This window comes from bacterium (Candidatus Blackallbacteria) CG13_big_fil_rev_8_21_14_2_50_49_14, assembly GCA_002783405.1.
Taxonomy (GTDB): Bacteria; Cyanobacteriota; Sericytochromatia; order UBA7694; family UBA7694.
Window position 1 is genome coordinate 1 of sequence record PFGG01000021.1, and the last position, 55156, is coordinate 55156.

Consider the following 55156-nt stretch of genomic DNA (forward strand, 5'->3'; position numbering starts at 1 on the left):
AGGCTGAGCTTGTTGCTGAGGCTGAGCTTGTTGCTGAGGCTGAGCTTGTTGCTGAGGCTGAGCTTGTTGCTGAGGCTGAGCTTGTTGCTGAGGCTGAGCTTATTGCTGAGACTGAGCTTGTTGCTGAGACTGAGCTTGTTGCTGAGGCTGAGCTTGCCCCTGAGGCTGAGCTTGTTGCTGAGGCTGAGCTTGTTGCTGAGGCTGATGCTGAAAGCATTGCTGCTTCTTTGTTCGCTGAGCCTGCCCCTGAAGCTATTTTTGCTGAATCTTCAGATCCTGCTGACGCCTTATTTTCTAAGACGACAACAGAGAGTGATTCAGTGGCTTTGCCTGTTGCGCCGGTTTCCGAAACGGTTCAAGAGTCTGTTGAAGCACAGGATTTACGAGCCCGGATGGTGATACGTCTGCAACGAGAACAAGTGCTTTTGTTTTCGCACCGCAGCCGCGTGATGCCTGCTTTGGAGGCTGCTTACCAGCAGCTCAGCCAGTCTTTTGCGCCCTTGCTTTGGGAAAAATATCAAAAAGCACAGGAGCGGGCAGAATACAAGGCGCAGGAGTCAGAATGGCTTTTAAAACTTGCAAATCGACTTTTGCATGAGCCTTTGGCTCCGTCTCACCGTGTTTTATTGAATTTACAGCGCTCAAATGATAAATGGAGCGAGATTTCTCATTTGCAGACGGGGCTTGAAACCTGTCTTGAGAAATTGGTTAAAGAAAAAGACAGAGCTCAACAGGACTGCGAGCAATTGCAGGCCATGTTGGGATTGCCCGAATGGGCTGAATATCGGGAAACCTCTGAGTTTCAAAAAGCTGAGCGGATGTTGGCGGCTGCTATTTCTCAATTGCAGACCGATCGTCCACTGGATTTAAAACCCGTTCTGAATGAATTGGCTTGGGTGGCCCGAGTAATGAATAGCTGGAAGAATACTTCCAATCCTGAAGAAGAATCAATGGTAGCTTTATAATGGCAAATCGTGACAAATTCATGCTTCTTTTCCTGATTATCCTGATTGGCGTGGCCTCTTGGATTATTGCCACAAAACCCATCAAACAGGGTTTGGATATTCAGGGCGGCATTCATCTGGTGGTTGAAGCCAAGGATGTCAAAGAAAAAATTGTAGACAATAAGGTGGTTGAATCTGCCGTCAAAGTCAATCCTGAAGTGATGTTGGCGGCAATTGCCGTTGTGCGCCAGCGTGTCGATGGATTGGGGGTTGCTGAACCCATGATTCAGCTCAAAGGGGAGCGTCAGATCATTGTTGAGCTCCCAGGTATTAAAGATCCGCAGGATGCGGTCAAGTTGATTGGTGAAACCGCAAAATTGGATTTCCGTCGCCAAGACCCCAAAGACCCCAGCAAATGGGTGGAGACAGGGGTTTACGGCAAGATGCTCAAAGATGCCCGTGCCAATCTGCGTGGGGCCAGTGACTGGATCATTGAATTTGAATTCAATAAAGAAGGCGCGCAAAAGTTTGGCGATCTGACCACCGAACTGGTAGGACAACCGCTGGGTATTTTTCTGGACAATAAATTGGTTTCGTCTCCACGCGTCAACAGTCCCATCACCGGAGGCTCGGGTCTGATCGAAGGGGGCTTTACCGCCGAAGACGCCAAGAAGCTCGCGATTCAGCTCAAGGCGGGTCAATTGCCTGTTCCTCTCGAAATGGTTGAAAACCGTACCGTGGGGCCCACCCTTGGGCAAGAAGCTGTTGAAAAGAGCTTCTTTGCGGGCATGGCCGGACTTTTCGTCGTGGTCATTTTTATGATTTGGTTTTACCGAATTCCGGGTGCCGTTGCTGATATTGCCTTGGTTTTCTACTCTCTTTTGAACTTGGCAATCTTTAAACTGATTCCTGTTACTTTGACGGTTCCAGGGATTGCGGGTTTTATTCTCAGTATTGGGATGGCGGTGGATGCCAATATTCTGATCTTTGAGCGTACGAAAGAAGAGTTGCGCATGGGGAAATCGATTTTCAATGCGGTTGAGTCGGGTTTCCAACGTGCTTTTTCTTCGATTTTTGACTCCAATACCACGACCTTGATCAGTTGTGCTGTTTTGTATTATTTCGGTACGGGTTTGATTCGTGGTTTTGCCGTTACCTTGGCGATTGGGGTGATTATCAGTATGTTTACTGCGATTACGGTTTCCCGCACCCTGATGCGGATTGTGGTTCGCTTCAAAAAAATGAGAAATCCGTTGCTTTATGGGGTTAAGCCCATGCGTAAGCAGCAGACTGGAGCCTGATGGGATGCTCCCCCTATTTGCCTCGCCTGAGCAGCGTGTTCGCGCCCGGATTGCGCAATGTTTGCACGAAATGGTGGATATTGATACAGTCCTGATGGAAGACGATAATTACCGTTTAATCCGGGGCTCGGCGGTGCTTTACCTGAGCATTGCGCCTTGGGGGGCTCGGGAAGTGTTGGTTCGCTGCACTTCCTATGTGGTAGTGGGAGCAACGATTGATGCTGAACTCATGGCTTTTTTACTGGAATCCAATTCCCGTGTTACTTTTGGTGCCTTTTCGGTGGATGAGGATCAGGATATTCTGTTTGAATATGCCCTGATTGCAACCCATGCCAATAAGTATGAGCTGAAAGAGGCGATTAAGGCAGTGGCCAAAGCGGTTGATGATTATGATAATAAAATTATCAACCGCTGGGGTGGCGAAACCAGCTATAAGGTGCTCTTTGGTGTAGATGCCGATTGAATCCTGCCTCTTTTAAAATTTACACTCAATCTCTTGATATCCAGGATCAGAGGCGTTATACTTCCAGTATTAATACTCTTTTAATAAATTTAATTAATATTTTGTAATATTGTAGTTTGGGTTTGAGTTGTTTCCTATGGGCCCTGAAAGATTTGGGCGATCTCTTAAAACAACTGCAATATTAAGAGAATATAGATACAAGGATATTTATTCTTTGAAAAGCGCAAAAGTTTTGGTGATAGATGATGAGCCTTCAATAACCAGCAGTATTAAGTACGGTCTGGAAAAAGAAGGTTATGTGGTTGTTACTGCAGACAATGGCACAGATGGCTGTGAATTGGCCCGTACTGAAAAACCAGATATCGTCGTATTGGATGTTATGCTCCCAGGCTTGGACGGATATGAGGTTTGCCGTATGATTCGTTCTGAATTGCCTGTGCCGATTATTATGCTGACTGCCAAAGGCGAGGAAATCGACAAAGTCGTAGGCTTGGAAGTCGGAGCTGACGAATATGTTACCAAACCCTTCAGCTTGCGCGAACTCCAAGCGCGGATCAAAGCTTTGCTGAGATTGGTTGCCCGTCATAAAAACACCAAAATGGTAGAACCCGATCGGATTGAAGTGGGAGAATTGGTGATTGATTTAAAACGCCATGAAGTCTTTTTAGATACCAAAAAAATCAATCTGACCCTGAAAGAATTTGAACTTTTGAAACTTTTGGCGCTGAATGCCAATAAAGTACTTTCCCGTGAATATCTGATTGAACAGGTTTGGGGTTATGATTTTACGGGAGAAGGTCGTACCGTGGACGTACATATCCATTGGTTGCGTGAAAAAATTGAAAAAGATCCGGAAAATCCGGTTCGTATTCAGACGGTGAGAGGCGTAGGCTATCGCTTTGAACGCCGTATCGGAAAACACGCAGACTAACCTTATGTCTGATTCTTCAGCCCAACTCACTGAATCCTCACCTTTTCTGCGCTTAAGTCTGTCCATTTTTTGGCAGGTTTTTGTGGCTTTGCTGCTTTTGATTACAGGCAGTCTTATCTTAGGAAGCCGTTTTCCTCATTTTGCCCCTTTTTGGAATATCTTGATGGGTTTGGTGGTGATCGGTCTGCTTTTTCAGGGCTTACAACGCCAAAGGCTGGTTTTAGAAAGTGTGGCTGATTCTCTGCGGGCTTTGGCACATGCCGATAACTTTCAGTTGCCTGCTGTTTTAGCGCGTTCAGAATTTTCGACTTTAAAAGAAGATCTTGAAAGTATTTCTGACTCTTTGCTTACACCTCAGCGGGCTTCTGCGAACACGGCCATGGTGCCTGTCGATTTAGAAAAAAATGAGCTCGAATCAATTATCCATTGTATGAACGATGGTCTGATTATTTATGACCGTGATCTGAATGTGATTCTCTTGAATCCAGCCTTGGCTGAGATGTTGATTCCCAGCAATCCTGCCGCAACCGGACGCTTGATTCAGAATCCAGATGATAAGCTTTTATTTGAGCGCACCGTAGACCCTGCGACCATGAAAAAGATTCACAAGGCCATGACAGAAGAACCTCTTTTGCCACGCTGTGATTTGATCGAACTCAAAAATCCTGTTCAGTTTTTGAAACGGTATTCTTCTCCCCTGTATAACCGTTTTCATGAGCAGATTGGTCATGTGATTATTTATCACGATATTACCAAAGAAGTGCAGTCTGAAAAGGTGCGTTCTGAGTTTATTACCAATGCCTCGCATGAGTTAAGAACGCCTGTTGCCTCCATGAAACTTTTGCTTGAGTCATTGATGGTGGGAGCCAAAGATGATCCCAAGGTGCGTGATGAGTTTTTAAATAATCTCTTGCGGGAAGCGGATCGGATGCATGTTTTGGTCAATGATCTGCTTGACCTTTCTCGTTTGGAAGGCGCCCATGAAAAATTAAGGGTGACCGATATTGATCTGCGCAAAGTCGTACACGACGCAATTCAGACCGTAACCCCCCTGGCCCAGAAAAAAGGCATTGTACTGCGCGAAAATCTTGAAGAGGATTTGCATACCATTCTGGCCGACCAATTGCGTTTGTCGCAGGTCTTGGTGAATCTTGTCAATAATGCTGTGAAGTTTACTCCCAATGGAGGTGAAATTCGCGTCATTGCCCGCCGCTTGAATGAAAAGAACGTGGAATTTAAGGTGCAGGATACAGGTATTGGGATTCCTGAAGAAGATATTCCCTATATCTTTGACCGTTTTTATCGGGTCGAACAGAATCGCCAGCGGCGTCATAATTCAGGTGGTACAGGCCTGGGGCTCACGATCACGAAACAGGTGGTTGAAATGCATGGGGGCAAAATCCATTGCAGCAGCAGTTCCAAGGGCACGACCTTTACCTTCACCATTCCGCAGAAACAAGTGGCTGTTCAACAGGTATAGTCTAACTGGAAGCCTGTTTGTGCTAGAAAGCGCACAATCGAATGACGCGTAAAGGTACGATAGCGCAGCTCCTCTTTCAAACACGTGCTCAAACGCTGCCACAGTGGGCGATCTCCGCTGACTTCTAAAACAAGGACCTCAGCCTGCTGAAAAACACGAAGCCTTTCGCTTGGGGCTTTTTCAGCCTGAAATACAATTTGAATCGTGATGGTTTTTTGATGGCCGTCTTCGCCCCAGAGGCTTTGCTGTTCACGGGCCTCTCCCTGATTGATCAGCAGGCGGGCCAGACGTGGAAAGGCGCCTTTTTCACCGGCGGGATAGAGAACCAAGTTTTGGAGGGCCATGCTGTTTACCTCAACTGCGCTTTCAGACTGTATCGGTATAAAAACAGAGGGGCTTAAATCGTGAAGGTTTAGCCGTGAAGCTTCTGCAGACTGGAGGCCAAATCCATCGTGATGGCCACGCCCCAATGCAGAAGCGCGCCCCCCCAAATCGAGCGGTTTTTCCAGGAAAGATAGCCCAGTGCCAAGCCTGCAAAAATGGCACCGATGGCTTCGCCCGCCGGTTTAGAAAAATGTACCATGCAATAGGGTACTGCACTGATCAGAATGGCATAGGGGCCCAGGCGTTGGGCCGGACCAAAAAGCAAAAAGCCGCGAAAAAAGAACTCAACGGCGATAAAATGCATGCCATAGGCCAGTTCCCAGAGCAGGAAACCGCCAATACTGGCCGAAGCATAGGAGAAGAAAGGGTAGTACGACTTAAAGTGGGGATTGAAGGATGCCAGAACAATCACGGGAACCATGACACTTAAAAGAATCAGATAAGGCCAGCCATGTTTGTGAAGGCCATTCCAAGCCAAACCATAGTCTCGCAGTTTTTCGCGGAAAACGAATTTGATCAAAAAGGCCGGCAGAATCAGATAAAAGAGCACAATCAAACCGCACCAACTCAGAGACTGGGGAATTTGTTCGGGAATGCGGCTGCCCAACCAGCGCAAAGAGGCCAAATAAAACTGTCCTGTTAAAAGCAATGCGGCAACGATATAGATTAAAAAGGGTTTGCGCTCCACTTGCCCTCGCAAAAATTGAAAATCTTCACGGTAGGAAGTTTCGGGGGTAATCGGTGAAAGTGGGTGAGGGGCTGACATGGGCTTCTCCAAATGGTATGCATTGCTGGTTCAGTATAGCATTCTCCCCCTCAGGCTTTTGAGCGCCAGGCAGAACCCAATCTGAGGTAAAGAAAATGTTTGAGCAAGATTAACAATAGTTTATCTTAGATGGGAACCTAGAGACTCTTCGTTGCGTCCCTCTTTTTTTGGGTACAATGATGTAGCACGCAGGAGAGAATATTATGAAGAAAAATGAAAATTCCCCATCTGATCCTTTGAAGAAGATGGGAAGAAAGAAACTGCGCCATTTAGCGCGCAAACACAAAATTAAAAACCCCCATTTGAAATCTCCTGCTGCGCTCCGGCGTGCGATTCGTCGCGCAGAAGCGCGGGAACAAGGCGTTGAAATCAAGCAAAAACCTTCATCTAAAACCCAGGCTGAACTGGCAGATGAGCGTCGGCAAGCCGAGTTAAAGGCCTATCAGGAGCACCGCTTCCGCTATCTGTATGCGCCTTCGCGTTTTGCGCATACCGGAACCCATGAAGAATATTTGCTTGAAAAAGACGAAGAACTGAATCTACCCGATTTTTACACTGAAAATGAAATTAAAATTCTGCCTGTTGATCCTTGGCAATACTATCTTTACTGGGATTTTGATACGGCGACTCTGGAAAAGGTCAAGCAGTATCTGGCTTGGGAAGAGACTTTTGTACTGCGTTCCTATGATGTGACCAGTATTGCCTTTGATGGTTCTAATGCGCATTCCAGTTGGGATGCCATTTGTCATCCCTTGATTCGGGAGTGGTATATCAACAGCCCGGTACACGATCGCCATGTCTGTGTGGAACTGGGCGTGATGCTGGAGGATGGGTTTGTGCCGCTCTTGCGCTCGAATACCGTCTATATCGCGCCCGCTGGAGTGTCTCCGATTCGCAGGGATCTTTTTGCCAAGTTTATCCCTCAACCGTCAGCACCGGCTGTGATTGCTGTGCCGCCCGTCCGTCCCCAAATTGCGGCCCGCCCCATGGCTCCCCAAATGGCTGAAGCTTTTTTCCAACCCTTTACCCCCACACCTGTGCTCTTGCATCCCCGTCCTGAGCCCAAACGCATGCTTGACTTTGCAACGGCTCCCCGTTTTATTCCCGAGAATTTGATGCCTCCGTCTGAGCCTGCACGGCCTGTTCCCGCTCCGGTTCAGCCTGTTCAGGCCCCTGTGACCTGGCCTGTTTCCGAACCGAGTACGCCTGCCGCTGAGCCTGTTTTGGTGCCTGAAACCGTTTGGCAGAGTCGTGAAGCCCGTTGGTCTGAAGCTGAGGATGCCGAGGCCGCACGTGCGGCTGGGCGTGAAAGTATCCGCCAGTCGTTGGGGGTTCCTGAAGGGACTGAAATTCGCTGGTTCAGCGAGTTGCCAGCGGAGCTTTCGCCGATTATTTTTGAACAATGGATTACCGACCCTTACGACCAGGCGATGTTTGTCTCTTATTCGATTTGGCCCTGGGAAATGACCGAATATCTGCCCTTGGGAGCCAGTGACTGGACGCTGCGGAAATTCTTAGGCGCAAGCCTCTTCAGTTGGTTTACACCGGGCGGCAGTGAGCGCATGCTGCGCTGGCAGCAATTCCCTGGCGCGAGTGAGGGCAGCCGGTGGCTGCGTCCGGTGGGTGCCAGTGAGCGTTCCTGGTCGGGTTCTCTGCAGCCGCCTGCGGCCCGTGAGGGCAGTGCTTGGCATGCCTGGCCCCAACGCCCCCTCAATTACAGTGGCAGGGGGTTGTTTGCATGAGCATTCTGGGCTACCACGCCATGGTGCTGCACGCGCACCTTCCCTATGTGCGGCATCCTGAATACGATTATTTTCTTGAAGAACATTGGCTCTATGAAGCGATTACTGAAACCTATGTGCCGCTTTTGGTCATGTATGAGAACCTGGTCAATGAGGGCATTGATTTTCGTCTGACCATGACCATGACGCCCTCGTTGCTGGCGATGTTGGCAGATCCTCTGCTGCAGCAACGCTATCTGGTCTATATTGGGCGTTTGGTGGAACTTGCTGAAAAAGAAGTCTTCCGCACCCAGGGAGATCCGCATTTTGAGCCTTTGGCCCGTTATTATGAACAACGTTTCAAAGCCACTCTGCATCTCTTTCAAAACACCTATAAATGCAATCTGGTGGAAGGTTTTAAACGCTTTCAGGATTTAGGCAATCTTGAAATTGTGACCTGTACTGCCACGCATGGCTTTTTACCCTTGTTTCAAATGTATCCTGAGGCCGTTCAGGCCCAGGTGCAGGTAGCTGCTCAGAGTTATAAAAGCCATTTTGGCAGGGGGCCACGTGGGATTTGGCTGGCAGAATGTGGTTATTACCCAGGTGCTGATCGCTTTGTGAAACAGGCGGGTATTGATTTCTTTTTTACCGATACCCATGGGATTGTCAATGCCACGCCCCGCCCCCGGTTTGGTGCCTATGCTCCGATCTTCTGTCCTGACAGTGGTACTGCGGTTTTCTGCCGTGACCGTGAGTCTTCAGAGCAGGTCTGGAGCTCTGAACAGGGCTATCCAGGGGATTATTATTACCGTGAATACTACCGCGATATTGGTTATGACCTGGATTTTGACTATATCAAAGACTATGTGCAGCCCGACGGCACGCGTAAAAATACAGGCATCAAGTATTACCGCGTCACAGGCAAAACCGATAAAAAACAGCCTTATGACGTGGCCATGGCCCGTCAAAGAGCCGACTCTCATGCGGGGCACTTTGTCGGCTGCCGGGCTGAACAGATTACCAAACTGGCCCATCTCTTCGAAGGGCACCGTCCCTTGGTACTTTCACCCTATGATGCTGAACTCTATGGGCACTGGTGGTTTGAAGGCCCCGAATTTCTCAACCGCGTGATTCGCAAAGCCTATTACAACCAGAATGTCTATAAAATGACAACGCCCTATGAATATCTGCTCGAAAATCCCAGCCAGCAGATTGCTCAGCCTTCGGCCTCAAGTTGGGGAGCCAATGGCTATAACAGCTTCTGGCTGAATCCTACCAATGATAAAATCTACCGCCATTTGCACAAGGCCACTGAACGCATGATCGAGATGGCCTATCGTTATCAGGCGCCCCACCCTTTACAGGAGCGCGCTTTGAACCAGGCTGCACGTGAATTGTTGCTGGCCCAAAGCTCGGATTGGCCTTTTATTATGAAGACCGGCACGATGGTGGAATATGCGGTGAAGCGGGTGAAAACCCATTTACATCGCTTCAACGAACTCTATCAGGCCATTCATTCTGAAGCGATCAATGCGGCCTGGCTGACCAAGGTTGAATACCTCGATAATATCTTCCCTGAAGTCGATTACCGGGTTTACCAACTGAAGTCTTATTGAGTAAGGGTCTGTAAATAGGCCCAAAGCGCTTTGATTTCGGTTTCCGTGTATTTGGCTGTCAGTGCCACAGGCATGGGGGCCTGAAGTTTTTGTCCCTGTGGGTTGAGACCCTCTTTCATGGCTTTGGTGAAGTCAACTTCTTTCCAACTGCCCAGACCCGTCTGAGTCAGATCTTTGGCTGGGGGCCAATCGGGAGGCCCTCCCGGAATCGGCCCCCCTTTCAAATCGGCGTGGTGACAGCCAATACAGGCTGTTTCAGCCAGATATTTTCCAAATTCAGCATTGGCCGCTTCTATGGGTTTCTTGTGAAAGGGAGCCTGATGGTTGATGACCTCTGCGGGCAGCAGGGGCGCTTTGCCTGTGGCCAAAAGCATAGAGGCGACAGGGCCCAGTTTCTGAGCCTGGTTGGCTTTCTCGACGGCTTTGATGCTGCGCAGATAGGCGACAACACTGGCCAGATCAGATTCACTTAGATACTGATAATCATGGGAGGGCATTAAAACCAGAGCTTGATTTTGTTTGCCAATGCCATGATGAATCGCTCTGGCAATTTCTCCATCGCTCCAGTCTTTCAGGGCTGCTGGGGTAATATTACTTGCATAAATTCGTCCCATGGCAGGGTTGTCCATGACCGCTTTTCCTGCTAAATCGGCCCCATGGCAATCTACACAGCCATTGCGAACCTGTACAATCCGTTCGCCCAAGGCCAAATCGATTTGGGCCTGTTTTGAAAAGGCAATCGGCTCAATCGGATAAGCTTTGCTGAGACGGCCTTGGGTATTCAATGAAATCCAGCCAGCGCCTGCGGCAATGGCGATCACGGGGATGGAAAAAACAAGCGCAGTCCATTTGAGAATTTTATTCACAGGTTTAACCTCATCCTTGCAGGGTGGAGATATTTTAACCCATTTAACAAAAAAAAGCACGTACTCTTAAAGTGACGAAAAAATGAAAAACTGGAGTGAACAGTGAGTTTCACTCCAGTTTGAAATCAGAAAGAGCAGAGATTTAATGTTTTACGGCAAAATTAGAACCGATGGCTCCACCAATGGCACCCGTTACGCCAAAGGCCAAAGCTGCGACTTTCATGGCGGCTCCAGGATTCATGCCTGATTTGCTAAGCGCAAGGCCGGTCAACGCTGCGCCAGCCAAAGCTGCCGCTCCCCCGCCATAAAGTGCGCCTTTGAGTTTGCTATCAGTGGTGCTTGCAGCCACTGCGCCGCCGACCAAACCACCCACTGCACCTGCTGCTGCAATGCCGAGGCCTGCCATTGCAGCACCAATGCCGCCCGTGCCAGAGCCTGCATGTTTAATCATATAAATGCCAACGGGAACTGTCGGCAGAGCAACTGCCAGTGCACCAGCGCCTGCGCCTTTGAGACCTGCTTTGATATTGCTGGTATTGATTGAAATATTGATGCTGTCTTTGCTTGCTTCAGGAGCTGCCTGAACGGGCGCTTGGGCAGGTGTTTCTGTTTTGGGGGCTTGGGGAGCTGCTTGGGGCAGAAGGGTTTGGTTGGGGTTGATGGTGGTAATGCTCATTTGAAGAATCCTCTTTACGCTTTTTGATGATTTTGCAGTATTTACTGCTGATGATTAGATTATGGGTTGAAGGGGGAGCTTTCTTGTCTATTTTTTTGAACTTTAAATAAGACTTAGTCTTGTCTTATAGTTTATTTAGACTTGAAAGTAGATTTCTATTTAATTATTTTAGTTTTTGTGCTTTTTTGAGCAAAGAGGACTCATTTTGCCTGAATTAAACCTCTAGAATTCTGGCTGAGCTTTGTGGTTTGAGAGGGGCGGTTCAGAGATTGGGCTTAATTTTTCGCTTATTTGAGGGCTGTGTCAATCTGGATTTTCAAGCTGGATGGGAAATTGTCTGCGCTGCAGCAGCGCTTGATTTTGCTTTTCCAAATAGGTTTTTGCTTGGGCTGCTTGCTCAGCGCTTTGGTTTTGTTCAGCGAATTTTTTTTCCTGTTTGAGTTGAGAAATGCTTGATTCTACCACCTGGCGCAAGGTGATACTGAGAAGCCAAATATTGGATGGGGAATCTGGGCCAGAAGGCGTATAGGAACTCATATAGGCATAGCGTTTACCCAGAAAAAAATCTTTGCGGGTAGGAAATTTCAGGCGTTTGGGGTTTGGCCCGGAAAGTTTGCCATCATATAATTTCGAGCCTGAATAAATCAGGCGGGATTTTTGAAAGTCAGTCGCGATTTCTTCACCGTACATCAAGCTCAGCAGCCGAAGTGTGGTGGGGTTTTCGCGATCAAAAAGATTGAGGCTGTCGGGTGCTTGGGGCGGGACGTGCAGATAGATATTTTCGCCCATGACCAAGCCCTGGGCGTTGAACCAGGTTTCGAAAATGATCATGCGGCCCGCGCTCAGCGGTCGACCGACGCCCCATACCCCAGGTCGCTCAGGATCGGGATAGGGGCTTTGTTCAAGTAAAAAGGTGTGCTTTGTGAGCCATTGACGTACCGTCTGCTGGTTTTGGCCGGGTAAAGCCTGAGCCGGTATGCAAAATAAATTCAAGAGAGCGAAACTGCAGAGCAGCAGTTCTTGCAGCCTTTTCATGGGGCTTGAACAGGGGCTCGCCCAATACTGTCGTAATAAAAACCTTGGGCCTGAAGTTTGCCAGGATCAAAGATATTTCGGCCATCAATGATAATCGCCTGTTTCATCAAGGTTTTTAACTGGGGCAGATTGAGATAGCGGAATTCAGGCCATTCGGTGATAAACAGGGCGGCATCGGCCCCTTCGCAGGCCTGATAGGCGTCTGCTGCATAATGGATCTGAGCCCCTAAGCGCTCTTTGACATGGGGCATGGCCACTGGATCATAGGCTCGAATCTGCGCGCCTTGGGCCAGCAAGGCTTCTATAATATACAGCGAAGGCGCTTCGCGAATATCATCGGTATGGGGTTTAAACGAGAGTCCCATCAGGGCAATTTCTTTGCCGTTCAGATTGCCAAGGGCGTTTTTGACTTTTTCAATAAAATGCTGGCGTTGCCGCAGGTTGATCTCCTGAACGGCTTTGAGCAGTGAAAAATCGTAACCATGCTCTTCGACGATATGAATAAAACCAGAAAGGTCTTTGGGGAAGCAGCTGCCGCCAAAACCAATCCCTGCACGCAAAAACTGTGAACCAATCCGTTTGTCCAAACCCATGCCGCGCGTGACCTTGCTGATATCCGCGCCTGTGCGCTCGCAGATCGTCGCCAAGGCGTTGGTAAAGGAAATCTTCATGGCCAGAAAGGCGTTGCTGGCATGTTTGATCAATTCTGCGCTGTTAATATCCGTGATCAACATGGGGGCATTCAAGGGGGCGTAGAGTTGAACCAGAAGGGAGGCGGCTCGTTCGCTGTTGACACCCAGCACCACCCGATCCGGTTGCATAAAATCCTGAAGGGCACTGCCTTCGGCCAGAAATTCAGGGTTGGAAGCCAAATCAAATTCAAGCGAGCGCTGAACAAGGTGTTTGCGTGCCAAGGCTTCCATCGATTCTGCTGTGCGGACTGGAACCGTGCTTTTTTCGACGATCAGTTTATAGCTTTGCATATTGCCGGCGATTTCTTTGATCACGCGTTCCATGACCGAAAGATCGACACTGCCATCGGGGAGAGAGGGAGTGCCCACGCAGATAAAGAGAATATCTGCAAAATGCACACCATCGGCAATTTCTGAACTGAATTTTAAACGCCCTTCGGCAACATTGGCCTGCAGCAGCTCTTCCAAACCCGGTTCGTAAATGGGCACCTGACCTGCCTGCAGGGCTTGAATTTTGGCGAGATGATTGTCAATACAGAGTACCTCATGGCCCAACTCTGCCAGACAGGTGCCCGTGACCAGCCCCACGTAGCCTGAACCAATGATTGCAATTTTCATGTGAATCTTTTCCGAAAATCTTCAAGGCTTAATTCCAGGCCTTCACGTAGACCCACTTCAGGCTGCCAGCCAATTCGGCTTTGAATTTTGCTAATATCGGGTCTGCGGCGTTCGGGATCATCCTGGCGGGGAGAGGAAACCGTTTTTAAACGAATCGGAAGGCCTGCAATCTCACAGATCGTGGTGGCCAAGGTTTCGATCGTGAACTCTTGGGGGTTGCCCAGATTAAAAATTTCAGCTTCGGTGTCTGGGGATTCCATCAGGCCCTGCAAACCCCTTGCCAGATCTTCGACATAGCAAAAACTCCGTGTCTGTTGCCCTCCGCCATGCAAGACCAGGGCCTCTCCTTTGAGGGCTTGGTACAGGAATTCGGGGACGACCCGCCCATCATTGGCCATGCCTGGGCCATAGGTATTAAAGACCCGTGCAATGGTATAGGCCACGCCGTGTTGGTGTGCGTAATTGACAATCAAAGCTTCTCCGAAGCGTTTGCTTTCATCATAGCAACTGCGTGCGCCTACGGGATTGACGTGACCCCAATAGTTTTCAGTCTGGGGGTGAACGGCAGGATTGCCATAGACTTCAGAGGTCGAGGTATAGAGGAGTTTTGCCCCTTTTGCGCGGGTCAAATCGAGCAGGTTCCAGGTGCCCTGGGAATTGACCTGCATGATTTCAAGTGGAAGGGTCTCGAAATCCACAGGGCTGGCGGGGGAAGCCAAATGGTAAATTTGCGAGAAATCTTCGGCAGATTGAAGCGGCAGGCAGATATCGTGCTCAATAAACGTAAAGGCCGGGTGTTTCGAGAGCCTGGCGATATTTTCACGTGAACCCGTGCTCAGATTGTCAAGCCCCCAAACCGCGTGGCCGGCCTGGAGCAAGCGCTGGCAGAGGGTAGAACCGATTAAGCCTGCGGCACCTGCCACCAATACCTTTGCCACGTGTTTACCACTCGCCGGTATTGGGCATTGAAAGCCAAGGCTCTGCCGGAGGCCGGGGATTGCCGGCCTGGAGCAGTTCGACAGAATGTCCGTCTGGCGATTTAATAAAGGCCATATACCCATCGCGGGGAGGGCGGTGAATCGTGACCCCTTGCGCTTCTAAGCGTGCACAGGTGGCATAGATATCGTCTACCTGAAAGGCCACATGGCCGAAAAACCGGCCAAGCGAATAGGGCTCTGTCTGATCCCAGTTCCAGGTCAGTTCGATCACGGGCTGATCTGGTGCGGGGCCTAAAAAGACCAGACTGAAGCGCCCTTTTTCATAGTCGCTGCGGCGAATTTCCTGGAGCCCCAGCTTATTCACGAAAAAATCAAGCGCCTGCTCCAGGTCGCGGACCCGGAGCATGGTGTGCAGATATTTCATCAGATCAACCCAGGGAACTCTTGATTGAACATGACTTCCAGGCGCTCTGGCAGATCGAGGTTCTCACGCAAATATTTGACAAAACCTGCAGCAATTTCACCATATTGTGTTTCGGGCATTTCAGTATGAAAATTAATCGCCAGATAGGGCTGCATATTGCGCTGCTCGTCAAAAAGCGCAACCATTTCATAGTGCTTGATGCCCGGATTGGCGCTCAGAAAACCTTGAACCGTGTTTGTAAAACCGGGCACATCTGACATATCAGCCAGACGAATCATAATGCTTTCGCCCTCTTCATAGGGCACATTGTGGGCGTAGCCTTCAAAGGGAACGGGAACGCCTTCAAACAGGCTTTTCAGCTCCATAATATTCAGTTCAATGGCGTTGTCTTGATAGGCATTGACCAGGGCGCCAATGACCTGTTCATTGTTGAGAATCAGCTGCATGGTATAGTAAAGGGCATTGCGGGCCGGCAGGGGGCAAACCTCTGCTTTGCCACTGTCTGCAAGCCACCCCTGTTCAGCTTGGGCTTTGCGTGCAAATTCAGCCCGGGTAAAGAGGGCGACATAAACGCCACCTTCGGGGTGTTGCAGCATATGGCTGCTGACGGCTGCTTCGGGGGCAGGAGCCGTTTCATGATCGGGAAGCCCCAATGAGCGTGCCAGAGAGAAGTAAAAGCCGCCTTCTGGAAGCAGATTGACCAAACCCTCCACGTCTTTTTTCAGGCCACGTTTGGCCACTGTCAGGGCGTCGGTCAGATCCTGGAAGGGGGTTTGAACTGTCATTGAAAAATCTCCTGTCTGGTTAAAAGCTCTGCTTAAGTCGGCTTTGGATTGCGGACTCTCAACAGTCTTCAGTATACCAGAGCGGCTCTGTGGGCAAGATTTTTAAGGCAGGGCAGAATAGATTTTCACTGAAATCGCAAGGGGTGCTCTGGCAAGCTTTTGCGATCAAGTTCTATACTTGTAATTGAGACAACTCATTTTCTCAGGAGTTTCGCTTTGCCTTTTTTAAAACCTACCAGTCAGATTACCTGGATCAATCCTCAGGAGAGTCCAAAGCCCTCTAAGGCTTCGACCGCTGAGTCGCATGAACAGATTTTGAAAAAGGCAGATACCTTTATTCAGGGCTCGGTGGCCACCACACAGAGAATTGAAGAAGCACTGGCCAATAATTCAGTTGAAACCATGCTGCAGCCGGTGACTTCTCAAACGCTCTTATTAACAGGCACCACCCGCCTATTTTGTGCAGGCCACAGTCAGCTTGAAGCCTTGGTCAAAGGTGAAAAAACACTGTCTGAGGCAACCGGGGCGTTTAGTAGTGAAGCGGTCACGAGTCTTTTGGCAGGTTGTGCGCTGACCTTGGGAAAAGAAACTTCTACTTTGGTACTGGGGCGTTTGGGGCTGCCCGAATCTGCCGTGATGAGCATTGGTCTGTTTGCAGGCCTGACCTCCGATCAGGCGACCCAATGGATCTTTGAGCGCCAGGGCGCCAAACAGCAGATAGAAACTTCAGTTACAGGTTTTGCTCGGAATATTTTGGGGCATTAAATTCAGTGGGTCCTTTTTTACCCACAGATTTGGTCTTTCCTGTTTGGGGAGATCTTCACACTTCGCTTCTGCTCAACTTCACGCTGCCTTCGTTGCTGGCGCCAGGCAATCTTCCCTTTTGGTCGGCTCAGACCCCTACCCGTTTAATTTTTTGGACTGTTTCAGAAGAGGCGGCTGTAATAGCCTCTGTTATCAATCAGTGGGAATGGCCTGTCAACTGTTCATTTTTATTTCGCCCTTTGCCAGCAGATCCCCTGGATAAACCGCTGGAAGTTCGTCATTATTACCGTTCCAGTCTGGCTTACCAGGCGGCGATTGCCGAGGCGCGAGAAGCTGGCCATGCCGTGATGCCTTTAACGCCCGACCTGATACTTTCGTCTGAGGCCTTGCATGGCTTGGCGGGCCTGCTTGAAGCTGAGCTGAGCGCTGTCTTTGCGCTCGGGTTGCGTTTGCATTATGAAACGGTCAGACCTCAGTTGCTTAAAAAAAAAGCAGGAAACCAACTGGTTTTAAGCGGATCTGAGTTGGTTCAGCTTCTGATTCAGCATATGCATGCCTATAACCGTGACTGTTTCTGGGATGCCGAGCAGTTTGCTCTTCAACCTGCTATGAGCGCAGACTGGTTGCCAGAGGGGGGATTTTGCGTGCAGGCCTTTCATTTGCATCCCCTTTATTTGCATCGTCCTTTGCCCTATCGTCTCAGTGAGCTTGAAAGTTATTTTCCAACTCTGGATGGATTGTATCTTCAGCAGTATGCGCGTTTTTCGACCGAAGGGCTTGAGATTGTTCAGGATCGTTCTGCGCTGGTGGTTTCTTTTGGCTTTGATGGGCATCCTGTTTATGAGGCGCAAAGGGCAAGCTCACTTGAACGTCAACGCTTGATTCACGCTTTTTCGCAGCATTATTGTGAACCCATCCACCGCTGGTTTTATGAGCATGCTCTGTATTTTCAACCATGAGAGGGGCTGCCTATTTTGAAAAAGCCTTGGATTTTTTTCAGCAGGGAGCCCTGGCACAGGCCAAGCAAACCTGCCGCTTGGGATTGGCTCAGGCACCCGCAAATTTTGAGGGCTGGCGGCTTTTGGCCCTGATTTATCAGCGGGGCGGGCAGTCTGAAGCTGCACTGACAGCTTTGCACCAGGCTTTGAGACTTGCGCCTGAAGCCGCTGTTCTGTATTGCGATTTGGGTCATTTTAGGGCGGAAAGCAAGGCGCCGGATCTAGCCCGCAGTGCGTATCGAAAGGCTTTGGTTTGCGATCCTGACTATTGGCTGGCCTGGTTGGGCTTGGGGCAGCTTGAGGCTGAATGGGGAACGGTGCAGGCTGCTTGGGGGGCCTGGTGGGAGGTCTTGCAGCGTGAACCTTTTCAGTATGAGGCGCTTTTGGGAATCTTGGAAATTTTGCGCAGACAAAAAAACTGGCAAGCAGCCGAGCAGATCGTTCAAAAAGCCTTGTCTGCTTCCTGTTTTAGCAAAGCACAGAGAGCCCGCCTGCTGACGCAGCAAGGGGTTCTCTGGCAGGATCAGGGGCTTTTTCAAGCCGCTTTAGGCGCCTTTGCGCAGGCGCGTGTGCTTCTACCTGAATTGGCAGATGCCTGCTTTGGTCAGGGAAGTGTTTTTCAGGAGCAGGGTGAACGAGAATTGGCCCGTGCCGCCTATCTTGAATGTCTGAAACTTCAGCCTTTGCACGCTGAAGCGCAGTTAAATCTGGGCTTGCTTGATCTTTCTGAGAGTAAATGGGAAAGCGGTTTTCAGCGTTTAGGCTGGCGAAAATTCACCCAGGGCTACCGGGGTGAAATTCTCCAACCCACTTGGCAGGGGGAAAGCTTGCGTGGCAAAACGCTTTTGGTTCAGGGAGAGTTGGGGCAGGGAGATATGCTGCTTTTTGCAAGATTTTTACGCCCCGCCCTTCACCTGGCGAAAAAGGTGTATTTTCGGGGTTCTGAGACTTTGCTTCCCTTGCTGGAAACGATGCCGGGTTTGGAAACGGTTTCCTTAGAGGCACCTCTGCCGGTCTATGACAAGGCCTGTCTTCTGCTTGATTTACCTGCTTTGCTGGGGTTGCGCCCTCTGGATTGCCCCCCTCCCTATCTGCAGGTCGAACCCCTGAACAGGGCTCCTTTGGAGGTGCCTTTTCGCGCGCGCGTGGGGTTTTGTTGGCATGGTCAACTGCCTGAACGGCAACCCTTGCCCACGGCACAGCGCATGGCGGCGCGTAAACAGATTCCCTTGGCGGCTTTCATACCCGTATTTCAGGCTTTGCCGGAACTGGCATTTTTCAGTCTGCAATGGCCAGAAGAACCTGAGCTTGCGCTTTACCCTGGGCTTTTTTCTCTGGCTGGAAGCTTTGAGAACTGGTTGGATACGGCACGTGCAATGGCCGCATTGGATCTGGTGATCAGTGCCGATACCGCCATTGCCCATTTGGCAGGGGCACTTGGGAAACCCGTTTTTTTACTTCTGCCTGAGCCAGCCTATTGGCTTTGGCCCGAACGGGGAAGTGATTTTGACTGGTATCCCCGGCTGCGGATTTTCAGGCAAAGTCTGGCGGGAGATTGGTCTGATCCGATGGCAGAACTGAGCATGGCTTTGCGTGAAGGGTTTGGTTTCTAAGCAAGCTGGCCCTGATCCTTGGGTATAATACTTCTAGCTCCTGACACAGAGGTTTATGGATTCTCAATGAAGATTTTTTCATCTTCTTCCCAGATTGTACAAATTGAACCGATTGACTTGCCGGGTCAGCTGATCAAAACACCTGCGTTGAATCAGGAGGCACAATTCACCGCAAGCCCTTCTGAGGCTTTGAAGGAAGTCAGCCCAGGGATTGCCCCCCAGGAAAAATTGGCTCTTTCAGAAGCTGGCAGCTCTGAAAAAGGGGAAGCCAGCCCCAATCTGCCCTTGGTTGAGAATCCAGTCAAGCCCAATTCTGGTAAAAACCCCCTTCAAGCCATGGTTCAGGGCGAAAAACCTGTGGTCAAGGCCACCACTGAAATAGTCGGGAATATCGTCAATCAGGTTGTGACAGGCGGTGCTGCGGAGCCTGTTCAGGTACCCGCAGAGGCCGCCGCTGCTGTGGATGCTTCCTTGGATACTCCTGCTCCCCAGGCTGTTCCCCCTGCCCCGAAACCCGTTCAAGTAGCCCCCGCAGAGCAGACGAAAAAGAAAGCGGCTGAAATGCCTGCAAAACCCGTAGAAGCGAAGACCTCTCCAGATGCAAAAGCTCCTGACGAGGGAAAACCCTCTGAAGAAGCAAAGAACACAGTACCCGAACAGCCTGCTGCTCCGGTGCATGAAGAGGTTCTAACACAGAGCGACGCGATCGTAAAAGGAACCCTGCTGACCTTGCAGGCCATCAAAAACAAAAGTCTTGCTGAACCTGAGCCTGTGCCTGTTGCCCCTCAGCCTCTCTTGAAGGGGATGGCGGTTTCTACGATTGTGCCGATGATATCTTCTGGCAAAGACAATCTTCAGGCCGTGATTTCGGGAGAAAAAACCGTGACCCAGGCTGTCGGTGCAGTCACCAGTGATGCGCTGGGAGCTGTGGTGATGAGCACTGCTTCAAATCTGGGGCAAAAACTTGCATCTTCAGCGGCAACGGCTATGGGCGCACCCGCAGGTACGGCCGAGGCGGCTGGAATGGTTGCCGCTTTTGCTTCTTCACGTTTGAGTACCCTCGCACTGGAAGGATCAGGAGCCAAAATTGTGGTGATGGATCAAACCACCAATTGGCTTGAAAAAAATATTATCGGTGGGCAACCCGCTGAAGCCACAAACATAGAGAACCCCACTCCTGAGCCTGCTGACCTTGCTCCAGAACTTAAGCCGGTAGCGACGGAATAAGGGGTTCCTCAAGGGTGCGTTCCTGGCAGAATTCGATACTGACTTCACGGTTGCGTGTATTTTGGGCTTGCAGGCAGCGCGCCTGCAAGGGGCCGATTTGATCCTGATCCAGCGTTCGCAAAGCCCCTGAAAAATTAAAACGTACTCCTGCGAAGATTTTTTCCAGTGCCAGAATCCGGCACTGCAGCGGTTGCTGGGAAAGCTTAATCTGTTCACGTAAAAACTGGACTTCGTCGGTGAGGGTATTGCCCTCCACCATCAGGGCCGTGCGTTCAGCTTCGAGTTCTTTCTGGCGCTCTACCTGATCGCGGGCCTGGGTGCGGATATAAATCAAAGCTTTGATATTTTCTTCGAGTTTGCGTTTATTCAGTTTCAGCTCTTCATCCAGATCACTCAAGCGGGTTTCGACGATGGGATCCACGCCAATATAAAGGGTGGTGGTGGTACTGGAGGGCGAACCCAGGATGCGGGCCTTGATTAAATGCGCCGAGCTGATTTGCCCCCCGTTGATCTGACCTTTGCCATCATTGATGCCGACCAAAACGGGCCCCATACTGCGTACCTGGCTGTGGAGCAGGCCTTCACAGACCCACAAACTGCCCTGGCATTCTACCTGGGCCTGTTGAATAAAATGGGCCCGAATTGTGCCTTTGGCCTTGAGCTGGGTCTTCTGGTTGCCAAAAACAGAGCCCAGAATCTGGATATTTCCGCCCGCTTCAAGCACTGCATCTTCAACGGAGCCCTGCACCAGAATATCGCCCCCGGCTTCGACCCGATAACCGCTGTGTACATTTCCCCTGACTACCACAGAGCCATCGAAGCAGATATTGCCACTTTTGACCCCGACTTCATCTAGGTGGATCAGATTTTCAACCCGCACGCTCTGAGCACCCCGGATCGGTTTTCCTGCTTGGGTTGCTACCAGCAGATGTGGGTTTTCGGGGTGAAGAGCTGTGCCCTTGCCTTCGAGCAGACGTTTTTCAAGCCCTTTGCGGGGCTGGAGCGCTTTTCCGCAGATATCTTTACCGGCTTGGCCTTCAGTGGGAGGATGGTGAAGCATCAGGGGAGTTCCCTCTGGAACTGAAACGAGCAGATTCAATTCTCTGAAATCTACCGAACCGTCTTCTGATTCTGCAGGGCCCTGATCAATGTCTGGGATCAGGTATTCCAGCCAGGCATCTTGGCCATGGCAAACAGGTTCTCCCTGGGCTATTTTTTCGCGTTCAAGAAAGCCCTGTTGGGCGGCTTTTTCAATCGGCTCCTGAAGCAGGCCAGAGACAATGCCTGTGCGCTCTAAAAATGAATGAATGGCTTCATGAGTGGCGGTTTCGATGGCATAGAGAGGATCCAGACTCAGCCAGGCTTCGCTCCAATCGGGTTGAACTTCGAGGCTCAGGCCATGGGGCCGGTCACTGAAGAACAAGGGTTTGCGTCCGTTTTCAGAAGCGAGTCCTTCGGCCTGTAGAACGGTTTCCATTTTGCCCATAAACGGATTGGTTTGGGGGCTGAGATCGGCGAGTGCGCCGCCGATTCGGGTTTCAGAGGTCAAGCGGTTTCTGACCTGGCCGGTAGGGCGCTTGAGATAGACGCTGGCATCGGGGCGGGGTAGACCAGGGGCCAAGCCCGCACTTTCACCACTTTCAATTTTTTGCAGCAATTGACGTAAATCGTTGGCCACGTCTGTCATTTGCTGGTAGCGTTCTCCCCGTCGTTTGTGCAGCATGCGCAGGATCAGGGTATTGAGCTCAGGTCTGAGCTTGGGGTTGTGGCTGAGCGGAGGGGTGGGCTCTTGAGAGAGAATATTCATGATGGTTTTGCCCATGCTTTCGCCTTCAAAGGGCAGCTGGCCGGTATAAATCTCGTAAAAGACCACGCCCAGAGAAAAGATGTCTGCGCGGTGATCGACCATGGCTGAATCCTGAAGCTGCTCGGGCGACATATACGAGAGGGTGCCCAGCATGGTGCCCGCCTGGGTCTGGAGCATGAAGTGTTCGCTGGTATTCATGCGGGCAATGCCAAAATCCATGATTTTGATCTGGTGCTGGGGAGTAATCAAAATATTATCGGGTTTGATATCGCGGTGTACGACTCCTGCCTGGTGTGCATAGGCCAAGGCCTCACAGCTCTGTATCAAAAGATCGAGTAGGGTGGTTTCGCTGAAAGCTTCTCCATGGGCGAGAATATCTTTCAGGGTTTGGCCATTGAGCAGTTCCATGACCAGATAATGCCGATCGGCTTCAGCCCCCGCTTCAATCACACTGACAATGCCAGGATGTTTGAGCAGGCCGCCGGTATGGGCCTCTCGGCGAAAACGATCGATCATTTCCTGAGCATTTTGATCGGAAGCGTTCAGTTGCAGTTCTTTGATGGCTACTTCTGTCTTCCGGGCAGGATCCTCGGCCTTATAGACCACCCCCATGCCACCTCGGCCGATTTCTTCTTTCAGCCCGTATTTACCCAAAACAGTTCGGGTTTGTGTCATCATTGGCTTTCCCATGAATTTTCAACATCTGCTTGTATCCCGTTACGCAACGGGCAGGCAGGTGAATACCCTGCCAGATTTGACTCTACTATACACGGTCAAACCTGAAATTAAGCAGAATTTTATGAAAATTTAGAGTTTGCGGCTATCAAAACCTGAAAAAAGCGGGCCACCGGCAGCTTCTAGCAGGGTGGTACAAAAATCAATTAGAGGGCTTTTCTGGTTGTGACAATAGAAGTTTTCCAAGGCTGTTTGCAAGAGAATGGCCTGATCTGGTGCGGCTTTGTGCAGGGCACGCCAGAGCCATTTGCCTTGGCCACTCCAGGCAGATTGTTGGGCCAGGTAAAAATCTGCTGCATGTTGCGCCAAAAGCGGGGCAATCTGTAGGTTTTCTTCACGATTTTCGCAACCGCGAAAGTCGTCGAGTAGATCTGTCAGATAGTAGCGTGCACGGGTCTCTTCTGAGGGGCTCAGTGGGGGTGGGCCTTTTTCAAGCAGTTCAAAGGCCCTTTGTTTGATCGTTTCGGCTTGATCATCCTTTTGGCTCAGAATCAGCCCCTCAAAACACATCTGTACCAAAGACGGCCTTCGCCTTTGAATATCGCTGGTGAAATAGTCCTCCAGGGAGCTGGGGGTATGCACAAAGAACTCAACCGGCCAAACCCCTACCATTTCAGAACAGCGATAGGGAGCATCGGGTTCTGAATGGGTAACGATGACGATATCCAAATCGGAGGTGGCTGTGCCCTCTCCCCGAACAATGCTGCCCGCAAGAAAGGCCGCCAGACAATCTGGATACCGGGTCTGAATCAGACGGCTGGCGGTGATTTGCGGATTGCTCACGGCTTTAAGCGCGGGGAGGACGTTCGACAACTTTGTCGATCAGGCCATATTCCAAGGCTTCTTCGGGTGACATGAAGAAATCGCGCTCCACATCGGCTTCGATTTTTTCAAGCGGTTGATCGGTATGAAACGCCATCAGACCGTTAAGACGGTTGCGCAGGCGTACAATTTCAGCGGCTTGGATTTCAATATCCGTGGCCTGTCCACCGGCTCCCCCGTGGGGTTGATGAATCATGATGCGGGCATTGGGCAAGGACATGCGTTTGCCTTTTTCACCCCCCGCCAGCAGAAAGGCGCCCATGCTGGAAGCCTGGCCAATACAGATCGTGGAAACCGGGCTTTTAATATGCTGCATGGTATCGTAAATGGCGAAACCTGCGGTGATAATCCCACCTGGTGAGTTGATATACAGGGCAATATCCTTTTCATTGTCTTCGGCATCGAGAAAGAGCAGCTGGGCGATGATCACATTGGCCAGGGGCTCGTCAATTTCGTCTCCAAGCAGGATAATCCGTGATTTGAGCAGACGTGAGAAAATATCATAGCCGCGCTCACCCTGGGCGGTGTTTTCAAAAACATAGGGCACAATCACGCGGTCGTTGCGTTCGGGGATCAGGCGATTGAGTTCGTTCATGGTCTAAAAAGCCTTTGTTGAGGATTTCACTCATGATACCACTGTCCTGGGGGGGGTGGCAGCTTGCTATACTGGGAATATCTTCTACAGGAGGCCTGATATGCAGGTTCAACACGACTTAGAATCCAGATTGAGCGAGGCCCTGGCCCCCCTGCACCTGGAAGTACTCAATGAAAGCCACAAACACAGTGGCCCAGCTGGCGATTCTCATTTCAAGGTGATTGCCGTATCGGATCACTTTGAAGGGCAAAACCGGGTGGCCCGCCATCGCCAGATCAACGCCCTTTTGGCAGATTTGATTGGCCAGCCGATTCACGCGCTTTCACTGCAATTGTTTACCCCTTCAGAATGGGCGGCCCGTGCCGAAGTGGCTTTGCCCTCTCCTCCCTGCCGGGGCGGATCGAAGCACGCGCATTGAAGGGCTTTGCCAGGGCCTAAGGTTTGTTTGTGATGCCCTTGGGCAGGTAATGGGTTTTTAAAACGTTTTCCAAGCCTGAAAGCGCGGAGGGGGCCTCAAGCAAGGGGGCTTGCGCCTGTGCCAATTCCCCCACCCGCGCCCGGTTGCGCGCCTTTTGCAAAGGAGCCGGTGGGCCGGGTGCATGCAGCAGATGCTCGGCCCAGGCATCCAGGCTGAAGCCCAGTCGGAACCCTGCTTTGACCAGGCGGTTGCCCAGATCCACGTCCTCCCAGCCAGGCCCTTGAAAACCCGTATCAAAACCGCCCACCGCTTCAAACAGGCTGCGGGGCAGTGCACAATTGCCACTCCAGGCGAAGAGCTGGGGGGTTTCTTCCCATTTGGGCAGCACTTGAAAGCTGTTTTGGTGATAGATAAAACGCAAATCCTGAGCAAAGACCTTTTTTTCAGGAAAAAAATAAGAAGGGGCGATCCACGGGGTTTGATGCCCCACATAGCCAAAAAAAGGCAGTTGGGGGTGGGCTTGAAAATGGGCGGCATAGGCTTCCAGGCCCTGGGGCTGCAGCAGAATATCGCCATCGAGAAAAATCAGAAAATCCCCTCTGGCCCGACGGGCTCCCTGGTTACGGGAGCGGGCCACACAGAAATCACGGGGACGGCTGTGGTAGCACAGGGGCAGACGGGAGCTGAAGCGTTCTGCGCAGGCTTGAGAATCGCTCTGACCATCTTCTTCCACCCAAATTTCATGGGCAGGCAGGCTTTGGCGCGTCAGCATTTCCAGGCAATAGCCCAGATTTTCAGCCCGACCGGGTGAGGTGCAGATGATGATGCTCAGGCGCATTCAGCCAATGACCTGAACGCGCCCCACTTCTCCATTGGTGAGTCTGACCTTGATGCCATGGGGGTGTGTGCCTGATTTGGTGAGAATATCCTGCACAATGCCCTCGGTCAGTTTGCCGGTACGCTGGTCTTTTTTGAGCACGATTTGAACCTTTAAACCAGCTCGGATATCCTGGCGGTTTTTGCCGTTCATCAAATTTACTGTGCGGCCGTTTTGGCGTTGGCTTCAGGGGCTTTCGCAAGACGGGTTTTGAGCAGATCGCTGATGCGGCAGAGTGCTGCAGCCAGTTCATAACGGCTGACCGGGGCTTCAGGCCGGAAGGTATGGTCATGGTAGAGATTCATAAACTGGTAGCGGTTCAGTGCTGCCTCGATATACGGAGAAAAGGCTGAACGCGACTCTACGTCCTGGGCTTTTTGTACCAGACGGATTTTTTCTTCGATCTGCTGGCCCGAGGTGGCTTCGGCCTTCATCAGCAGTTCACTCAGCACATAGGCCACGTGTTTGCGGGAGATGGGCAGATCGCCATTGGGGGCATCTGCCGTAAACATCATGCCGGCCAGATTGTATTCCTGCAAGAGGGTGCGCACATAGGGATAGGCCCAGTGCTCAGGCAAGGCAGGAACGGGCCGCTCGGGGTTGACATCGGGTTGGATCTTGATTTCATAGCCCAAACGAATTTGGTTCAAGAGTTTATTGGCAATTGAGGCCAGGGCAAAACGACTGACTTTCCAGTCGCCTCGAAAGGTATGATCGGTATAACCGCCCATCAGGCGGTCTTCATTGACGATTTTGCCCACGCAATCAAAGCACCAGTGGGAAGCGGAGATGTCGACCAAATACGTGCTGGGGGGAGCTGTCTGCTCTTCAGCCTGGACCGGTTGAGCAGCCAGAGCGCTGGTTGCCAGCAAGCCGGCTGTTAAGAGGCGGTATATCGATCCCATTTCAGTTCACCTAAAATCCAGTTTAGCTGTTCCCGTGTATTTTCAAGGTCTCGACTGTTATCGATCACTTCATCGGCTTTCTCTGCCTTGATTTCTATCGATAACTGCGCTCTGATGCGGATTTCAGCCTCTTCTGGCGTGAATCCATTGCGGGCCATCAGGCGCTCTTTCTGAACAGCCTCAGGACAGTATACCACAATCGTTTTATCGACAAAATGGGCCATATTCACCTCATAGAGCAAGGGAATAACGAACACCAGCAGATAATTTTTATTTCTGTCTTTTTCCTGCGCGCGGATCGCTGTCTCCAACTGATGCAGGGCTTCTTTTACGGCAGGGTGCACCAGGCTGTTGAGTTGCTCACGCAGGTTGTCGTCAGCAAAGATACGGGCTCCCAGAATGCGGCGGTCAATCGGGCCGCCTGGGGCGCTGAGAATCTCTGTTCCAAAGGCCTCTACTACTGCCTGGTAAACCGGTTGACCGGGTTCCATCAGCTGATGGGCAAGCAGATCGGTATCGATAACGTAAGCCCCCTGTTTTTCGAGCATTTGGGCAACGACGGACTTGCCTGTGGCAATGCCGCCGGTCAGACCGATTCTGAACATGCTAAAAGAGTTTCAGCTTTTCAATATTGACTTTGACGCCTTCATCCTGCAGCAATTGCCGGATCTTTTTCTCGTTCAGCAATTGGTTGGCGTTTTCAAGCACAGGGTCGAGCCGATCCAGGCTGTTGCCCACTTTGCCCATCAGCTTATCCGCATTGCCCAGCACAGGCGTGAGCTGATCCAAAACCGCAGGCAGGCGGTCGAGGGTGGCCGGTGCTTTGCGCAGCAGGGGCGGAACCTCTGAAAGCGTGGCATTCAGGTTGGGAATCAGATCGGGATGGCGGCTGAGCGTGTCGGTAAAGTCAGCTGCATTTTTGCTGATAGAATCAATACGCTTGGCCAATTGGGGGCCATTTTCGCTGAGGGGCCCGGTAATGCTGTGCACTTCTCCTGAAACGGCCTGTAAACTTTTGAGCAGGCCCGGTGCATCTTTGCCCAGACTGGCACTGGCCACGCGCAGGTTGGCGATAATGCTGTCGATGGAGTTGCCGTTGCGGCTGAGCAGACGGTTGGCCTGAGCGGAAACACCGTCGAGATTTTTGATCATGCGGTTGAGTTCGGTTTCGTTATTGCTGACTGTGCGCATCAGTACTGAAGAGCCTTTGATCAGATCGCCCATTTCACGTTCTTTGCCTTTGACGGCCACGGCGAAGGTATGCAGCAGGGTATTGAGATCATCGGGATCGAGTTTGGTCAGGACCGGAGCGAGGTGATTCAGCACTTCATCCAGATCCACGGGGGTCATGGTTTCTTTGATTTCTTCACCACTCTGCATCAGGGGGGCGCTGTCAGAACCGGGCAGGACGGCAATGTATTTTTCACCCAATAAACTTTTGGAACGAATTTCGGCCCGGGCATCGCTGTGCAGTTTGACATCGGGTTTGATGATCATATGCATCAGGGCTCTGCCAGCCTGAACTTCCATTTTTTCAACGTGACCAATTTCAATGCCGGCCATCATCACGGGGGCGTCTTTGACGACACCTGAGGCGCTGTTGAAAACTGCTTTGACTTTGGTGGAGTCACCCAGTTGAAATTTGCCGAGGGTCAGCGACATATATGCGAGTAAAATGCCCGCGCTCAGAATAAATGCGCCGAGGGAGAGTTCTTTCCAGTGTTTTACCATGGGTTGTGCCTTGTATTATCTTCGTCTCTGCTCTTGTCACAGGGCGTGACAAATAAATATTCTAGCATTGTTTTGAGTCTGTCCCAAGTCAAGGCAGTGAGAGTATACTGGACAGGAATCATTTACAGGAAGAAAACGATGGCTGAACTGTCAGGAAAAGTCGCACTGGTGACGGGAAGTTCACGGGGGATTGGCCGTGCTTGCGTGCTCAAGCTTGCCGAAGCCGGGGCCCGTGTGGTGATCAATTATTTTTCTCATGAAGAAGCGGCCCGCGAAGTGCAGGCCCTGATTGCAGAAAAATGGGGCGGGGAGTCGCTGTGTATTCGTGCGGATATTTCGCAGGCGGAGCAGGTTCAGGCGCTTTTTGATCAAATCATGGAGCGCTGGGGGCGGCTGGATATTCTTGTCAACAATGCCGGCATCACCCGCGATGGATTGTTGCTGCGCATGCAGGAATCCGATTGGGACGACGTGGTCTCGACCAATCTGCGCGGACTTTTTCATTGCACCAAACGGGCGGCCAAGATTATGCTGCGTCAAAAAAGTGGCAGAATCGTCAATCTTTCTTCTGTGGTGGGTCAAATTGGCAATGAAGGCCAGACCAACTATGCCACCACCAAAGCGGGGATTTTGGGCTTTACCCGCAGTGTGGCACTTGAGCTGGCTTCACGTGGCATTGCGGTCAATGCAGTGGCCCCTGGCTATATTGATTCTGAAATGACCGATGGCCTGACTGAGGCCAAACGGGCTGAAGTGATCCAAAAAATACCTTTTCAGCGATTTGGGCGCTGTGATGAGGTGGCAGAAATGGTATTATTCCTATCATCGGAACGTTGCCAATATCTGACCGGCCAGACCATCAATATTGATGGCGGCATGGTGATGAAATAAAGCGCAGAGTTTATAAGGAGAGCAGTGATGAGTAAAGACGAAATTCTCGAAAAGATCCGCAGCATTGTGGTGGAACAACTGGGGGTAGAAGCCAGTCAGGTGACTCCCGACGCCAATTTTATCAATGACCTGGGAGCTGATTCGCTCGGCACCGTCGAATTGATCATGTCGCTTGAAGAAGCCTTTGATATCGATATCCCCGATGACAAGGCCGAACAGATCCGCACCGTGGGCGACGCCCTGGTTTATATTGAACAGCATGCCTGAGCCTTGTCTTCAGCGTGTGGTGGTGACAGGGGCGGGTGTGATCTCGCCTCTGGGCAATAATCTGCCTGATTTCTGGCGCAATCTGCTGGCGGGTGAAAATGGCATCAGCACCATCACCCGTTTTGATACCACCGGCTTTCCAACCCGGATTGCGGGTCAGGTCAAAGATTTTGACGTGCATGCCTGGATTGAACACAAAGAAGCCCGGCGCATGGCCCCTTTTACCCAGTTTGCTGTAGGGGCAGCTCTTGAGGCGCTGCAGCGTGCGGGCCTGAAAATCGATGCAGGCAATGCCGATCAGATTGGGGTCAGCCTGGGCTGTGGAATTGGCGGCATGCAGGTAATTGAAGATCAGCACCGGATTTTGCTTGAAAAAGGCCCCCATCGGGTTTCTCCGCTTTTGATTCCCATGTTTATTCCCAATATGGCAGCCGGGCAGGTTGCGATTCAGACGGGTGCACGGGGGCCGAATAATTGTCCGGTGACAGCCTGTGCTTCAGCCTCGCATGCGATTGGCGATGCCTTTCGAATTTTGCAGCGCGGTGATGCCCAGGCCATGATTACAGGCGGAACCGAAGCCGCGATTACGCCGCTGAGCATGGCGGGTTTTGCTTCGGCCAAGACCATGTCGACCCGCAATGACGATCCTGAACACGCCAGCCGCCCCTTTGACCGTCAGCGCGATGGCTTTGTGATGGGAGAAGGTTCGGGGATTTTGATTCTTGAAACCCTGAGCCATGCCCAGGCCCGTGGCGCTGAAATCCTGGCCGAGGTGGCTGGATTTGGCATGACGGGCGATGCCTACCATATTACCGCACCCTCTCCCGATGGCGAAGGCTTGGTGCGGGCCATACAGATTGCCTTGAAAGATGCGGCTCTCAGCCCCTTTGAGATAGATTATATCAACGCCCATGGCACTTCCACCCCTCTCAACGATATCACCGAGACCAAGGCCATTCATCAGGTTTTTGCCGAGGCGGCCAGCCAATTGGTGGTGAGTTCGACCAAGTCTATGACCGGGCATTTGCTCGGTGCGGCGGGGGGCATTGAGGCGATTGCCTCAGTGATGAGCCTGCGTGAGCAGATTGTGCATCCCACGCGCAATTTTGAGGAATCAGACCCCGAATGCGATTTGGATTACGTGCCCGGTCAGGCCCGCAAAATGCAGGTGCGGGCGGTGCTCAGCAATAATATGGGATTTGGCGGCCACAATGCCTGCCTGGTCTTCAAACGCTTTGAAGCCTGAGCCTTAGAGTAAGCCGAGTTTTCCGCCTGCCCAGTTTTCAAAGCCCTCTTTCAGCGCTTCAAAGGAATCCACCACAAAAAGCACAGGCTGCAAATGCCAGACCTCGTAGGGGTGATCTCCCATGACTTCAGGGTCGAAGGGCAGGAGCTTGACCTCATGGCCGAGGGCATGAAAGGTCTCTTTATAGGACGAGACGATGCCATTGCCGTAGATGCGGGGTTCGCCCTTTTCGCGCACCAGGCCAAATTCGACCGTAAACCAATGAAAACTTTCGAGTTGACGGCGCTTCAGGCCTGTGGCTTTGAGCGAGGCCTGACCGTAGCGCTGGTAAAAGTCGGCGAAATCGGGTTCGGTGATCATGGGCAGGTGCCCGAAGATATCGTGAAAAAGGTCGGGCGCAGGGGTATAGTCGAGTTCATGTCGCTCGCGGATATAATCTGTGGAAGGAAAGACCCGCTGGGCCAGCAATTCAAAGAAATCCTGCTCATGCAGCAAACCGGGAGTGCGGGCCACGCGCCATTGGGTGGTGGCTTCGAGGGTCTTGCTCAGTTCGGGCAGACTGGGAATCCGATCGGGGGGCAATTTGAGGGCTTCAAGCCCTTTTAGAAAGGCCTGACAGGCCCGGCCGGGTAAGATCTCAAGCTGCCGTTGCAGCAGGTATTGCCAAACGGCCTGTTGATCAGGGGTATAGCTGGGCACTTCAATTTCGTCCCCAATCGGAAGGGGACTGTCGATCTTGATCGGGATACAGCGGGGATCTTTGCCTTCCAAGCCTGCCCGTTCATAGGCAGAGAGTTGTTCTGGGGCTTGAAAGTCTCCCTCTGAGAGGGCGGCTCCTGGGTCTGACATGGCGCACCTCCAATATGACGCTTGAAATCCTTGCTGTTTCTATCATACCTTGAAAGGTGGGCTTTTCGTCAGGGTGTGACTCTCTGTCCGTTTTCTTTTGTGAAATGATTTAGGTAGATGGAACAAACTCAATTTTTTCATACACTTACCTTCATTTATCACTTTTTATCGATTTATCATAACAGCCAGCTAACCCACCTCCATCAGGAGGGCAATAACCATTGGACTGAGTATCAGTTGAAGTATTGGGATAAGGTATAGGAGCACCAAATTGGGAACCACACTGACCAAATTCATCAGGTAGAGTCTCTAAAGTTACTTTATTACTACGAATCACAGATTTGTTCCTGCTAAGAATAGCTTCTGCATAGACCGCATACTTTATGTTTGTTCCTTGAATAGGAACAGAACATAAGTCCAGTCTATTTAAAAAATCATTTATTTGTGCTACTGAATTCAACTGAACCGGTCCGACACGATATGGGGAATAATCTGCCCCTTCGACATAATATTGATATTGCAACCCTTCATTTTGAGGAATGCAATTATTGGCATCAACGTAAAGCTCAAAAGTTTTGGCTGTATCATAGGAGCCCGGTTTCACAAATTTTACACGCCCCACTTCCAGCTTCATTTGACATGAAGAGATCATGGTATCTTTTTCATTCTGACTAGCTTGAACACTACTTGATGAAGTAGACGGAAACGGTTTATTCACCGAAGTTCCCATTGGTAGGCAACCAAATAGTACACAAAAGTATAAGGCATAAGTAATTTTGTATGAGAAACAAAGTCTTATCTTTTTTATTATCATACTTAGAAGGATCCCTTTTAAACCAAGCTATTCTTTGAACTGGCAGGGCTGAACTTTTTACCCTTTAAAGCCCAGCCACTTCTTCAGGGCTCAGGCCGGTATAACGGCAGATATTGGCAAGAGGCATGCCATCGGCCTTCATCTGCCGGGCAGTTTCGCGCTTGCCTTCTAATTGACCTTCCTGGCGACCTTCTTGCCGCCCCTGCTGACGGCTTTCTTGCCTTGTCTGCTGTAGGCGCTCTTCAACCTCGTCTTTAACCAGTTCCAGCATCGTTTGACGCAATGATTGACGTTCAGCGGCTAATCCCATCTGAAGCAGCACCTCCTCTGTATCTTGTGGATGAACCAATTCCATGATTGTGAGCATGGCTTCGAGCCAATCGGCCCTTTGTTCTGATTCTAACACGTGCTTGAAGATTTCTTGTAAGGCTTTTCCTGACTTGATAAAAAGTTTGAGTTGGCTATAGGGCAATTCGGCAGGCAGGTTGTTATAGGCCAGAACAAATAAGGGAAACAGGGTTTGGGCTTGCCAGAAACCGGGTAGAATTTCCTGCAGCTTAATCTGGTAGTGATTGAGAGCCTGTTTCAGTGTGGGGGTTAAAGAAGGCAGTACCAGCCAGGAACTGAGATGATCACTGTAACCAATTTTGAATTTCACCCGGTAGAGCAGGGTATAGGCCAGTAACACTTCAAAATCTCCTGGTTTAAGCGGATCGGCAATCGATTTGAACTCAAGTAGATTCTGATCGCTTAAGTGTTTCCAGAGGGGGTGGGTTTTCCATTCTCCCTGGCGATCCTGAGGCGAAATAATCACTAGATCTGCCTTGAGGGGCAGTTTGCCGAGTTTGGGATCTTCAATCACCTCAAGTCCGAGTGTGCTGAGGGTTTCACGCATCAATTGCTTAAATGCATCATCCCAAGGAATCTGTTCAGCGTTTTGTTTGCTCATGTGGGATAGTTTAGCAGGTGAAAATTGAGTCTTCTGTTGTCTGGCGCACAGGGGTTGCTCATCTGAAAATGACTGAAAATACAATGGTGTTCGGCTTAACGAGGGCGTTGACAAAGAATCTCAAAGCTACCGATGAAAGGTGTGCCGACTCCAGTTATCACCCCACAGCAAAGCTGGTTGATGCAAACGGCAATCCAATTAAATCCATTCGTAGTGGCTATGAACAAGCACATCATGTCATTCCCTTGAATTATGATGGGATGAATGATGTACATCAAATTATGGCAGCCTGTGATATAGACATCGATCTGCCAGACAATGGGGCATGTATGGATACCCCCAGTCATAACCAGACAAAAACCTATCAAAAAGATAATCCTGACGCTTATATTATGCAGATTTTAGATAAATTTAAGAAGAGTAATGTAGAGAAACCTGATGGAAGCATTGACTGTGACAAGGTTCGAGATAAATTGAGTAAAATTAAACAGCATTTGAAAGAACAGAATCTGATTTCACAAAGTGGCAATGCATTTAAGGTGGATTTGGGAGGTTTAGGGTTATGAGTCACTTAACAAAGGTTTATTGGCTTTCGCAACCTCCACGTCGTGCTGGTTTTCAGAGATTGAAGAGAGATTCATGGTTAGAGGACTGGAATTATATTGAGGCTGTTAGTGTTCATCGACTTGATCATGAGCAAGAAATCCGAATTCTGCCTTATTTTTTGCATTCAGGTAAATTTAGCGACTTTGCTTTTGGAGGTGTTGGCCTTCTCTGGTTCAATCAGCATGTGGTTGATGTCTTTGGCGATGAACTGCTGGAATATGGGCGACTTTACCCAATCGATGTGCAAGATGCCCCCTCGCAGTATTACTTTTATCATGTCACCAAATTGGTGAAGGCGATGGATTTAGAGGCTGTTTCCAAGCTTGACTCTCGCTACCAGCCGGGTCAGCCGTATAATTCAATTTCAAGCAGTAAATTTGAATTTATCTCTGAGAATATTCAAGACCTGCTGGTCTTCAAAGATATTCAGCAGGATCCAGGGCATCGAATTATTTTTCTCGGCCAGCGCTTTGTGGATATTCTCAAAAAGCACAAGTTTACGGGGGTGCATAAAGATACCTTCAAGCCGATCTGGCCCCGGCCTGAACCCGCCCAGATCCAAACCGGGCCACGGATTGACCTGGCGGATCTAAATCTGTAAGTAAGGGCAAACTTTGACAAGCACATGATGGAAAGAGAAAGCCAGCAGAGCCCCTGGGGAGTGGCGGGTAACTGGAGCGACACCGCGCCAGGATGGCACAAACGGTGGAGCGGAACTTAGTTTGCACTGCACACGATGTGCAGTGCAAGCGGCCCGACACCCCCAGCGGGCCTGCGGTTTGTACCTCTATCTAATAGAATGAACCCTTTTAAACCAAGTTATTCTTTGAACTGGCAGGGCTGAACTTTTTAATCCTTTAAAGCCCAGCCACTCCTTCAGGGCTCAGGCCGGTATAACGGCAGATATTGGCAAGGGGCATGCCATCGGCCTTCATAACCATGAAGGGCACAATGTCTGCCGGGCAGTTTCGCGCCTGCCTTCTAATTGACCTTCTTGGCGGCCTTCCTGCTTGCCAGAGGATTTTTGAGCCTGAATGAAAGGAATCTTATCACCCAGATCGGGAGACTTTTCCTGGCGTTGCTCAACGACCCAGGCCACGTTCTCTTTTTCGCTTTCTAAGATTTGAATCACAGCCTCGGCCTCCTGTTTATGTTATGTGATGTTTAAAACCCTGAGCGAGGTCTCATATGAACGCACTTGAAATTCCCTTTCGCTTTGAGCACCATTTATTGGTTTTTGAGGGGCGGCTTCAAAAGGGACAGACAGTGACACTGACCCTGGATACCTTTGCCTGGCCCCATGTGCTGCGTACAGAGCTGGGCCAGGCCCAGAACTGGCTGACGGGACATACCGAAAGCTCAGAAGGGGTGGCTGGGCTTTCTGAAACCCAGCGGGCTGAAATTCCAGAACTGTGGCTGGGGCAGACGGTGTTTAGAAATCTGGAGGCCCTCTGTGATCCCTTGGTGGGCCCCATCCCCTTTGACCTGATGTTGGGGGCTCCTCTGCTGGCGGATTGGGTGGTGCAGATTGATTATCCTGCCAAAATTCTGCGCTTGATCGAACCTGAATGCTGGCAACCCGAAGTGGGGGCTGAGGTCTTTGAGTTGAAGACTTTTGAGCCCGGTTTGCCCGTTTTGCACCAGCAATTGAGGCTGGGAGGCGAGACGATTCCCTGGGCCTTGCTGGATACTGGCAACAATGCGGCCCTGGTTTTTTCAGCCGAATTGGCAAAAAAACTTGGTTTGACCCCCGAAGGGGCAGCCCAGGGCGGGGGCTTTGGCGGGCAGGAGATGGGTTTCAGTCGCCTGACCCTGCCCCGGCTTGAGCTGGGTGGCCAGATCTGGAAAGATCTTCAGGCCATTCTGCTGCCACCTGAAGCCTCTCCTCTTTTGAACCAGCCAGATCGGGTTTTGCTGGGCAACGCTCTTTTTCAAGCCCAGGTTGCAACCTGGGCTTTGCCCCACAGTATGTGGTGTTTAACTTCAAGCCCTGTTTTGAGAGCACCTTGCTGAGGCGAGGGCTTAAATTTTGAAACGGAACCCGAGAATATCTCCCTGACCGTTATAGCCCAGGGTGGCTTCTAAATTGGGGCTGATATGCCAGGCGACTTCGGCCCCTGCTGCGGGCGGGAAAAAATTCTGAAAGACCAACTGATTCAGATTTCCGTTGAAGAAATTATAACCCGGCACCAAATTAACTCTGGCTGTGAGATGTTCGTTGAAGCGATAGGCCATGGCCAGCCCCACTTCAATCCCCAGCCAGCGGGAGACGGTCAGATCACGGAAATTGGCGTCTCCCCAAACCCCCAGAATGAGACTCAGGGAAAACCCTCCATCGTGGTAATAGTGGTGATCATGGTAGAGATTGGTCATTAGACGCAGGTCATAGCGGCTGCTGAGGTCGGTCCAGCCATTGACAAGAAAGGGCAAACCAGCAGAGACGCCCAAGGTGGTTCGGGGGAATAATTCCAGATCCAGGGCTGCGCTGGGGCCAATCCCAATCGCAAACGAAGAATGGCTGCCATCGGCCTTGGGCATCGAAGAGGCCTGAGCAGGGGGGGCGGTGAGCAGGGCTGTGCTGAGCAGGGCGGACAGGGTGAGTAAGAGCGCTTTTTTCATGGTTTGAAGTGTCCTTTCTGAAATCTCAATTTGATCATAAGGGATGGGGTTGGGATAAACTATGATCTGGGACAAGTCGACAAACCAAAAGCCCCTCGAAATCTTTCGAGGGGCTTTGCAATGGGTTTTTAAAAATCAGCGATGTGCTTCAATGGCCTTGAGAATTTCTTCCGTTACCAGGGCCACATCCTGTTCACCGTGGATATTGACCAGCTTGCCGGTCTTCTCGTAATAGGCGATCAGGGGTTGGGTCTGGTCTTGGTAGACCTTCAGGCGGTTCTGAACCGATTCCGGTTTGTCATCGTCGCGCTGATAGAGGTCATACTTCTCAGGATCATCAGGTGGGCTGAACTTCAGATTGAAGATCTTGCCGGTCTTGCGACAGGTTCTGCGCAAGGTCAGACGATCCATCAGCAGATCCAGGGGCACGTCGATATTCAAAACCACGGTCAGACCCAGGTCGATTTCTGCCAGCAGTTGATCCAGAGCCTCGGCCTGGGCCAGGGTACGGGGAAAACCGTCCATGATCCAGTTGGCGGGAAAATCTGCTTCAGAGAATTTTTCCTTGATCAGTCCGATGATCACGTCATCGGGAACCAAAGCGCCCTGATCCATAAAGGATTTGGCTTTCAGTCCCATTTCAGTGCCCTCGCGGGCAGCCTGACGGAGAATATCTCCGGTCGAGACATGCGCTGCTTCAAAGCGCTCTGCAATCAGGTGCGCCTGGGTGCCTTTGCCAGCACCGGGGGCTCCGAGAAAAATCAGATGAATGCCTTTGCTCATGTGGTAAATCCTTCATACTGTCTTGCAAGCAGGTGGGTTTGCAATTGATTGAAGAGATCAATCGCGACCCCAACCATGATCAGAATCGCGGTTGAGCCAACGCGTTGCAGGGTGGTGACCCCAGTAATTTCGACCATGACCATCGGGAAAATGACGATCAAAGCCAGAAAGATCGCGCCGCAGAACGTGATTCTTTTCAGAACCATATCCAGGTATTCGGCGGTCGGACGACCGGGACGGTAGCCTGGGATATAGCTGCCGTAGCGTTTGAGGTTATTGGCGATTTCCTGGGGATTGAGAATCAGGGAGGCATAGAAGAATGAGAAGAAGAAAATCAATCCGGTAAAGAAAACACCATAACCCGGTTGCTGGGTTAAAAATTCCGTGACGGTCTTCAAAAGCTTGGCATTGGGTGCAAACTGTTGAATTGTCGCGGGAAAAAGCAGCACCGAAGACGCGAAGATAATCGGCATCACGCCCCCTTGGCTGATGCGGAAGGGAAGATAGGTGCCTCGGCCTCCATACATGCGGTTGCCCACCTGTTTCTTTGCCGATTGCACGGGTATCTTGCGTGCGCCCTCAGAAGCATAGACAATCACCACCAGCAATACCAGATAGGACAGAACCAAGAGTCCTACAGAGAACCAATTCGAGGCTCCCTGGTTGACCAGTTCAATCGTGTTTTGAATATACTGTGGAATAGCGGCCACGATCCCGATAAAAATCAGGAGGGATGCGCCATTGCCAATGCCGTATTCGGTCATCATTTCGCCGATCCACATGACCAAAACAGTACCTGCGACAAGCAGGGCAACGGTATTGATAATGAACAGAAGCGGCATGCTGCCGGTTGCGGGATGACTGGGAACTGCGCCACTGCGCCAAAGCCAGACAGACATCCCCACTGCCTGGACGGTTCCTAGGATAACGGTTAAATAGCGGGTAATTTGAGCGATCTGCCTTCGCCCAGCCTCTCCGCCTTCTTTTTGCATCTCCTCGAGTTTGGGAATGACCGTTGCCATCAACTGCATAATAATCGATGCGTTGATATACGGGAGAATGCCCATGGCAAAGATCGAAAACTTTGCCAACGCCCCCCCTGCAAACAAATCGACAAACTGGAGCAGACTGCCCTGGCGAAAGAGATTCGCAATAATATTGGCGTCCAGACCACTCACGGGAATCTGAACGCCAAATCTGACCAGGAATATCATTCCCAGGGTAAAAAATATCTTAAATTTCAGCCCGGAAGCCTGCCACATTTCCATGAGGACTTCCGGGCGGAGAGCTTGATCGCGTCTCATACGATCTGGACAGAACCACCTGCGGCTTCAATCTTTTCCTTGGCAGAAGGAGTGACATAGCTGGCAGTAATGTTCAGGGGTTTACTCAGTTCCCCATGACCCAAGACACGCAAACCGTCGCTGCGGCCATCGATCAAGCTTTTGTCAGCCAATGCAGCGAAATCAACGCTGGCACCAGATTCAAAAACCTCATTCAAGCGGCCGACATTGACAATCGCCCAGTTGGAGCGATAAGGCATGACGAAATGCTTCTTCTTGGGAAGACGACGATAAAGAGGCATCTGACCGCCTTCAAAACCGGCTTTCTTTTCGGGACCAGAACGTTGGCCCTGACCGCGGTGACCCCGGGTAGAGGTTTTACCCATACCTGAGCCCATACCACGACCAACGCGTTTGCGCTTGGCCCGTTTTGTATTACGGGATAAATCTTGCAATTTCATTTCACAAATTCCTCTTTATCAGACTGGGCGGCCAGAGACAATTTCTTTTGCACTCAGGCCACGGGAAGCGGAGATCTGCTCAATGGTCCGCAGTTCTTTGAGACCCTCGATTGCCGCACGGGCATTGTTCAAGGGAGACTTGGAACCCAGGCATTTGGCGGTAGCGTTCTTGATGCCGGCGGCTTCAAGTACGATACGCACGGCACCCCCGGCGATAACACCTGTACCCTGACGGGCAGGCTTCACCAGGACGCTGGCTGAACCAAAGCGAGCATTTACGGGATGGGGAATGGTGGTGTTCACGATCGGAACCTGAATCAGGTTCTTACGGGCATCTGACATTCCTTTTTGAATGGCACCAACGACATCGCTGGATTTGCCAACGCCAACACCAACCTGTCCTTCACCATCACCAACGATGGTAATAACACGGAAGCTCAGACGTTTTCCGCCCTTGACAACTTTTGTCACACGGCGGACCTGGACTACTTTTTCAGTCCACTGGGAATCGGTTTCGTTTTGTTTTTTGACCACGTTCTTTACTCCTCTAACCTTAGAAACTCAGACCGTTTTCACGGGCAGCTTCAGCCAGGGCCGCAACGCGACCATGGTATTTATTGCCACCCCGGTCAAAAACCACCTGAGTGATTCCCAGTTCCAGGGCTTTTTTAGCAATCCGGGAACCGACAACTTTCGCTCCCTCGATATTGCCAAAGTACTCACCCTGAGTTTTCACATCGGGTTCAACCGAAGAGGCTGCTACCAGGGTATGTCCCTGCACATCATCAATGATCTGGGCATAGATATGTTGATGGCTACGGAATACGGACAGCCGGGGACGATCAGCGGTACCGTTGATTTTTTTACGTGCACGAACTTGGCGGCGCTTACGTTCGGCACGACGGGTTTCAATACTCATCTTGGCCTCCGACTACTTCTTACCTGATTTGCCGGCTTTTCTGCGGACGACTTCGCCCACATACCGGATACCCTTGCCTTTATAAGGCTCGGGTTTGCGTACCGCGCGGATCTTTGCCGCAATATTGCCCACGAGTTCTTTGTCAATGCCCTTGACGTGGATCTTGGTGGGGCCTTCGGTTTCGATCACGATACCAGGAGGCGCTTCAATTTCGATCGGGTGTGAATAACCCGCATTGAGAACGATATTGGAACCTTTCAGAGCGGCTTTGTAACCGACCCCGATCATTTCCAGGGATTTGGAGAAGCCGTTGTTGACACCTTCTACCATATTGGCCAGCAAGGAACGATAGAGACCATGCAGGGCACGGGCTTGCTTGCTGTCATCTTTGCGCATAACGCTTAAGACACCATCTGCAACTTCAACGGAAACTTCAGAGCGCAGTTCCTGAGAGAGTTCACCCTTCGGACCTTTGACTTTAACGACGTTACCATTGACTTCGACAGTGGCTTTCGCGAGTGTAATGGGTTTCTTACCAATTCGTGACATTGCTTTTACCTACCATACATAACACAGTAATTCGCCACCGACTTTAAGACGGCGGGCCTGGTGACCGGTAAGGATGCCACGGGAGGTGGATACCACAGCAACACCCATTCCGCCCATCACACGCGGTACTTCTTGCGTACCGACATAGACGCGACGGCCAGGTTTGCTGACCCGTTTGAGCCCCTGAATGACGGAGCGGCCTTCATGGTACTTAAGAACCAGCTTAATTTTCTTAAATTTGTCATCGCTGACTTCATAGAAATCGGTGATATAACCGTTTTCTTTGAGAACACGGGATACTTCCCGTTTAATTTTTGAGTGGGGTACTTCCACGGACTCTTTGCGCAGCATCAGGGCGTTACGAACCCGGGTAAGCATATCACTGATAGGATCTGTAACCATAATTCTCTCCTCTTACCAACTGGACTTCTTCACACCCGGCAGCAGACCACGGTGTGCGTTTTCACGCAAACAGACGCGGCAGAGGCCGAAATAGCGATAATAGGCTTTGGGGCGACCGCAGGTACGGCAACGGTTGTGTTGACGCACTTTGTATTTGGGCGGGCGCTTGGATTTTTCGATCATTGATGTTCTTGCCATTATTGTCTCCTACTTCCGAAACGGCATTCCAAAATGTTTGAGCAAGGCATAGGCTTCCTGGTCATTTTTAGCGGTGGTTACGAAGGTGATGTTCATACCACGTACCTTGTCGACCTTGTCATAGCTGATTTCAGGGAAAATCAACTGTTCTTTAAGACCAATCGTGTAATTTCCACGTTGATCAAAAGCCTTGTTGGATACACCCCGGAAGTCACGAATCCGTGGCAGGGCCAGGGATACCAGACGATCAAGAAACTCATACATGCGATCGCCACGCAATGTTACCTTCAGACCAATGGGCATGCCCTGGCGAAGTTTAAAGTTGGCAATAGATTTTTTTGCTTTTACCACGATGGGCTTTTGACCTGCAATGGTCGCCAGATCATTCTGGGCAAACTCAAGGGCTTTGTGATTCTGGATGTATTCGCCAAGACCAATGCTGACAACGATCTTCTCGAGTTTGGGCACATCCATGATATTTGCATATTGAAATTCGTCTTTCAATTGCGGGTGAATGCGATCGCGATAGATCTGCTTAAGTCTTGGTAACATCTTTGCTTCTGCAACCATACTTAGCAATACTCCTTAAAAAATATTTATAAATTAATTATCGAGCGTTTCGCCCGATTTATGAGAAACACGAACTTTTTGGCCGTTTTCAAGCTCTTTATGACGTACACGTACGCCTTTTTTCAGACTGGGGTCATAGAGCATGACGCGGGAACGATGAATGGGAGCCTCTTTTTTAACGAGAGACCCTTTTTGACCTTGCATCGTTGGCTTTTGGTGACGGGTGACAATATGTACACCTTCCACAACCACGCGGTTGGTTTTGGGGATAACCCGCAGAACCTTACCTACTTTACCACGATCAGCATCTCTACCGGAAATAACCACGACCTGATCGCCTTTTTTGACGGTCAGACGACGGTGCTGTTTTTCAGTTCTATTTGAAGCCATGATTACAGTACCTCCGGCGCAAGTGAGACAATTTTCATATAATTCTTTTCCCGAAGTTCACGGGCCACAGGGCCAAAAACACGGGTTCCAATCGGGTTGCCATCGTTGTTGACGATGACAGCAGCATTTTCATCAAAACGAATACGAGAACCGTCTTTGCGGTGAATCTGGTGCTTGGTACGCACGACAACAGCTTTGACGACCTGGCTCTTTTTGACAGGCATATTGGGGGTGGCTTCTTTAACGACAGCCACGATGGTATCTCCCACATGGGCGTAACGCCGACCTGAGCTGCCCAGCACATTGATGCAGAGCAGTTCTTTTGCGCCGGTATTATCAGCGACAGCGAGACGACTTTCTTGCTGAATCATAACAAATCTCCTTAAGATTAGGCCTGAGAACCAGCGTCAACCACTTCCAGCAAACGGAAATGCTTGTCACGGCTCATGGGGCGACACTCTACGATACGGACCAAATCCCCAGCCTTGGAAAGCTCTTGTTCATCATGGAACTTATAGCGCTTTCTGCGAGACTGCACCTTTTTATAGATCGGGTGTGTGGGGAAGCGTTCGACCTCCGCAATACGGGTTTTCTGCATTTTATCACTGACGACCTTACCGGTCAGAACACGTTTAGGCATTGACTTCTTCTCCTTCCAATTCACGTTCCCGCAGCAAGGTGTTGATACGGGCTACTTTTTGCCGCAACAGACGCAGACGGGCAGTATTGGAAAGCTGACGTGTTGCCATCCATTGGAACTTCAAATTAAAAAGTTCCTGTTTGGCTTCCTGACGCTCATCCAGCAATTCCTGCTGGGAAAGTTCGCGCAAACGACTTATTTCTTGTTTAGACATTTTATTCTTCGCCTCCTTCAGCTTGAGCAGCCTCTTGCTCTTCGCGGGTGACAAAGCGGGTTTTAATCGGCAGTTTGGCACTGGCCAGACGCATCGCTTTACGGGCTACTTCTTCGGGTACACCGGCCAGTTCAAACATGATACGACCGGGTTTGACAACGGCTACCCAATACTCGGGTGAACCTTTACCACTGCCCATCCGGGTTTCAGCGGGTTTTGCTGTGATCGGTTTGTCAGGAAAAATACGGATATGTACTTTCCCGCCACGACGTACAGAACGTGTCATGGCCCGACGTGCAGCTTCAATCTGGCGGGCGGTAATCCAGGCAGGCTCCAGACCTTGCAGTCCGAATTCGCCAAAGGCGACAGTCGTACCGCGGGTTTCCTTGCCCTTCATGCGGCCCCGCATCTGCTTTCTGTACTTTGTACGTTTAGGCATTAGCATGGGAAGGGACCTCTTTTTTCGACTCTTTTTCTTTCAGCTTTTCGCCGTGATAAACCCATACTTTGATACCGATAATTCCGAAAACGGTTTTGGCTTCAAAGAAACCATAGTCAATATCGGCACGCAGGGTGTGCAGCGGAATACGACCTTCACGCAGCCACTCGGTACGGGCAATATCTGCACCAGCCAGACGGCCGGCGATCATGATTTTAATACCCTGGGCACCTGAATTCATGGCCCGGGACATGGACTGCTTCATGACACGACGGAAAGCGACACGTTTTTCCAACTGTACAGCCGCAGCTTCAGCAATCAGCTGAGCGTTGGTTTCAACAGATTTGACTTCCTGTACATTCATCTGAACTTTTTTGTTCAGTTCCTGGAAAAGCTTCTGACGCAGTTCCTCAATATTTTTACCGCCACGGCCGACAACCATGCCGGGTTTGGCAGTAAGGATGGTTACTTCTACCTGGTTGGACTTGCGTTCAACTTCAATATCAGCAATACCTGCAGCGGAGAGCTGTTTTTTTACAATCTCACGAATACGACGATCTTCCTGGATCAGGTCGGGATAATTCTTGGGTGAAAACCAACGGCTTTTCCAATTTTTGGTAATCCCTAAACGAAATCCAATAGGGTGTACTTTCTGGCCCATATTGTCTCCTTACTTCTTCTTCGGCCCAACGGCGATGGTGACATGGCTGGAGCGCTTTTTGATCATATAGGCGCGGCCCTGTGCACGGGGCTGAACCCGGCGCAGTGTGCGGCCACCATCTACAAAAGCTTCAACCACATAGAGTTCTTCCACATCCAACATATTGTTGTTTTCTGCATTTGAAAGTGCAGAGTGGAGAACCTTTTCAATAATCCGGGCAGCTTTATGCGGCATGAACTTGAGGTGGTCCAACGCATCAAGTCCATTCATTCCCCGGACCAGATTCATCACCCGTCTCAGCTTGAAGGGTGACATGCTGACATTCTTGGCAATTGCCTTGACTTTAACTGGGTTACTCACGGTATGTTCCTCATTCTATCGGCGTGATACGGTTTTTTCACCGGCGTGGCCACGGAACATACGGGTGGGAACAAATTCGCCCAACCGGTAGTCAACCATGTTTTCAGTCACGAAGATGGGCACATGTTTGCGGCCATTATAAACGGCAATGGTGTGTCCAATCATATCCGGTGTAATGGTGGAGGCGCGGGACCAGGTTTTAATGACGCGCTTCTCATTTTTATCATTCATGCGCTCAATTTTCTTAAGCAGCTTTTCCTGAATAAAAGGTCCTTTTTTTACAGAACGGCTCATTGGTCGCTGTCTCCTTTATCGTGCGTTCCGGCTAACGCGCTTCTGTGTAATGAAGCGGTCGCTCGGTTTTTTCTTGCGGGTGCGGAAGCCCATAGCAGGCTGACCCCAGGGGGTCTGTGCCTTACCACCGACGGGTGCTTTACCCTCACCACCACCATGTGGGTGATCGCAGGGGTTCATCACAACACCGCGGTTGTGGGGCCGACGGCCCATGTGACGTTTACGACCGGCTTTACCAATCGAAACGTTTTTAAAATCGGCATTGCCCAGCGAACCAATGGTGGCCCGGCAATTTTTGGAAACCATACGCACTTCGCCAGAAGGCAGCTTGATTTGAACGTACTCGCCGTCCTTTGCCACAAGCTGAGCGGATGTTCCGGCCGCACGGGCCATCTGTCCACCCCGGCCGGGCTGAAGCTCCACGTTATGAATCACTGTACCCAGAGGAATATCTTTCAGAACCATGGCATGCCCTGGTTTGATGTCAGCCTGTTCACCGGCAAGCACTTCATCGCCAACTTTTAAACCCTGGGGAGCCAGGATATAGCGTTTTTCGCCATCGGCATAGTGAAGTAAGGCAATATTGGCTGTGCGGTTGGGATCGTATTCGATCGTTGCCACTTTAGCAGGAATATTGTCTTTATTACGCTTGAAGTCAATCAGGCGGTAATGACGTTTATGACCACCCCCCCGGAAGCGGGATGTAATCCGTCCGGTATTGTTGCGGCCACCTGTTTTCTTCAGAGGTACCAGCAGTGATTTTTCGGGCGTAGAGGTTGTGATTTCCTCATATGTAAGCCGGCTCATATTGCGTTGGCCAGCAGTTGTTGGTTTTAAAACTCGAATACCCATAGTGTTTCACCACTTCCTAAATCGCGAGATCAATTTTGTGACCAGCTTTAAGGGTCACAATTGCTTTTTTGCGGGCTTTCCGCTTACGGGCACGACTCCCAAAAGGGCGTTGCTCCGGCTTGACATTCAGAGTGCGAACCTTGTCGACGTCCACTTTAAAAATGGTGCTGACGGCTTTCGCGATCTCAACTTTGTTTGCTTTTGTATCCACTTCAAAGACGTACTGGTTATCGGCACCCAAGAGGGTCGATTTTTCAGTAATCAGAGGATATTTTACGATGGTATAGGGATCCATATCAGACAATCCTTCCTTCCAGTAACTGCAGAGAACCTTCAGCAACCAGCAGAGTGTCATGTTTCAGGACATCTACTACACCTACGTTTTTGGGGCTGACGACAGAAACCTGACGCAGATTACGGGTCACCTTATGCAAGGCTTCGTTATAATCAGCAATCACCAGAACTTTCTGATCAGCAAGGCCCATTTTTCCGAGCAGAGCCAGGAATTCAGAGGTCTTGTTCAGGTTCAGAGTGGCGTCTTCGACGACAACGGCGCTTTCACGTTTAACGGAGAGCGCAGAGCTCAGCGCACGAAATGCCATTTTACGGTTCAGACTGGTTTCAAAGCTGTGGGGTCTTGGACCAAAGGAAACACCGCCCCCACGCCAAATCGACGAGGTACGGCTACCGGCACGGGCGCGGCCTGTGCCTTTTTGTTTCCAGGGTTTCTTACCACCACCGCGTACTTCAGAGCGGGTTTTGGTGCAGGCAGTTCCCAGACGGGCATTGTTCAATTGACGAACAGAAGCCATATGCATCAAATCGACATTGGGTTCAGCGCCCCAGAGCAGATCAGCACCTTCGATGCTGACGTATCCCTGGCTGGACGCTTCAAACTTTTTCAATTCAACGGACATTAGGCTTTCCCTCCTTTAACAACAGGAACAATTTTAACGACTGCACCTGTAGAACCGGGAACAGCTCCTTTTACCAACAGCAGATTGCGTTCGGTATCCACCTGAACCACCTGCAGATTTGTGGTCGTAACTACCTTATTGGGTTTACGGCCAGACATCTTGACGCCTTTGTATACGCGTCCAGGTGTAGTACCGGCACCAATGGAGCCGGGAATACGGTGGGACTTGGAACCATGACTCATGGGACCACGACCGAAATGATGGCGTTTGGTAGCTCCCATAAAGCCTTTGCCAATGGGTTTGCCCTGAACATTGATGGCCTGGCCTACGCTGAACTGACTGACTGTCAATTCTGCGCCGACTTCAAACCCATCGGTGCTCTGTGTACGAAATTCAACCAGGCGTCGAGTTGTATGGACACCCGCTTTTTTAAAATGACCTTGCTGAGGCTTGTTCAAACGATGCTTCGGAACCGATTCAAAACCGACCTGCAAAGCCGAATACCCATCGGTATCCGGCTTCTTGACCTGAACGATCGGGCAGGGGCCGGCCTGAATAACTGTGACCGGCACACTGTTTCCCGTTTCATCGAAGACATGTGTCATCCCCAGTTTGGTACCTATAAGTCCTACATTAGAACTCATCGGGGTTATGTCTCCTTACTTTCTTCTTTTGCAACTGTAGTCATTTGTCTACAGCTTTACTTCGATATCGACGCCAGCAGGCAGGTCCATGTGCATCAGCGCATCAACCGTCTTCGTGGAGGGTTCCAGAATGTCCAGCAAACGCTTGTGGGTACGAATCTCGAAATGTTCCCGAGATTTCTTATCCACGTGCGGTGAACGCAGAACACAAAACACGTTCTTGCGGATGGGCAGCGGCACCGGACCTACTACTTTGGCGTCGGTACGGCGAGCGGTTTCCACAATACGACGCGCGGACTCGTCCAGCAAACGATGATCGTAGGATTTTAACCTGATTCTGATTTTTTGACCTGCCATACTAACAATCCTTATTCTTCTTCTTTAATATCAGCCAGGATGCTGGTTACGACGCCTGAACCGACCGTACGGCCGCCTTCACGAATCGCGAAACGCATTCCTTCTTCAATAGCGACGGGTTTCTGCAGAACGACTACCATTTCGATATTGTCGCCAGGCATAACCATTTCTACGCCTTCGGGCAGTTTGCACTCACCAGTTACGTCGGTGGTACGAACATAGAACTGAGGGCGATAGCCGGGGAAGAACGGTGTGTGACGACCGCCTTCTTCTTTTTTCAATACGTAGACTTGCGCATTGAAGTGGTTGTGGGGCTTAATGGAGCCGGGTTTAGCGACTACCTGTCCACGTTCCACGTCATCTTTGCTGATACCACGCATCAGGATGCCCACGTTGTCACCAGCCAGACCTTCGTCCAGGGTTTTACGGAACATTTCAACACCGGTAACGACGGTTTTACGGGTATCACCCAGACCGACGATTTCTACTTCTTCACCGACTTTGCAGCGACCGCGTTCGATACGGCCGGTTGCTACAGTACCACGACCGGTGATGGTGAAAACATCTTCCACTGCCATCAGCAGGGGTTTGTCCACATCACGTGCGGGGTCGGGAATATAAGAGTCAACGGCATCCATCAGAGCCCAGACTTTGTCAACCCACTCATTTTCACCACGTTGGGTTTTGGGGTTGCCAGCCATAGCTTCCATGGCTTTGAAGCCAGAACCAGCTACGATAGGAATATCATCGCCGGGGAACTCATATTCGTTCAGCAGTTCGCGCAGTTCCATTTCAACCAACTCGATCAGCTCAGGGTCATCTACCTGGTCGATCTTGTTGAGGAAGCAGACCATGCTGGGAACGCCAACCTGACGGGCCAAGAGGATGTGTTCACGGGTCTGGGGCATGGGGCCGTCAGAAGCAGACACAACCAGAATCGCGCCGTCCATCTGAGCTGCACCGGTAATCATGTTCTTGATGTAGTCAGCGTGTCCGGGGCAGTCAACGTGAGCATAGTGACGTTTTTCGGTTTCATACTCAACGTGGCTGGTATTGATGGTGATACCACGCGCTTTTTCTTCGGGGGCATTGTCAATCTGGTCATAGCCGCGTGCCACGCCGCCACCTGCTGCTGCCAGCGCCATGGTAATAGCTGCTGTCAGAGTGGTTTTGCCGTGGTCAACGTGGCCAATGGTGCCAATATTGACGTGCGGTTTATTACGTTCAAATTTTTCTCTCGCCATACTGAATCTCCTAGGTCACAATATAATTTGTTATTTAACTTATATTTAACTTGGCCTAAATATCAATTTTAATCAATTTTAGGCCAGATGTCTATACCTTTGCTTTGCCAGATGCGTACACAACGGCTTCAGCGACATTCTTGGGAACTTCGGCATAATGAGAAAACTCCATGCTGAAGGTTCCGCGCCCCTGGGTCATGGAGCGTACATCGGTTGCATAGCCAAACATCTCAGCCAGCGGTACCGACGCGTGAATTTTCTGGAGGCCACCATCTTCGGCTTCCATGCTCTTGAGTTCGCCACGACGACGGCCTTGCAGGTCGCCCATGACATCCCCCATGTTATTTTCGGGCACAATGACTTCCAGACTCATACGCGGCTCCAACAGGTAAGGATTGGCTTTGCGCATGGATTCTTTAAAACCCATTGAACCGGCAATCCGGAAGGCCATATCTGAAGAGTCCACTTCGTGGAAGGAGCCGTCATACAGGGTGACCTTGATGCCAATGGCGGGGAATCCAGCCACAACACCTGAGGTCATTGCATCACGCATGCCACCTTCAACGGCGGGGATATATTCCTTCGGAATGACACCACCGACAATTTCGCTGACAAATACAAAGTCTTCTTCAGACTCGGCAGGCAGGGGTTCCATACGAACACGGATGTGTGCATATTGACCACGACCACCAGATTGTTTAACGAACTTGGTTTCATTTTCAACTTTGCTGCGAATGGTTTCGCGGTAAGAAATCTGGGGCTTACCAACGTTACAGCCTACGTTGAACTCACGGACCAGACGGTCGGCGATGATTTCAAGGTGAAGTTCACCCATGCCGGAAATAATCGTTTCGCCTGTTTCATGATCCACTTTCACGCGGAAAGTGGGATCTTCTTCAGCCAGACGTCCAAGGGCAGCAGACAGTTTGTCGCGATCCGCCTGGGTTTTGGGCTCAACAGCCACAGAAACAACGGGCTCAGGGAAGACCATGCTTTCAAGGATGACGGGTTTGTTTTCGTTACAGAGGGTGTCCCCTGTGGTGGTGTTGCGCAGGCCAATGGCTGCGGCCAAATCACCGGCATAAACCGCGTCAATTTCAAGACGTTGATCCGCACGCATCTGTACCAGACGGGAAATGCGCTCTTTATGGCCTTTGGTGGAGTTGTAGACATAGCTGCCCTTTTCCAGGGTGCCAGAATAGCAACGGATAAAGGTCAGTTTACCGATAAAGGGATCGGTAATGATCTTGAACGCCAAAGCAGAAAAGGGCTCGTCATCTTTGGGATAGAGCAGAACTTCTTCGTCTTCTTTTGACATGTCCTGTACAGGAGGCACGTCAAGGGGAGAAGGCAGATAGTCGAGAACCGCGTCGAGCAGGAGCTGAACGCCTTTGTTTTTAAAGGCGGTTCCGCAGAATACAGGGGTCAGCTTGGTGGCGATAACGGCTTGGCGCATGGCTTTTTTAAGCTCATCTACGCTGATTTCTTCGCCTTCCATATATTTGGTCAGCAAAGCGTCATCTTGTTCAGAGGCTGCTTCGATCAATTCTTCGCGATATTTTTCAACATCTTTCAGCATATGCTCAGGAATGGGCAGTTCGCGGATATCTTCGCCGAGGTCATCATAATAGCCATAAGCTTTTTGGGTGACCAAATCGACAATACCGAAAAACTCTTCATTCTGGAAAATGGGCAGTTGAGCAGGAATAGCCCGGTCGTTCAGGCGTTCGCGTACTTTTTCGAAGGCGCGTACATAGTTGGCGCCGGGACGGTCCATTTTATTGACGAAGATAATGCGGGGAACCTTATAACGGTTGGCCTGGCGCCAGACGGTTTCAGATTGGGGTTGTACACCGGCTACCGCGCAGAGTACGCCCACCATGCCATCGAGTACACGCAGAGAGCGTTCTACTTCAACGGTGAAATCCACGTGACCAGGGGTATCAATGATATTGATACGGTGATTTTTCCACTCAGATGTAATCGCAGCGGAGGTAATGGTGATGCCGCGTTCACGTTCCTGAACCATATAATCTGTTACGGCAGTACCATCGTGAACTTCACCGATTTTGTGTACCATGCCGGTGTAATAGAGAATACGTTCGGTGGTGGTGGTTTTACCGGCGTCAATATGGGCAACAATCCCAATATTGCGGACGGTATCAATTTTTACTTTCCTAGACATATAAGTAACTTCTGTATCCTTGTCGCTTAATAACGGTAATGCGCGAAAGCACGGTTGGCATCTGCCATTTTGTGTGTGTCTTCACGCTTTTTGACGCTGGCACCCGTATTGTTGTGGGCATCCATAATTTCTGCAGACAGTTGGTCGATCATGGATTTACCATTGCGTGCACGTGCGTGCTTGATTAACCAACGCAGGGCCAGGGCGGTACCGCGCTCCAGGGAAACTTCAATCGGCACCTGATAGGTTGCGCCACCCACACGACGGGGTTTGACTTCAATCATGGGACGAATATTGCTCAAAGCCTGCTCAAAAACTTCAATGCCGGGTTTGTTCAGCTTTTCTTCGGCGCGAGACAGGGCTTTGTAAACAATGTTTTCAGCCACGGTCTTTTTACCGCGCATCATCATGCAATTGATGAATTTGGAAAGAACTTCACTGCGGTATACGGCATCAGGTGCAGGAATCCGCTTTTTGATTTTCGCTCTTCTGGGCATAGGATCACCTTTTCACTACTTTTTCGCTGCTGTTTTGGATTTTTTGGGCGGCTTCGCACCATACTTGGAACGGCCTTGGGCACGGTTGGCTGCGCCATTGGTATCCAGGGTTCCACGCACGATGTGATAACGCACACCAGGCAAGTCTTTTACACGGCCACCGCGAATCAAGACCACAGAGTGTTCCTGGAGATTGTGACCAATCCCGGGAATATATGCGGTTACTTCGATTTTGCTGGTCAAGCGGACACGAGCCACTTTGCGCAGGGCGGAGTTCGGTTTCTTCGGTGTCATGGTGAACACACGGGTGCACACCCCTCTACGTTGAGGGCACTGCTTTAAAGCGGGTGACTTGGATTTATAGGTCACCGCTTTTCTGGGTTTCCGGATTAACTGATTGATTGTAGGCAAGAGAGTCCCTCCTCACTGGTTTAGAAAGCTTTAAATTCAGGATAAATCGGAATAATGAAAACAGTATATTCAGGAAACGAAGTATACCAATAGAATTGAGGCGATGTCTACCATATTCAGCGGCTTTGCGGGAAAAAAAGTGATCCTGATCTCTTTCAGCTCTCGAAAGAGATCCTAGTGCCTTAAATTTTTTCAAAAACAAGCCAATAAAAGGCTTTCTGCCAGACTTATGTGCACATGAAGGCCATTTTAACTGCCTATTTTAACTTGTACTTTAAGCCCGTCTCTTCAATTTTTTGACGAAGATCCTGTAAAGATTCTTCAAGTTCAGAAGTGGGAAGTTCTGCTTTGTTCTGAATTTGGCTGACCAGAAAATCCACTTTGGCAAGAATGGCTTCGGTTTTCTGGGTCTCAATCACCAGGCTGTTGCGCAGGTGATCGAGCAGGTGGTTGACTTCTTCGGCCAGCTCCTGCAATTCGTCATCGGTGCGCAGAAAAACGCGCAGACTCAAATCTTTTTCATCGATAATCTGGCGGAAGCTTTTCTCGATCTTGTAGATCGGGCCCGCGATTTTATGGGTAAAGAGAATACTGATACCCGCCACCAGAACGACAAAGCCTATTGCCAGCAGGAGCAGGTATATAAGTGAAAAGCCCGGTGTGCCATTTTTCAACAGGGGGGCAATCAATGAAAGAATAACCCCCAGATTTAGGCCCACGCCAATCGCCAATACAAACATAAACGCGTATTTGGTCTGAAGGTCGGGTTTTACAAAATACTGCGTACGACGGTAGGCGCGCTCAGCCATTCTTTACCTCATCCTATCCATTGCTCATGGTAAAAACTTTACCACTTTTTTTATGCAGATTGCCGGTGCTGTCATAGCCAAAAATATAATATTTATCATTGTTTGAGATCGGTTGGTAGGTCACCATGCCAGCAGGGCCCGTGGTGCCCACATAATCGATCGCCCATTTTCCGCTTTCGACATTGCCACGGGCATTGTTATAGGGGTTTGTCATGATTTTGTTGTAATTTTTGTTTGTGGCTTCATGGCCTAAGGTTAAAAGATTTTCAGGGTAGATCTTGTTGTCAATATGGTAGGTTTCCAACATAATGCGCAAAGCCCGCGCATTGCTTTCCATTGCAGAGTCTTTGGCGCGGTCTTTGTTTGAAATGAAATTGGGCAAAGCAACCAATACCAAAATCGAGATGATCAGCGCGACCGCTAAAATCTCGTAAATGGTCATTCCCTGTTGATTAGGTTTTCTGTGTGGCATGGCTCCAGAGCTCTTCCAGATTATAAAATACGCGTTGGCTTTCCTGCATAACATGCACGACCATGAAACCAAGGTCAATTAAGATCCAAGAGCCTTCGCTTTTGCCTTCATTGCTGTAAACATGTAAATTTTGTTCTTTGGCATATTGATCTACGGTACCAGCCAAAGCCTGGCAATGGGTGCGGGAGTTTGCACCAGCGACCAGAAAATAATCTGCGACTGAGGATTTTTCTCTTAAATCGAGAGTGGCCAAATCCAGGGCCTTTTTTTCTTCGAGTAATTCCTGAATGGCCTTTAAGTGTAGGGCAACATCACTGTCGGTCAGCAGGTTTTGCGGTGCTTGTATTTGGTTTTCAGACATTCTTTTAATTTCACGTTTTTAAATTTGGTTCAAGCCTTTGAGCGGTTTGAACACTGCTTTTTTCGAGGAACCTTGCATGATTTCAGGTTCTTGACAATAGGGCCATTATATCACAGCCATCTGGGGAGTTAAGCCCTCGGCTCTATGCGTTTTTTTTCTGGTAATGCACTTGAAACTGGATTTGGCGTGTTTGAATTTGATAGGACAATCCCTTGAACCAGCTTTTCAGCAGGGGGTGAAGGGGCAGCAGCTGATCGGCATGAAACCAGCGAAAGGGCTGTTTGTTTTCGAGCACCAGATCCTTTTCTAGGGCCCAACTGGCCGCCTGCAATCCCAAGGGGTTGACCAGATCGCGCTGCATGGCGAGCAGGCGGCCTTCATGGGCAGGATCGAGAAAATGAAAGGCCTGTTTGTACATGATCGCGTTGTGTAGCCAAGCAGGCTGAGTTAAAACCCCATCCAAACCGAGTCTTTCTGCGGAGATCTGGATCAGGGCCATGACGAATTTTCCCATGCCGAGACCCGGGTGGGTTTGACCTGGCAGGGGCCGTTTCTGCTGGCTGAAGGAAGCCTGCGGATTCTGTAAGCAGACCCATTCAACCGCGAGAAACTGAAAGGCGTGTCCCGCCAGGCTGGGGCAAAGGCGATCATCAAAATTGAATTTCCGGCGTTTCATGACCACTTCGTGCAAGAGGCGTTCTTCTGAAATTTCTCCGGCGTAAAGGGCCAGACGGTGCTGGTAGGGATCTTCGGTATCCAGTTGCATGCGAATATCGCTGAATCCCCGTTTTTCCAGTTCCCTGTAAATGCCATATTCGTGCAGGGCATAGTCGAGACCTTCGGGGGAATAATAGGCCAAAAAATAGGGCTGACCGCGCTTTTCAGGGGGGATATTCAGACTTTCAAGATCATCCAGGCGCAAGAGACTGTCTTCGGCGTAGTGCAAGCGGTATTCAGATAGGCGTCGGGCAATGGCCCGCTGGCGTTGGATAAAAGACATGTATTAGGAAACCGATTGAATTTTAATCCTCAAGCATGAGGTCTGCTTTTCAGCTTAGCGTATCCCTCTCCCTTTCAACAAATTCAGGGTTTCAGTGAATCTTCTTCACTGAAACCCTGAATGTCTGCTTTTTAACTTAAGAAGCGCTGGTTGCCATTTCTTTGCGCTTGGGCATGTCTTCAAAGGTGCCCAGATCAAAGATTTTGGGTTGGAAACCCCCGTCTTCGTAGAGGGTATCGGCCAGGCGGGTCAGATAGGGATCGTGGTTCAAATCAAACTGATCCATATTGCGTTCAATCCGTTCAAAGGCCATCCGGCAGAAGGAGCGGGTCAGATAGAGTTCGGTTTTGGCTTCTTCTTTGGTCTTGCCCATCTCCAGCAGAGCCGAAGTGCGTGAGAGCATGGCGGCCATGACGTAAAGATCAATCACGCTGTCGGCAATGCGCTTTTGGTGAAGTTGCAGCATGATCACGTCTTTTTTATAGATCCGCAGCAATTGCATGGCGTAGGCACTGAGCTTGTCGACACCTTTGCAGAAGAGTTGGGATTCTTTCTGCAGCAGGCTGTGCGCCTTGGTCATGCGGGCGGGGGTCAAGGTTTTTTGTGCATAGCCTCGCAACCCAGCTTTTTTCAGGAATTTGCCCAGAGATTTCAAGCCTTCAAGTGAAATCATGGCGCGTGAAATTTCACTGGTGCCTTCAATGATCAGGCCCAGACGGGCATCGCGCATAAAGCGCTCAATCGGCAGTTCGCGGATATAGCCCATGCCGCCATGAATCTGCATGGCTTCGTCGCAGATTTTCCAAAGCGATTCGGTGCTGAAGACTTTGGCAACAGCGGCTTCAATCGCGTAATCTTCCATGCCAT

Annotated in this window: 71 protein-coding genes and 1 pseudogene (1 of these 72 cut by a window edge); 18 read left to right on the forward strand and 54 right to left on the reverse strand. The window is 50.4% G+C overall.

What is annotated here, in order from left to right; translation table 11 throughout:
* Window positions 1-78, reverse strand: a pseudogene (locus COW20_04635) (transglycosylase).
* 149 nt (window positions 79-227) lie between these two features.
* Between COW20_04635 and COW20_04640 the strand changes: the two are divergent.
* The 5 genes from COW20_04640 (at window position 228) to COW20_04660 (ending at window position 5119) form a co-directional block, all read left to right on the forward strand.
* The gene (locus COW20_04640) at window positions 228-965 is read left to right on the forward strand and encodes a hypothetical protein (GenBank protein PIW49692.1); all 738 of its coding nucleotides are present in this window, start codon (window positions 228-230) and stop codon (window positions 963-965) included.
* Window positions 965-2245: a protein translocase subunit SecD gene (gene secD, locus COW20_04645; GenBank protein PIW49693.1), complete on the forward strand. Its 1281-nt coding sequence runs from the start codon at window positions 965-967 to the stop codon at window positions 2243-2245. Before COW20_04640 ends, secD begins: the two co-directional genes overlap by 1 nt.
* Complete coding sequence (locus COW20_04650) at window positions 2205-2708, forward strand: hypothetical protein (protein PIW49810.1); 504 nt, start codon at window positions 2205-2207, stop codon at window positions 2706-2708. The genes secD and COW20_04650 overlap by 41 nt, the downstream gene beginning before the upstream one ends.
* A gap of 214 nt (window positions 2709-2922) precedes the next feature.
* Window positions 2923-3639 carry a DNA-binding response regulator gene (locus tag COW20_04655; protein PIW49694.1) on the forward strand — a complete coding sequence of 239 codons (717 nt, stop codon included), beginning with the start codon at window positions 2923-2925 and terminating at the stop codon, window positions 3637-3639.
* Between the two features lie 4 nt (window positions 3640-3643).
* Window positions 3644-5119: a hypothetical protein gene (locus tag COW20_04660; GenBank protein ID PIW49695.1), complete on the forward strand. Its 1476-nt coding sequence runs from the start codon at window positions 3644-3646 to the stop codon at window positions 5117-5119.
* Here COW20_04660 and COW20_04665 read toward each other — a convergent pair.
* Both COW20_04665 and COW20_04670 read right to left on the reverse strand, forming a co-directional pair.
* Window positions 5107-5463 (reverse strand): hypothetical protein, encoded by a 357-nt coding sequence (locus tag COW20_04665; GenBank protein PIW49696.1) that lies wholly within the window; start codon window positions 5461-5463, stop codon window positions 5107-5109. The two genes, COW20_04660 and COW20_04665, sit on opposite strands and share 13 nt — an antisense overlap.
* Before the next feature lie 68 nt (window positions 5464-5531).
* A complete protein-coding gene (locus tag COW20_04670) occupies window positions 5532-6269 on the reverse strand; it encodes a CPBP family intramembrane metalloprotease (protein ID PIW49697.1) in 738 nt (245 codons plus the stop codon).
* Window positions 6270-6472: 203 nt separating this feature from the next.
* Here COW20_04670 and COW20_04675 point away from each other — a divergent pair, with 203 nt between their 5' ends.
* Both COW20_04675 and COW20_04680 read left to right on the forward strand, forming a co-directional pair.
* Entirely contained in the window at window positions 6473-8011 is a 1539-nt protein-coding gene (locus COW20_04675) for a hypothetical protein (GenBank protein ID PIW49698.1), read from the forward strand.
* Between the two features lie 5 nt (window positions 8012-8016).
* The gene (locus COW20_04680) at window positions 8017-9609 is read left to right on the forward strand and encodes a DUF1957 domain-containing protein (protein ID PIW49811.1); all 1593 of its coding nucleotides are present in this window, start codon (window positions 8017-8019) and stop codon (window positions 9607-9609) included.
* Here COW20_04680 and COW20_04685 read toward each other — a convergent pair.
* From COW20_04685 to COW20_04715, 7 genes are all read right to left on the reverse strand, one after another.
* On the reverse strand, window positions 9603-10535 hold the full coding sequence (locus tag COW20_04685; protein PIW49699.1) for a cytochrome C: 933 nt from the start codon (window positions 10533-10535) through the stop codon (window positions 9603-9605). The two genes, COW20_04680 and COW20_04685, sit on opposite strands and share 7 nt — an antisense overlap.
* A gap of 82 nt (window positions 10536-10617) precedes the next feature.
* Window positions 10618-11151, reverse strand: a complete 534-nt coding sequence (locus tag COW20_04690) for a hypothetical protein (GenBank protein PIW49700.1) — start codon at window positions 11149-11151, stop codon at window positions 10618-10620.
* A 303-nt stretch (window positions 11152-11454) separates the two neighbouring features.
* Entirely contained in the window at window positions 11455-12186 is a 732-nt protein-coding gene (locus tag COW20_04695; GenBank protein PIW49701.1) for a hypothetical protein, read from the reverse strand.
* Window positions 12183-13496 carry a UDP-glucose 6-dehydrogenase gene (locus COW20_04700; protein PIW49702.1) on the reverse strand — a complete coding sequence of 438 codons (1314 nt, stop codon included), beginning with the start codon at window positions 13494-13496 and terminating at the stop codon, window positions 12183-12185. Before COW20_04700 ends, COW20_04695 begins: the two co-directional genes overlap by 4 nt.
* Window positions 13493-14434, reverse strand: a complete 942-nt coding sequence (locus COW20_04705; protein PIW49703.1) for an NAD-dependent dehydratase — start codon at window positions 14432-14434, stop codon at window positions 13493-13495. The genes COW20_04700 and COW20_04705 overlap by 4 nt, the downstream gene beginning before the upstream one ends.
* Before the next feature lie 4 nt (window positions 14435-14438).
* Complete coding sequence (locus COW20_04710; GenBank protein ID PIW49704.1) at window positions 14439-14858, reverse strand: lactoylglutathione lyase; 420 nt, start codon at window positions 14856-14858, stop codon at window positions 14439-14441.
* The gene (locus COW20_04715) at window positions 14858-15643 is read right to left on the reverse strand and encodes a hypothetical protein (GenBank protein PIW49705.1); all 786 of its coding nucleotides are present in this window, start codon (window positions 15641-15643) and stop codon (window positions 14858-14860) included. The genes COW20_04710 and COW20_04715 overlap by 1 nt, the downstream gene beginning before the upstream one ends.
* Before the next feature lie 216 nt (window positions 15644-15859).
* Between COW20_04715 and COW20_04720 the strand changes: the two genes are divergently transcribed.
* The 4 genes from COW20_04720 (at window position 15860) to COW20_04735 (ending at window position 20246) form a co-directional block, all read left to right on the forward strand.
* Window positions 15860-16408, forward strand: a complete 549-nt coding sequence (locus COW20_04720) for a hypothetical protein (GenBank protein PIW49706.1) — start codon at window positions 15860-15862, stop codon at window positions 16406-16408.
* A gap of 5 nt (window positions 16409-16413) precedes the next feature.
* Window positions 16414-17367 (forward strand): hypothetical protein, encoded by a 954-nt coding sequence (locus COW20_04725; GenBank protein PIW49707.1) that lies wholly within the window; start codon window positions 16414-16416, stop codon window positions 17365-17367.
* Window positions 17364-19019 carry a hypothetical protein gene (locus tag COW20_04730; protein PIW49708.1) on the forward strand — a complete coding sequence of 552 codons (1656 nt, stop codon included), beginning with the start codon at window positions 17364-17366 and terminating at the stop codon, window positions 19017-19019. Before COW20_04725 ends, COW20_04730 begins: the two co-directional genes overlap by 4 nt.
* 66 nt (window positions 19020-19085) lie before the next feature.
* On the forward strand, window positions 19086-20246 hold the full coding sequence (locus COW20_04735; protein PIW49709.1) for a hypothetical protein: 1161 nt from the start codon (window positions 19086-19088) through the stop codon (window positions 20244-20246).
* Here COW20_04735 and COW20_04740 read toward each other — a convergent pair.
* The 3 genes from COW20_04740 to clpP all read right to left on the reverse strand — a co-directional run bounded on the left by COW20_04740 (window position 20224) and on the right by clpP (window position 24163).
* Complete coding sequence (locus COW20_04740) at window positions 20224-22743, reverse strand: hypothetical protein (protein ID PIW49710.1); 2520 nt, start codon at window positions 22741-22743, stop codon at window positions 20224-20226. The two genes, COW20_04735 and COW20_04740, sit on opposite strands and share 23 nt — an antisense overlap.
* 117 nt (window positions 22744-22860) lie before the next feature.
* Window positions 22861-23601, reverse strand: a complete 741-nt coding sequence (locus COW20_04745; protein PIW49711.1) for a nucleotidyltransferase domain-containing protein — start codon at window positions 23599-23601, stop codon at window positions 22861-22863.
* Complete coding sequence (gene clpP, locus COW20_04750; GenBank protein PIW49812.1) at window positions 23576-24163, reverse strand: ATP-dependent Clp endopeptidase, proteolytic subunit ClpP; 588 nt, start codon at window positions 24161-24163, stop codon at window positions 23576-23578. Before clpP ends, COW20_04745 begins: the two co-directional genes overlap by 26 nt.
* 142 nt (window positions 24164-24305) lie before the next feature.
* On the opposite strand from clpP, the gene COW20_04755 reads away from it, so the two are divergent.
* Entirely contained in the window at window positions 24306-24623 is a 318-nt protein-coding gene (locus COW20_04755; protein PIW49712.1) for a transcriptional regulator, read from the forward strand.
* Window positions 24624-24639: 16 nt separating this feature from the next.
* On the opposite strand, the gene COW20_04760 is transcribed toward COW20_04755, so the two are convergent.
* The 5 genes from COW20_04760 to COW20_04780 are packed head-to-tail and all read right to left on the reverse strand — an operon-like array spanning window position 24640 to window position 28136.
* Complete coding sequence (locus COW20_04760) at window positions 24640-25461, reverse strand: hypothetical protein (protein PIW49713.1); 822 nt, start codon at window positions 25459-25461, stop codon at window positions 24640-24642.
* Window positions 25462-25653 carry a hypothetical protein gene (locus COW20_04765; GenBank protein PIW49714.1) on the reverse strand — a complete coding sequence of 64 codons (192 nt, stop codon included), beginning with the start codon at window positions 25651-25653 and terminating at the stop codon, window positions 25462-25464.
* A gap of 5 nt (window positions 25654-25658) precedes the next feature.
* Window positions 25659-26405 (reverse strand): hypothetical protein, encoded by a 747-nt coding sequence (locus tag COW20_04770; GenBank protein ID PIW49715.1) that lies wholly within the window; start codon window positions 26403-26405, stop codon window positions 25659-25661.
* Window positions 26381-27010 (reverse strand): dephospho-CoA kinase, encoded by a 630-nt coding sequence (locus tag COW20_04775; protein PIW49716.1) that lies wholly within the window; start codon window positions 27008-27010, stop codon window positions 26381-26383. The genes COW20_04770 and COW20_04775 overlap by 25 nt, the downstream gene beginning before the upstream one ends.
* A gap of 1 nt (window position 27011) precedes the next feature.
* Entirely contained in the window at window positions 27012-28136 is a 1125-nt protein-coding gene (locus COW20_04780) for a hypothetical protein (protein PIW49717.1), read from the reverse strand.
* Window positions 28137-28274: 138 nt separating this feature from the next.
* Between COW20_04780 and fabG the strand changes: the two genes are divergently transcribed.
* From fabG to fabF, 3 genes are read left to right on the forward strand one after another with little or no spacing between them, the layout of a single operon-like run.
* Entirely contained in the window at window positions 28275-29027 is a 753-nt protein-coding gene (gene fabG / locus COW20_04785; GenBank protein ID PIW49718.1) for a 3-oxoacyl-[acyl-carrier-protein] reductase, read from the forward strand.
* A 27-nt stretch (window positions 29028-29054) separates the two neighbouring features.
* Window positions 29055-29294 (forward strand): acyl carrier protein, encoded by a 240-nt coding sequence (locus COW20_04790; protein PIW49719.1) that lies wholly within the window; start codon window positions 29055-29057, stop codon window positions 29292-29294.
* Window positions 29287-30540: a beta-ketoacyl-[acyl-carrier-protein] synthase II gene (gene fabF / locus COW20_04795; GenBank protein ID PIW49720.1), complete on the forward strand. Its 1254-nt coding sequence runs from the start codon at window positions 29287-29289 to the stop codon at window positions 30538-30540. Before COW20_04790 ends, fabF begins: the two co-directional genes overlap by 8 nt.
* Window positions 30541-30543: 3 nt before the next feature.
* Here the strand turns inward: fabF and COW20_04800 are convergent, their stop codons facing one another.
* The 3 genes from COW20_04800 to COW20_04810 form a co-directional block, all read right to left on the reverse strand.
* Window positions 30544-31389: a phenylalanine 4-monooxygenase gene (locus tag COW20_04800; protein PIW49721.1), complete on the reverse strand. Its 846-nt coding sequence runs from the start codon at window positions 31387-31389 to the stop codon at window positions 30544-30546.
* Window positions 31390-31540: 151 nt separating this feature from the next.
* The gene (locus tag COW20_04805; protein ID PIW49722.1) at window positions 31541-32041 is read right to left on the reverse strand and encodes a hypothetical protein; all 501 of its coding nucleotides are present in this window, start codon (window positions 32039-32041) and stop codon (window positions 31541-31543) included.
* 226 nt (window positions 32042-32267) lie between these two features.
* The gene (locus tag COW20_04810; protein ID PIW49723.1) at window positions 32268-33152 is read right to left on the reverse strand and encodes a hypothetical protein; all 885 of its coding nucleotides are present in this window, start codon (window positions 33150-33152) and stop codon (window positions 32268-32270) included.
* Window positions 33153-33169: 17 nt separating this feature from the next.
* On the opposite strand from COW20_04810, the gene COW20_04815 reads away from it, so the two are divergent.
* Window positions 33170-33718, forward strand: a complete 549-nt coding sequence (locus COW20_04815) for a hypothetical protein (GenBank protein ID PIW49724.1) — start codon at window positions 33170-33172, stop codon at window positions 33716-33718.
* Window positions 33715-34359 (forward strand): hypothetical protein, encoded by a 645-nt coding sequence (locus COW20_04820; GenBank protein PIW49725.1) that lies wholly within the window; start codon window positions 33715-33717, stop codon window positions 34357-34359. The genes COW20_04815 and COW20_04820 overlap by 4 nt, the downstream gene beginning before the upstream one ends.
* Before the next feature lie 330 nt (window positions 34360-34689).
* On the opposite strand, the gene COW20_04825 is transcribed toward COW20_04820, so the two are convergent.
* Window positions 34690-34890, reverse strand: coding sequence for a hypothetical protein (locus COW20_04825; protein PIW49726.1), 201 nt, complete (start codon window positions 34888-34890; stop codon window positions 34690-34692).
* Window positions 34891-34946: 56 nt separating this feature from the next.
* Between COW20_04825 and COW20_04830 the strand changes: the two genes are divergently transcribed.
* Complete coding sequence (locus tag COW20_04830) at window positions 34947-35771, forward strand: hypothetical protein (GenBank protein PIW49727.1); 825 nt, start codon at window positions 34947-34949, stop codon at window positions 35769-35771.
* A 9-nt stretch (window positions 35772-35780) separates the two neighbouring features.
* On the opposite strand, the gene COW20_04835 is transcribed toward COW20_04830, so the two are convergent.
* From COW20_04835 to COW20_04990, 32 genes are all read right to left on the reverse strand, one after another.
* Complete coding sequence (locus COW20_04835) at window positions 35781-36377, reverse strand: hypothetical protein (GenBank protein PIW49728.1); 597 nt, start codon at window positions 36375-36377, stop codon at window positions 35781-35783.
* Between the two features lie 135 nt (window positions 36378-36512).
* Entirely contained in the window at window positions 36513-37148 is a 636-nt protein-coding gene (locus COW20_04840; GenBank protein PIW49813.1) for an adenylate kinase, read from the reverse strand.
* 8 nt (window positions 37149-37156) lie between these two features.
* Window positions 37157-38464, reverse strand: coding sequence for a preprotein translocase subunit SecY (locus COW20_04845; protein PIW49729.1), 1308 nt, complete (start codon window positions 38462-38464; stop codon window positions 37157-37159).
* Complete coding sequence (locus COW20_04850) at window positions 38461-38904, reverse strand: 50S ribosomal protein L15 (GenBank protein ID PIW49730.1); 444 nt, start codon at window positions 38902-38904, stop codon at window positions 38461-38463. The genes COW20_04845 and COW20_04850 overlap by 4 nt, the downstream gene beginning before the upstream one ends.
* An 18-nt stretch (window positions 38905-38922) precedes the next feature.
* The gene (locus COW20_04855; GenBank protein PIW49731.1) at window positions 38923-39438 is read right to left on the reverse strand and encodes a 30S ribosomal protein S5; all 516 of its coding nucleotides are present in this window, start codon (window positions 39436-39438) and stop codon (window positions 38923-38925) included.
* 19 nt (window positions 39439-39457) lie between these two features.
* Window positions 39458-39823, reverse strand: coding sequence for a 50S ribosomal protein L18 (locus tag COW20_04860; protein ID PIW49732.1), 366 nt, complete (start codon window positions 39821-39823; stop codon window positions 39458-39460).
* Between the two features lie 12 nt (window positions 39824-39835).
* A complete protein-coding gene (locus tag COW20_04865) occupies window positions 39836-40372 on the reverse strand; it encodes a 50S ribosomal protein L6 (protein PIW49733.1) in 537 nt (178 codons plus the stop codon).
* 9 nt (window positions 40373-40381) lie between these two features.
* Window positions 40382-40774: a 30S ribosomal protein S8 gene (locus COW20_04870; protein ID PIW49734.1), complete on the reverse strand. Its 393-nt coding sequence runs from the start codon at window positions 40772-40774 to the stop codon at window positions 40382-40384.
* 12 nt (window positions 40775-40786) lie between these two features.
* Window positions 40787-40972, reverse strand: a complete 186-nt coding sequence (locus COW20_04875; protein ID PIW49735.1) for a type Z 30S ribosomal protein S14 — start codon at window positions 40970-40972, stop codon at window positions 40787-40789.
* A 9-nt stretch (window positions 40973-40981) separates the two neighbouring features.
* Entirely contained in the window at window positions 40982-41524 is a 543-nt protein-coding gene (locus COW20_04880) for a 50S ribosomal protein L5 (protein PIW49814.1), read from the reverse strand.
* Between the two features lie 51 nt (window positions 41525-41575).
* Window positions 41576-41896 carry a 50S ribosomal protein L24 gene (locus COW20_04885; protein PIW49815.1) on the reverse strand — a complete coding sequence of 107 codons (321 nt, stop codon included), beginning with the start codon at window positions 41894-41896 and terminating at the stop codon, window positions 41576-41578.
* 38 nt (window positions 41897-41934) lie between these two features.
* Complete coding sequence (locus COW20_04890) at window positions 41935-42303, reverse strand: 50S ribosomal protein L14 (protein ID PIW49736.1); 369 nt, start codon at window positions 42301-42303, stop codon at window positions 41935-41937.
* Window positions 42304-42320: 17 nt separating this feature from the next.
* On the reverse strand, window positions 42321-42572 hold the full coding sequence (locus tag COW20_04895) for a 30S ribosomal protein S17 (protein PIW49737.1): 252 nt from the start codon (window positions 42570-42572) through the stop codon (window positions 42321-42323).
* Complete coding sequence (locus tag COW20_04900) at window positions 42565-42786, reverse strand: 50S ribosomal protein L29 (protein ID PIW49738.1); 222 nt, start codon at window positions 42784-42786, stop codon at window positions 42565-42567. Before COW20_04900 ends, COW20_04895 begins: the two co-directional genes overlap by 8 nt.
* Window position 42787: 1 nt before the next feature.
* Window positions 42788-43231 carry a 50S ribosomal protein L16 gene (locus COW20_04905; GenBank protein PIW49739.1) on the reverse strand — a complete coding sequence of 148 codons (444 nt, stop codon included), beginning with the start codon at window positions 43229-43231 and terminating at the stop codon, window positions 42788-42790.
* Window positions 43218-43886 (reverse strand): 30S ribosomal protein S3, encoded by a 669-nt coding sequence (locus COW20_04910; protein PIW49740.1) that lies wholly within the window; start codon window positions 43884-43886, stop codon window positions 43218-43220. Before COW20_04910 ends, COW20_04905 begins: the two co-directional genes overlap by 14 nt.
* Before the next feature lie 9 nt (window positions 43887-43895).
* Complete coding sequence (locus tag COW20_04915) at window positions 43896-44246, reverse strand: 50S ribosomal protein L22 (GenBank protein ID PIW49741.1); 351 nt, start codon at window positions 44244-44246, stop codon at window positions 43896-43898.
* Between the two features lie 15 nt (window positions 44247-44261).
* On the reverse strand, window positions 44262-44540 hold the full coding sequence (locus COW20_04920; GenBank protein PIW49742.1) for a 30S ribosomal protein S19: 279 nt from the start codon (window positions 44538-44540) through the stop codon (window positions 44262-44264).
* Between the two features lie 15 nt (window positions 44541-44555).
* The gene (locus COW20_04925) at window positions 44556-45392 is read right to left on the reverse strand and encodes a 50S ribosomal protein L2 (protein PIW49743.1); all 837 of its coding nucleotides are present in this window, start codon (window positions 45390-45392) and stop codon (window positions 44556-44558) included.
* A 16-nt stretch (window positions 45393-45408) separates the two neighbouring features.
* Window positions 45409-45687 carry a 50S ribosomal protein L23 gene (locus tag COW20_04930; GenBank protein PIW49744.1) on the reverse strand — a complete coding sequence of 93 codons (279 nt, stop codon included), beginning with the start codon at window positions 45685-45687 and terminating at the stop codon, window positions 45409-45411.
* A gap of 1 nt (window position 45688) precedes the next feature.
* Window positions 45689-46309, reverse strand: coding sequence for a 50S ribosomal protein L4 (locus COW20_04935; protein ID PIW49745.1), 621 nt, complete (start codon window positions 46307-46309; stop codon window positions 45689-45691).
* The gene (locus COW20_04940; GenBank protein ID PIW49746.1) at window positions 46309-46953 is read right to left on the reverse strand and encodes a 50S ribosomal protein L3; all 645 of its coding nucleotides are present in this window, start codon (window positions 46951-46953) and stop codon (window positions 46309-46311) included. Before COW20_04940 ends, COW20_04935 begins: the two co-directional genes overlap by 1 nt.
* A gap of 48 nt (window positions 46954-47001) precedes the next feature.
* Entirely contained in the window at window positions 47002-47310 is a 309-nt protein-coding gene (locus COW20_04945) for a 30S ribosomal protein S10 (GenBank protein PIW49747.1), read from the reverse strand.
* Between the two features lie 11 nt (window positions 47311-47321).
* A complete protein-coding gene (gene tuf / locus COW20_04950; GenBank protein ID PIW49748.1) occupies window positions 47322-48554 on the reverse strand; it encodes an elongation factor Tu in 1233 nt (410 codons plus the stop codon).
* Between the two features lie 91 nt (window positions 48555-48645).
* Window positions 48646-50739, reverse strand: coding sequence for an elongation factor G (gene fusA / locus COW20_04955; protein ID PIW49749.1), 2094 nt, complete (start codon window positions 50737-50739; stop codon window positions 48646-48648).
* Between the two features lie 26 nt (window positions 50740-50765).
* Complete coding sequence (locus COW20_04960) at window positions 50766-51236, reverse strand: 30S ribosomal protein S7 (GenBank protein ID PIW49750.1); 471 nt, start codon at window positions 51234-51236, stop codon at window positions 50766-50768.
* A gap of 15 nt (window positions 51237-51251) precedes the next feature.
* Window positions 51252-51647: a 30S ribosomal protein S12 gene (locus COW20_04965; protein PIW49751.1), complete on the reverse strand. Its 396-nt coding sequence runs from the start codon at window positions 51645-51647 to the stop codon at window positions 51252-51254.
* A gap of 257 nt (window positions 51648-51904) precedes the next feature.
* A complete protein-coding gene (locus COW20_04970) occupies window positions 51905-52456 on the reverse strand; it encodes a hypothetical protein (protein ID PIW49752.1) in 552 nt (183 codons plus the stop codon).
* Window positions 52457-52469: 13 nt separating this feature from the next.
* Window positions 52470-52898: a hypothetical protein gene (locus COW20_04975; GenBank protein PIW49753.1), complete on the reverse strand. Its 429-nt coding sequence runs from the start codon at window positions 52896-52898 to the stop codon at window positions 52470-52472.
* Between the two features lie 10 nt (window positions 52899-52908).
* Window positions 52909-53289, reverse strand: a complete 381-nt coding sequence (gene rsfS, locus COW20_04980; protein ID PIW49754.1) for a ribosome silencing factor — start codon at window positions 53287-53289, stop codon at window positions 52909-52911.
* 142 nt (window positions 53290-53431) lie between these two features.
* A complete protein-coding gene (locus COW20_04985; protein ID PIW49755.1) occupies window positions 53432-54289 on the reverse strand; it encodes a hypothetical protein in 858 nt (285 codons plus the stop codon).
* A 136-nt stretch (window positions 54290-54425) separates the two neighbouring features.
* On the reverse strand, window positions 54426-55156 hold the 3' portion of the coding sequence (locus COW20_04990) for an acyl-CoA dehydrogenase (protein PIW49756.1). 1006 nt of this gene lie beyond the right edge of the window; the window shows 731 of its 1737 coding nt (coding positions 1007-1737); its start codon lies off the right edge, out of view; its stop codon occupies window positions 54426-54428.

What these genes read in the sequence shown, in the direction of transcription:
- secD (PIW49693.1), top strand. Translation starts at nt 965, where the DNA reads ATGGCAAATCGTGACAAATTCATGCTTCTTTTCCTGATTATCCTGATT.
- COW20_04650 (PIW49810.1), top strand. Translation starts at nt 2,205, where the DNA reads ATGGGGTTAAGCCCATGCGTAAGCAGCAGACTGGAGCCTGATGGGATG.
- COW20_04660 (PIW49695.1), top strand. Translation starts at nt 3,644, where the DNA reads ATGTCTGATTCTTCAGCCCAACTCACTGAATCCTCACCTTTTCTGCGC.
- COW20_04665 (PIW49696.1), bottom strand. Translation starts at nt 5,463, where the DNA reads ATGGCCCTCCAAAACTTGGTTCTCTATCCCGCCGGTGAAAAAGGCGCC.
- COW20_04670 (PIW49697.1), bottom strand. Translation starts at nt 6,269, where the DNA reads ATGTCAGCCCCTCACCCACTTTCACCGATTACCCCCGAAACTTCCTAC.
- COW20_04675 (PIW49698.1), top strand. Translation starts at nt 6,473, where the DNA reads ATGAAGAAAAATGAAAATTCCCCATCTGATCCTTTGAAGAAGATGGGA.
- COW20_04690 (PIW49700.1), bottom strand. Translation starts at nt 11,151, where the DNA reads ATGAGCATTACCACCATCAACCCCAACCAAACCCTTCTGCCCCAAGCA.
- COW20_04695 (PIW49701.1), bottom strand. Translation starts at nt 12,186, where the DNA reads ATGAAAAGGCTGCAAGAACTGCTGCTCTGCAGTTTCGCTCTCTTGAAT.
- COW20_04700 (PIW49702.1), bottom strand. Translation starts at nt 13,496, where the DNA reads ATGAAAATTGCAATCATTGGTTCAGGCTACGTGGGGCTGGTCACGGGC.
- COW20_04710 (PIW49704.1), bottom strand. Translation starts at nt 14,858, where the DNA reads ATGAAATATCTGCACACCATGCTCCGGGTCCGCGACCTGGAGCAGGCG.
- COW20_04715 (PIW49705.1), bottom strand. Translation starts at nt 15,643, where the DNA reads ATGACAGTTCAAACCCCCTTCCAGGATCTGACCGACGCCCTGACAGTG.
- COW20_04730 (PIW49708.1), top strand. Translation starts at nt 17,364, where the DNA reads ATGAGAGGGGCTGCCTATTTTGAAAAAGCCTTGGATTTTTTTCAGCAG.
- COW20_04735 (PIW49709.1), top strand. Translation starts at nt 19,086, where the DNA reads ATGAAGATTTTTTCATCTTCTTCCCAGATTGTACAAATTGAACCGATT.
- COW20_04740 (PIW49710.1), bottom strand. Translation starts at nt 22,743, where the DNA reads ATGGGAAAGCCAATGATGACACAAACCCGAACTGTTTTGGGTAAATAC.
- COW20_04755 (PIW49712.1), top strand. Translation starts at nt 24,306, where the DNA reads ATGCAGGTTCAACACGACTTAGAATCCAGATTGAGCGAGGCCCTGGCC.
- COW20_04760 (PIW49713.1), bottom strand. Translation starts at nt 25,461, where the DNA reads ATGCGCCTGAGCATCATCATCTGCACCTCACCCGGTCGGGCTGAAAAT.
- COW20_04765 (PIW49714.1), bottom strand. Translation starts at nt 25,653, where the DNA reads ATGAACGGCAAAAACCGCCAGGATATCCGAGCTGGTTTAAAGGTTCAA.
- COW20_04770 (PIW49715.1), bottom strand. Translation starts at nt 26,405, where the DNA reads ATGGGATCGATATACCGCCTCTTAACAGCCGGCTTGCTGGCAACCAGC.
- COW20_04775 (PIW49716.1), bottom strand. Translation starts at nt 27,010, where the DNA reads ATGTTCAGAATCGGTCTGACCGGCGGCATTGCCACAGGCAAGTCCGTC.
- COW20_04780 (PIW49717.1), bottom strand. Translation starts at nt 28,136, where the DNA reads ATGGTAAAACACTGGAAAGAACTCTCCCTCGGCGCATTTATTCTGAGC.
- fabG (PIW49718.1), top strand. Translation starts at nt 28,275, where the DNA reads ATGGCTGAACTGTCAGGAAAAGTCGCACTGGTGACGGGAAGTTCACGG.
- COW20_04790 (PIW49719.1), top strand. Translation starts at nt 29,055, where the DNA reads ATGAGTAAAGACGAAATTCTCGAAAAGATCCGCAGCATTGTGGTGGAA.
- fabF (PIW49720.1), top strand. Translation starts at nt 29,287, where the DNA reads ATGCCTGAGCCTTGTCTTCAGCGTGTGGTGGTGACAGGGGCGGGTGTG.
- COW20_04800 (PIW49721.1), bottom strand. Translation starts at nt 31,389, where the DNA reads ATGTCAGACCCAGGAGCCGCCCTCTCAGAGGGAGACTTTCAAGCCCCA.
- COW20_04805 (PIW49722.1), bottom strand. Translation starts at nt 32,041, where the DNA reads ATGATCTCTTCATGTCAAATGAAGCTGGAAGTGGGGCGTGTAAAATTT.
- COW20_04810 (PIW49723.1), bottom strand. Translation starts at nt 33,152, where the DNA reads ATGAGCAAACAAAACGCTGAACAGATTCCTTGGGATGATGCATTTAAG.
- COW20_04820 (PIW49725.1), top strand. Translation starts at nt 33,715, where the DNA reads ATGAGTCACTTAACAAAGGTTTATTGGCTTTCGCAACCTCCACGTCGT.
- COW20_04830 (PIW49727.1), top strand. Translation starts at nt 34,947, where the DNA reads ATGAACGCACTTGAAATTCCCTTTCGCTTTGAGCACCATTTATTGGTT.
- COW20_04835 (PIW49728.1), bottom strand. Translation starts at nt 36,377, where the DNA reads ATGAAAAAAGCGCTCTTACTCACCCTGTCCGCCCTGCTCAGCACAGCC.
- COW20_04845 (PIW49729.1), bottom strand. Translation starts at nt 38,464, where the DNA reads ATGAGACGCGATCAAGCTCTCCGCCCGGAAGTCCTCATGGAAATGTGG.
- COW20_04850 (PIW49730.1), bottom strand. Translation starts at nt 38,904, where the DNA reads ATGAAATTGCAAGATTTATCCCGTAATACAAAACGGGCCAAGCGCAAA.
- COW20_04860 (PIW49732.1), bottom strand. Translation starts at nt 39,823, where the DNA reads ATGAGTATTGAAACCCGTCGTGCCGAACGTAAGCGCCGCCAAGTTCGT.
- COW20_04865 (PIW49733.1), bottom strand. Translation starts at nt 40,372, where the DNA reads ATGTCACGAATTGGTAAGAAACCCATTACACTCGCGAAAGCCACTGTC.
- COW20_04870 (PIW49734.1), bottom strand. Translation starts at nt 40,774, where the DNA reads ATGGTTACAGATCCTATCAGTGATATGCTTACCCGGGTTCGTAACGCC.
- COW20_04875 (PIW49735.1), bottom strand. Translation starts at nt 40,972, where the DNA reads ATGGCAAGAACATCAATGATCGAAAAATCCAAGCGCCCGCCCAAATAC.
- COW20_04880 (PIW49814.1), bottom strand. Translation starts at nt 41,524, where the DNA reads ATGTTACCAAGACTTAAGCAGATCTATCGCGATCGCATTCACCCGCAA.
- COW20_04890 (PIW49736.1), bottom strand. Translation starts at nt 42,303, where the DNA reads ATGATTCAGCAAGAAAGTCGTCTCGCTGTCGCTGATAATACCGGCGCA.
- COW20_04895 (PIW49737.1), bottom strand. Translation starts at nt 42,572, where the DNA reads ATGCCTAAACGTGTTCTGACCGGTAAGGTCGTCAGTGATAAAATGCAG.
- COW20_04900 (PIW49738.1), bottom strand. Translation starts at nt 42,786, where the DNA reads ATGTCTAAACAAGAAATAAGTCGTTTGCGCGAACTTTCCCAGCAGGAA.
- COW20_04905 (PIW49739.1), bottom strand. Translation starts at nt 43,231, where the DNA reads ATGCTAATGCCTAAACGTACAAAGTACAGAAAGCAGATGCGGGGCCGC.
- COW20_04910 (PIW49740.1), bottom strand. Translation starts at nt 43,886, where the DNA reads ATGGGCCAGAAAGTACACCCTATTGGATTTCGTTTAGGGATTACCAAA.
- COW20_04920 (PIW49742.1), bottom strand. Translation starts at nt 44,540, where the DNA reads ATGAGCCGTTCTGTAAAAAAAGGACCTTTTATTCAGGAAAAGCTGCTT.
- COW20_04925 (PIW49743.1), bottom strand. Translation starts at nt 45,392, where the DNA reads ATGGGTATTCGAGTTTTAAAACCAACAACTGCTGGCCAACGCAATATG.
- COW20_04930 (PIW49744.1), bottom strand. Translation starts at nt 45,687, where the DNA reads ATGGATCCCTATACCATCGTAAAATATCCTCTGATTACTGAAAAATCG.
- COW20_04935 (PIW49745.1), bottom strand. Translation starts at nt 46,309, where the DNA reads ATGTCCGTTGAATTGAAAAAGTTTGAAGCGTCCAGCCAGGGATACGTC.
- COW20_04940 (PIW49746.1), bottom strand. Translation starts at nt 46,953, where the DNA reads ATGAGTTCTAATGTAGGACTTATAGGTACCAAACTGGGGATGACACAT.
- COW20_04945 (PIW49747.1), bottom strand. Translation starts at nt 47,310, where the DNA reads ATGGCAGGTCAAAAAATCAGAATCAGGTTAAAATCCTACGATCATCGT.
- tuf (PIW49748.1), bottom strand. Translation starts at nt 48,554, where the DNA reads ATGGCGAGAGAAAAATTTGAACGTAATAAACCGCACGTCAATATTGGC.
- fusA (PIW49749.1), bottom strand. Translation starts at nt 50,739, where the DNA reads ATGTCTAGGAAAGTAAAAATTGATACCGTCCGCAATATTGGGATTGTT.
- COW20_04960 (PIW49750.1), bottom strand. Translation starts at nt 51,236, where the DNA reads ATGCCCAGAAGAGCGAAAATCAAAAAGCGGATTCCTGCACCTGATGCC.
- COW20_04970 (PIW49752.1), bottom strand. Translation starts at nt 52,456, where the DNA reads ATGGCTGAGCGCGCCTACCGTCGTACGCAGTATTTTGTAAAACCCGAC.
- COW20_04975 (PIW49753.1), bottom strand. Translation starts at nt 52,898, where the DNA reads ATGACCATTTACGAGATTTTAGCGGTCGCGCTGATCATCTCGATTTTG.
- rsfS (PIW49754.1), bottom strand. Translation starts at nt 53,289, where the DNA reads ATGTCTGAAAACCAAATACAAGCACCGCAAAACCTGCTGACCGACAGT.
- COW20_04985 (PIW49755.1), bottom strand. Translation starts at nt 54,289, where the DNA reads ATGTCTTTTATCCAACGCCAGCGGGCCATTGCCCGACGCCTATCTGAA.